The organism is Pseudomonas sp. MYb541 (assembly GCF_037479595.1).
Taxonomy (GTDB): domain Bacteria; phylum Pseudomonadota; class Gammaproteobacteria; order Pseudomonadales; family Pseudomonadaceae; genus Aquipseudomonas; species Aquipseudomonas canadensis.
The window spans coordinates 1-45,853 of the sequence record NZ_JBBGYS010000051.1; the positions used below are offsets into that span (position 1 = coordinate 1).

The following is a 45,853-nucleotide window of genomic DNA, read 5'->3' on the forward strand; positions in this document are numbered from 1 at the left end:
GTCCGCCTTGCGCGGAATCAGCACGACCTGCGCCGGAATGTTCTTCAGAATCTGCCGGTGAATCTTCAGGTCATACCCCGAATCGATACGCTTCACCCGTTTGGTCAGCAACGTGGCCAGCCACGGGTAATCCTCTGTGCGCGGCGCCTGGATGCTCACGTCGCACTGGTAATTCACCACGTCGGTCGCAATTGCATCCAGCTGGTGGCGCAGTTCTTCGATATTGGTGAGGTTCAGCGCCACGGTGGTGCTTGGCGCCGCTGGGTCGATGACCTTGGCGGCGGGCTTGGCTTCGGCGGCCTTGAGGGCCTCCTCCGCTTTATCCAGCTCCACTTTGCGGGCGTGGGTGATGGCGCTGTTGACGCCGCCGGTCAGTGCGGGCGCCTTGGGCATCAGGGCGCGGGCGCGGCTCAGGGCGGTTGCAGCGGCGTTGACGTCACCCTTTTGCAGCACGATCTGGCTGCGCTGCAGGTAGGCTTCCGCCAACTGACGCTGATAGTTTTCCAGCGTCGGGTCGTTGGGCGACTGGGCTTGCAGTGCCGCCAGTTGGTCTTCGGCAGTGGCCAACTCGCTGCTGGCCAGGTTTTGTTCCAGCTGCGCGATGGCCGCAGCGCGTGCGTCCGGGGCCTCGGGGGCGGCGGGCGGTGTGCTTTGACAGGCGCCCAGCAGCAGGGAAAATGCGGCAAGGAGCAGATAACGGGAGGTGAACGGCTTCATTCCTGCGACTCTCTATTTGCGCAAAAAGCGAGCAAGTCTACACCCCTCGACGGGGCAGGACAAAACTCAGCAGAAACAGGGCGGCGGCCGTGACCACAATCGATGGCCCGGCTGGCGTGTCCTTGAACCAGGACAGCGCCAGGCCCCCGCACACGGCAAGCATCCCCAGCACACTGGCGCCGACCGCCATCTGCTCCGGCGAACGGGCATGGCGCTGGGCGGCGGCTGCGGGAATGATCAGCAGCGATGTGATCAACAATACGCCGACAATCTTCATCGCGACAGCAATCACCACGGCGATCAACAACATCAGGGCCATGCGCAGGCTTGGCACGGGTAAGCCTTCCACCGTGGCCAGTTCTTCATGCACGGTGATTGCCAGCAACGGTCGCCACAGGGCCACCAGCAAGACCAGCACGGCCGCGCTGCCACCGAGGATCCACGCAAGATCAGTGGTGCTGATTGCCAGCAGGTCGCCGAACAGGTAGCCCATCAGGTCGATGCGCACTTCATGCATGAAGCTCAGCACCACCAGGCCCAGGGACAGCGTGCTGGGCGCCAGGATGCCCAGCAACGTGTCGGAGGCCAGTGGCTGGCGTTGTTGCAGGGTCACCAGCAATACCGCCAACAGCAGGCAGCCCACGGTTACCGCGATAGTCGGGCTGACATCCAGCAAAAAGCCCATGGCGACGCCCAAGAGCGCGGCATGTGACAACGTGTCGCCAAAATAGGCCATGCGCCGCCACACCACGAACGAACCCAATGGGCCCGCCACCAACGCCAAAGCCAAGCCTGCCAGCAGGGCGTAGAGCAGAAAATCAGCCATGCTTGCAGCTATCTCCATGAACGTGGGTATGAGGTGTGGCGGGATCGTCGACCACGGCGCCATGCAGGTCATGGGCGTGGTCGTGATGGTGGTGGTAGATCGCCAGGCTCTGGGCGTTCTTGCCGAACAGCTCGACGAAGGCCGGGTCGCCGCTGACTTGTTCCGGGTGGCCAGAGCAGCACACGTGACGGTTGAGGCACACCACCTGGTCGGTGGTGCTCATCACCAGGTGCAAATCGTGGGACACCATCAACACGCCGCAGCCATGGCGGTCGCGCAGACGGGTGATCAGGCTGTACAGCTCGGCCTGGCCGGCGACGTCGACGCCTTGCACGGGTTCATCCAGCACCAGCAGTTCCGGCTCGCGCAACAAGGCACGAGCCAGCAGCACGCGCTGCATTTCGCCGCCGGAGATACTTTGCACCGGGCTGTCGATTACCTGTTCGGCGCCGACTTCTTTGAGCGCCGCTTGCGCGCGGGCACGGTCCACGCCCGGCACCAGGCGCAGGAAGCGCAACACGGACAGTGGCAGGGTCGGGTCCACGTGCAGCTTCTGCGGCATGTAGCCGACCCGCAGCTTGGGCTTGCGCCACACACTGCCGGTGTCGGGCTTGAGCAGGCCGAGTACGGCGCGCACCAGGGTGGTCTTGCCGGCGCCGTTGGGGCCGATCAGGGTGACGATCTGCCCAGGCTCGACGCTTAGCGCGATGTTATCCAACACGGCTTGCCCGGCGAACGTGACCCCGACCTGTTCCAGGCGGATTAACGCGTTGCTCATCAAGCCCCCTGGCAGCCCGCGCACAGGCCGACCACTTCGACCGTTTGCCCTTCGACCCGGAAGCCGACGTCGGCAGAGCTCTTGATAATGGCGTCGCTGATGCTTTTTTGTTCAAGCTCGATGGCGGCGTGGCACTCGCGGCAGATCAGGAACTGGCCCTGGTGCGCGTGTTCCGGGTGGCTACAACCGACAAAGGCGTTCAACGAAGCGATGCGGTGCACCAGGCCGTTTTCCAGCAGGAAGTCGAGCGCACGGTACACCGTTGGCGGCGCGGCGCGGCGGCCATCCTGCTCACTGAGCACGCCCAGGATGTCGTAGGCGCCCAACGGCTTGTGGCTCTGCCACACCAGTTCCAGCACGCGGCGACGCAAGGCGGTCAGGCGCAGACCCTTCTGTGTGCACAGGGTATCGGCCTCCGACAGCGCGGTATGCACGCAGTGAGAGTGGTCGTGGGGACGGCTGGCAAGCGGTGTTTTAGGCATGAGCGGCGGCAGACATTTGATAGAGACGTTATTATGTTACCCGTTCCTACGCCATTGAGTGGTCATCGTGTCCCGACTTTTTCCCGTTTTTGTCGTATTTGTCACCAGTTTGTTCATCGCGAGCGCTGCTCAGGCCGAGGTCAAAGTGCTGACCAGCATCAAACCGTTGCAACTGATTGCCGCAGCTGTGCAGGACGGAGTAGCGATTCCTGAGGTTTTACTGCCGCCGGGTGCATCGCCGCATAACTATGCGCTGCGTCCATCCGACGTACGGCGCGTGCAGTCGGTGGACCTGCTGTACTGGATCGGCCCGGATATGGAGAGTTTCCTGCCGCGCGTGCTGAAAGGTCGTACGGGCGCGGCAGTGGCAGTGCAGGACCTGCCAGGCATGAAGCTGCGTCGTTTTGCCGAAGATAGCCACTCACACGCCGATGAAGCCGACGAACACGACCACGATCACCGCCCGGGCAGCCTGGATGCGCACTTGTGGTTGTCGACGGTGAATGCTCGGGTGATTGCTGGGCGCATGGCGGCTGACTTGGCTGCCGCCGACCCGGCCAATGCCGCGCGTTATCAGAGCAACGCTAAGGCCTTCGAAGAGCGCCTCGATGCGCTGGACGCTCGTCTGAAAGCCCGCCTGGCGCCGATCGATGGCAAGCCTTACTTCGTGTTCCACGAAGCTTTCGATTACTTCGAAGATGCTTACGGCCTCAAGCACACCGGCGTTTTCAGCGTAGCTGCTGAGGTACAACCTGGTGCCCAGCATGTGGCGGCGATGCGCACGCGTTTGCAGGAAGTGGGCAAGACCTGCGTGTTCAGCGAGCCGCCATTGCGTCCGCGCCTGGCTGAAACGCTGGTCTCCGGTTTGCCGGTGAAGCTGGCGGAGTTGGATGCGTTGGGCGGTTATACCCCGGCTACCGCTCAGGGTTATGAGCAGGTGTTGGAGAAGTTGGGTAATGACTTGGCGGGTTGCCTGGAGTCCTTGTAGGAGCCGGCAAGCCGGCTCCTACAAAGGTTAGAGTGCGAAGGGCAGTTGCACAGTCACGTGCTGACGCTGCACCAGCCGATGCTCGAACTCCGCCGGGTCATGGATCAACACGTCCTGCCCGGCAAACGACTCAGCCGCGATCAGGCGTGACAACCAGAACCGCACACAGGCCACGCGCAGCATCGTCGGCCACAACTCGGCTTCCTTGGCGGTAAACGGTCGCAGGCCTGCATAGGCTCCCAGCAATGCCCGGGCGCGTTGCCCGTCGATCACGCCATCGGCGTCCGAGCACCAGTCATTCAAGGCGATCGCCACGTCATAGAGCATTGGCCCAGAGCAGGCGTTGTAGAAGTCGATCAAGCCTGTAAGGTGCGTGCCTTCGAACATCGCGTTATCACGGAACAGGTCGGCATGAACGTTGGCGCGCGGCAGGGCGAGGATCTGGGTCTTGTGGGCTTCGATCTCGTTCAATGCATCCTGCAGCAGACGCTGTTGTGCGTCGTTCAAGTGCGAAATCAACTGCGCGCCTTCGCTGAGCATCCAGTCCAGGCCGCGATCGGTCTTGCGCTCCAGTACCTTCTCGCCCTGTGTTGCCAGGTGCAGATGACCCAGCAGGTCACCCACCTGGGCGCAGTGCTGGGCGTTGGCATCCTTGATGTGCTTGCCGGCCAGGCGCGGTTGCAGCAGTGCCGGCTTGCCTTTCAGCTCGCGCAAGGCCACGCCGTCGGTGGTGCGCAGGGCGTAGGGCACGGGCAGATTGGCGTCGTGGAGCACGTCGAGCAGTTCAATGAAGAACGGCATTTCCGCGACCGGACCGCGTTCAACCAGGGTCAGGACGAACTCGCCCTGCTCCAGGCTGATAAAGAAATTGGTGTTTTCACTACCGGCGGCAATCCCCTGGAAGTCGATCAGGCGGCCGAGGCCGTAAGGGGCGAGAAAGGTTTCCAGCTCGGGCCGAGCCAGGGGGGTGAACACAGACATGGTTAAAACTGCCAGTACGGGCGCCGCAGTGCGCGGCGCCAATTGAAGTTAAGAAATCATTTCCATTCGAAAATCTTCCATGACGGGATCAGCATATCCGGCTGGTCAGAGCGGATGAAGTTCGCATCGGTTCCGTCCGCGCGCACCAGGAAATACGGAGGCGCGCCCTTCGGCGTTACCTTGATTGCGTACAGGAAACCGTTCTGACGGTACTCCTGGATGGTCTTGTCGCCTTCCGTGCGAATGGTCACTTCCGGATCGCCCCCAGGCGCATCGTCTGCCGCCATGGCAGCCATCGGAGCGAGTGCAATCAAGCCGGTCAACAGCAGGCGATTGAATGTACGCATGATAACCTTGTCCCTTTGTCGTCATTGGTCCGGCTATTCTAGCGCCTGACCCGCCGAAAAGGTTGATTCTGCTCATGAGCCAAGCACCCCTCGTCCTGGTGGACGGTTCTTCTTATTTGTACCGCGCCTTCCACGCGTTGCCACCGCTGACCACCTCCAAAGGCCTGCCCACCGGTGCGGTCAAGGGCGTGTTGAACATGCTCAAGAGCCTGCGCAAGCAGTATCCGGGCAGCCCATTCGCGGTGGTGTTCGACGCAAAGGGTGGGACCTTTCGCGATGACATGTACGCCGAATACAAGGCCAACCGCCCGAGCATGCCCGATGACATGCGCCTGCAGATCGAGCCGCTGCACCAGAGCGTGATCGCCCTGGGTTTCCCGTTGCTCTGCGTCGAAGGCGTCGAAGCCGATGACGTGATCGGCACCCTGGCGCGCAGCAGCGCGGCTGCCAACCGCCCGGTGGTGATCTCGACCGGTGACAAGGACATGGCGCAGCTGGTCGACGGGCACATTACCTTGGTCAACACCATGACTGGTAGTTCGATGGATATCGACGGCGTAAAGGAGAAATTCGGCGTCGCTCCGGAGCAGATCATCGACTACCTGGCGCTGATGGGGGATTCGTCCGACAACATTCCAGGCGTTCCGGGCATTGGTCCCAAGACTGCTTCCGGCTTGCTCGTCGGTGTGAACGGCGGCATCAAAGAGCTTTATGAACAGCTGGATATCGTGCCGACCCTGCCTATCCGTGGCGCCAAGACGCTGCCGGCCAAGCTGGAAGAACATCGCGAGAGTGCGTTTCTTTCCTACCAGTTGGCGACGATCAAGTGCGATGTGCCATTGGATGTCGGCCTGGATGACCTGCACCTGATCGAGCCGGATCGCGAGAAGCTGCTGGAGCTGTATACGCTGCTGGAGTTCAAGAGCTGGTTTGATGAAATCCAGCGCGACGCCAAGCGTGTGGAGCTCAAGGCGGCACCTGTTGCTGAGGAAGTTGTTGAGGCAGTGGCGCCGACAGAGGCGAGCTACACCACTATCCTCGACCAGGCGACCTTCGATGTCTGGTTAAAGAAGCTCAACGACGCGAAGTTGTTCGCTTTCGACACCGAAACCACCGGTATCGACGCCCAACAGGCGCAGTTGGTCGGCGTGTCCTTCGCCGTCCAGCCCCACGAAGCGGCCTACATCCCGCTGACCCATTCCTACATCGGCGCGCCGGAGCAGTTGGATCGCGACACCGTACTGCTGGCCCTCAAGCCGCTGCTGGAAGACCCGACCAAGCTCAAGGTTGGCCAGCACGCCAAGTTCGACATGAACATCCTGGCCAACTGCGCCATCGGTGGCGACCCGGCGCACGGCATTACCGTACGCGGCATCGCCTTCGACACCATGCTCGAATCCTATGTGCTCAATTCCACGGCCACCCGCCACGACATGGACAGCCTGGCCAAGAAGTACTTGGACTACGACACTGTCGCTTTCCAGGACATCGCCGGCAAAGGCGCCAAGCAGCTGACGTTCGACCAGATCGCGCTGGAGGAGGCTGGCCCGTATGCGGCAGAAGACGCCGATATCACCTTGCGCCTGCATCAGGCGCTGTTTGCGCAACTGTCCGCCATCCCAAGCCTGGCGAGTGTGCTCACGGATATCGAAATCCCGTTGGTGCCTGTGCTGGCCCGTATCGAGCGCCAAGGCGCGCTGGTCGACAAGGATTTGCTGGGCATCCAGAGCATCGAGTTGGGCAACAAGATGGTCGAGCTGGAGCGCCAGGCGTTCGAGATCGCTGGCGAGGAGTTCAACCTGGGCTCGCCCAAACAGCTCGGCGCGATCCTTTACGAGAAACTCGGCCTGCCGGTACTGAAAAAAACCGGCAAGGGCCAAGCATCCACGGCTGAAGAAGTGCTGGCCAAGCTGGCCGAAGATGACTACCCGCTGCCCAAGGTGCTGATGCAGTACCGCAGCATGAGCAAGCTGAAAAGTACCTACACCGATCGCCTGCCGGAGCAGATCAACCCGCGCACCGGGCGCATCCACACGTCCTATCACCAGGCGGTGGCGGCGACCGGGCGGTTGTCCTCCAGTGATCCGAACCTGCAGAACATCCCGGTGCGTACCGCCGAAGGGCGGCGGATCCGCCAGGCGTTCGTCGCGCCCAAGGGCTACAAAATGTTGGCGGCGGACTACTCGCAGATCGAACTGCGGATCATGGCGCACCTGTCCAAGGACGAAGGCCTGATGAACGCCTTCCGCGACAACCTGGACGTGCACACCGCCACGGCGGCAGAGGTGTTCAAGGTTGAACTGGGCGAGGTCACTTCGGATCAACGCCGCAGCGCCAAGGCGATCAACTTCGGCCTGATCTATGGCATGGGCGCGCAGAAGCTGGGCAAGGACATTGGCGTCGATACCAAGACGGCCAAGGCGTATATCGATGTGTATTTCGCCCGTTATCCCGGGGTTCGCGAGTACATGGAGCGCACCCGCGCCCAGGCGGCTGATCAGGGTTATGTCGAGACGTTCTTCGGCCGCCGCCTGTATTTGCCGGACATCAACTCCAACAAGCCTCAAGAGCGCGCAGCAGCAGAACGTACAGCGATCAATGCGCCGATGCAGGGCACGGCGGCGGACATCATCAAGAAAGCCATGGTGCGGGTGGACAATTGGCTGACCGACTCAGGCTTGGATGCCAAGGTGATCCTGCAGGTGCACGATGAACTGGTGCTGGAGGTGCGTGAGGATCTGGTAGCGCAGGTCAGCGAGAAGATTCGCGAGCACATGAGCGCTGCCGCGCAGTTGGATGTGCCGCTGCTGGTGGAAGTGGGCGTGGGCAACAACTGGGATGAAGCGCACTGAGTCCGGGACTCTGCCATCACCTTGCGTGCTGGCAGAGTGCTTTAGTCCGGAAATCGCCGTCGGTTATTTCAAATAGTTTTTCGAACCTGCCGGAACTTAACCCGTGAACTGCTACTCAGAGTTACTGAATGGGTGGTGAAGCCCTTCAATGCTCCTATGTTGTGTTAAGTGTTGGCAGATATCTGGACCCCGCCCTAGCGGTCCGGAACTTGAACCCCGAACTTCCCCTCCCCATAAGAAGTCCGGGGTTTTTTTTGCCTGCAGAAAAGCTACTCGGCCAGTTCCGCGCCCTTGTCTGCCAATTCCATCCAGCCTGCCAGCACCGTGTAAGCCTCTTCCAGGCCCATGCGTTTGGGCGCCGAGAACAGCTGGATAGTGATCGCATCACCCCAACCTTTACGGATGTCGGACTGCACTTTGAGCAGGGTGTTCTTGGCTGCGCCGTAGGTCAGCTTGTCGGCCTTAGTCAGCAGGATGTGCATCGGCATGCCGCTGGCGACGGCCCAGTCGAGCATCAACAGGTCGAAGTCGGTCATCGGATGGCGGATGTCCATCATCAGAATCAAACCCTTCAAACTCTCGCGGCCACCCAGGTAAGCCTCCAGGTGACGCTGCCAATGCAGCTTCAACGGGATAGGTACTTTTGCATATCCGTAGCCCGGCAGGTCGACCAGACGCCGATCATCGTCTAGCTTGAAGAAATTGAGGAGTTGCGTGCGGCCCGGGGTTTTCGAGGTGCGTGCCAGGCTGGCGTGGGTCAGGGTGTTCAGCGCGCTGGACTTGCCAGCGTTGGAACGGCCGGCAAAGGCGACTTCAAAGCCTTCGTCATCGGGGCATTGGTCAACTTTGGCGGCGCTGAGCATGAACGTGGACTGTTGGCACAGACCGAGGATGGGATTCTTGAGTTGCATGAGATTTCCGATGTGGGCGGTGCCGAAAAAGGGTGCGGCAAGCGGTGTCGTTTCCGTTTCAGTAGCGCCAGTATATAATGCCGCAGATTTTGTGTGTGCTTTGTCCCAGCGAAGGATGAAGTTCACGGGAGCGATAGACCTTTATTGCGCATTAGAACGCAAAACGCTCTCAAACCCTGAAATGGTCGACGTATGACCAAGTGGTTGCTCGCTATCGGTGTCCTGGTCCCGCTTTACGGCGCTCAGGCTACACAGGATCCGGAAGCGGTGTACAACCGAGTGTGCGTGGACACGCTGGTGCAGCACGTGACCCAGGGTTTCAAGGCAATGCCGCCGCGTGGTTTGTGCATGGACTGCAGTACTGAGGATTACCAGGCCGTCATTCAATTGATGGTGAGTAAACCCGGTAGATAACTCTTAAACCCCTTAGCCGTAGTTGGATTAGCTGATGAACAAACTGATCGTGAGTCTGCTGTTGACCTTGGGCATCACCGGTGCTGCCCATGCTGCAGGCGACGCTACAGCGGGCCAGGCGAAAGCCGCCGTATGTGGTGCTTGCCATGGACCGGATGGTAACAGCCCGGCGCCGAACTTCCCCAAACTGGCCGGCCAGGGCGAACGTTACCTGACCAAGCAGATGCAGGATATCAAGTCCGGCAAGCGCACGGTCCTGGAAATGACCGGCTTGTTGACCAACCTCAGCGATCAGGACCTGGCAGACATCGCGGCGTATTTTGCCAGCCAGAAGGGCAGCGTGGGAGCTGCTGATCCGAAACTGGTCGCCCGTGGCGAGAAACTGTTCCGTGGCGGTGACCTGGAAAAAGGCCTGCCCGCCTGCACCGGTTGCCACTCGCCCAATGGCGCGGGCATCGCCGCCGCCGGCTTCCCGCACCTGAGCGGCCAGCACGCCACCTATATCGCCAAGCAGTTGACCGATTTCCGCAAGGAAGAGGCCGGGCGTGCCAACGATGACGCGGCAATCATGCGCACCATTGCTCGCAAGCTGAGTGATGAAGACATCGCGGCGGTCTCCAGCTACATCCAGGGCCTGCACTGAGGTGCACACACAACGTTAACGCTCGATTAATCCATCGATGCAAGCATAAAAAGGGTGGCTTAGGCTGCCCTTTTTTGTGGCCGCTACCGTTACACTAACGAACTCATGCCCGCGTAGACCTGTCACAACAAAGGTCGCGTGAGGCGACTTTATTTGTCCAGGAGTAAAGCATGCGTAATCTGATCCTCAGCGCCGCTCTCGTCACTGCCAGCCTCTTCGGCATGACCGCACAAGCTGCCGACGTGCCGCTTGAAGCCGGTAAAACCTACGTCGAATTGACCAACCCGGTTCCGGTTTCGGAGCCCGGCAAGATCGAAGTAGTGGAGCTGTTCTGGTACGGCTGCCCGCATTGCTACGCCTTTGAGCCGACCATCAACCCATGGGTTGAGAAACTGCCCAAGGACGTCAACTTCAGACGCATCCCCGCCATGTTCGGCGGCCCATGGGATGCCCACGGCCAGCTGTTCCTGACCCTGGAAGCCATGGGTGTGGAGCACAAGGTCCACAACGCAGTATTCGATGCGATCCAGAAACAGGGCAAGCGCCTGACCAAGCCAGACGAAATGGCTGACTTCGTGGCCACCCAAGGTGTCGACAAGGACAAGTTCCTGGCCACCTTCAACTCCTTCGCCATCCAGGGCCAGATCAAACAGGCCAAAGAGCTGGCGCAGAAGTACGGCGTGCAAGGCGTTCCGACCATGATCGTCAACGGCAAATACCGTTTCGACCTGGGCACCTCCGGTGGTCCTGAGCAGACCCTCAATGTTGCCGACCAGCTGATCGCCAAAGAGCGCGCAGCCAAGTAAGGGGCCTGTCATGCGTCGCTGGGGTACCGAACGTGTGGTTGGCCTGCATGACCCGCAGGTCAACGAACATCATCTGGAATCCACAGGCCTGCCGGCAGACAGCCGCCTGCGTCTGCTGAGCTTCAATATCCAGGTGGGTATCAGTACCGAGAAGTACCGGCATTACCTCACCCGTGGCTGGCAGCACCTGCTGCCCCACAACGGTCGAGCTGGCAACCTGCAGAAGATCGGCAACCTGTTGAGCGACTTCGACCTGGTTGCCCTGCAGGAAGCCGACGGCGGCAGCATGCGCTCCGGTTACATCAACCAGGTCGAACACCTGGCCCAGCTGGGTGCCTTTCCCTACTGGTACCAGCAACTCAATCGCAACCTCGGGCGCCTGGCGCAGCACAGCAATGGCGTGCTCAGCCGCTTGAAACCCTCCGCTATCGAAGACCACCCGCTGCCAGGCCCCAAGGGCCGGGGCGCGATCCTCGTGCGGTTTGGCGAAGGCCCGGAAGCCTTGGTGGTGGTGATGATGCACCTGGCGCTGGGTGCCCGCACCCGCACCATGCAACTGGCCTACATCCGAGAACTGATCGGCAATTACAAACATCAGGTGCTGATGGGGGACATGAACACCCACGCCAGTGACCTGTTGCAGAATTCTCCGTTGCGCGACCTCGGGCTACTGGCGCCACAAGCCGAAGCCACTTTCCCTAGCTGGCGCCCGCAACGCTGTCTTGACCATATCCTGCTCAGTCCTACCCTCACACTTGAAAGTGTGCAGGTGCTGGCGCAGCCCATCTCCGATCACCTGCCGGTCGCGGTAGAGATTCGTCTGCCGGGTTCGCTCACGGCTGATGCGTTGCCCGCGTTGAGTTCCGGCCCTCGCGGACCCCTTGCATGAGCGACGACGCCCAGCGCTGGAAAGAAAAATACCTTAAAAGCATCGAGCAACAAGAAAAGCTCGAACGTCGCTGGGCGGCCCGCCTCGACCTGCTGCGCCGTGGGCTGGTGCGCAGCACCCTGGCCGCTGAGGGCACCGACCGCGCGGTCGATCAATGCATGAAGGAAATGCGCGACGTTGTCCGCACCGATGATATGGACGCCGCCCTTGCCGCCTTGCTGCCGCGCCTGGAAAAGGCCGTGCTGGATTCGGAACAGCGCCGTGAAACTCGGGTGGACCAGATCAGCACGGCGCTGACGTCCCTGGTCACGCAACTGCAAAAGCTGCCGCTACCGCGTGAAGTGGCCCGTCCGCTGAAGACGTTCGCCAAGCAGCTAGACGGCCGAGTCAGCCAGGCGCGCGAGATTCCCTTGCTGCTCAGCGAATTGAGTGGCCTGCAAGGCCAGGCGTTGAACAACCTGGAGCCGGACGGCGAAACCCCGCGTCCGGGGCCCGGGCTTTTGCAGCGCTTGTTTGGCTCCAAAGAAGTCGTGAACGAGGCGGTGGAAAATGAACCGACGCCCCGCCTGGCCCCGCAGCCTGCGGTAGCCAAGCCTGCGGATGCCGAGCCACAGCCGCCCGAGCAATCCGAGGAACTGACGCAAGCGTTGCGCGCCTTTGCGCCGCAGCGTCAAGAAACGCCTGCCCCTGTCAGTGAGCCCGTAGCGCCCGCCAAGCTGGCCGAGCCCTCCAGCGAAACCTTCGTCTACGAGGCCCCGCCTCAAGCCGCACCCATTGAAACGCCAGTAGCGCGGGCCGAGCCCGAGCCTCAAGTCGAAGAGCCTGCGCCGGAAAGCGCGCTCGCCGCCTTCATCGAAACGCCTGAGGTTCAGGTCGAAGCGCCGGATGAGACCGTCATCGGTAGTCTGTCGCTGCCTCCGGTGCTGGAGGTCGAAGAGCCAGATCCCGACGAGCTGCAAGCGGATGGCGCCTATGCCTTGCCCGACTCGCCGGAACCGTCCTACAGCTCCGTGGCCAAGCACATCGAGGACACCCTGCTCGGCCTCCTGGAGGAACTCTCGCTGCCCGAGCGCCACCGACCCCAGGCCGAAGCCATGCGTGAGCGCCTTGCCCACGGTCTGAACTGGTACGAACTGCTGCCGATCCTCGACGACCTGGCCGTATTGATGCTGGCGATCACCGACAGTGGTCAGCATGAGTTCGAGGCATATCTCAAGCAGCTCAACGAGCGGCTTGAAGCCTTCCAGGGGCACTTGCAGGTCGCCAGCGACGGACACGCCGACAGCCGTTCTGCCGCCCGCGAGCTGGACACGCAGATCCGCGAACAGGTCGACGGCCTGCAAAGCAGCGTGCAGGAAGCTGCCGACCTGGACAGCCTCAAGCACGTGCTGGAAAGCCACCTTGAAGGCCTGCTGGGCACAATGGACGAGCACCAGCAGCAGCGTGACCAGCGCGAGCAGGAAACGGCAGCGCGTCTCAAAGGCTTGGCCGAGCGTGTTGCCAATATGGAGCAGGAAGCCCAGGGCTACCGCGAGCACCTGGAGGTGCAGCGCCAGAAGGCCCTGATCGATCCGCTCACCGGGCTGCCCAACCGCGCGGCCTGGAGCGAGCGCCTGGATCAGGAGGTCAACACCTGGCACCAGCGTGGCAACCACCTGTCGCTGGCGATGCTGGACCTGGATCATTTCAAGCGCATCAACGATGGTTACGGCCATTTGGCCGGCGATAAGGTACTGAAGATCATCGCCAACGTGCTGCGCAAGCGCCTGCGTCCGAGCGACTTTATCGCGCGTTTTGGCGGGGAAGAGTTTGTGTTGCTGATGCCAAACTCTTCTCTGTCGGATGCGCTGGCGGCGGGCGAAGTGTTGCGCGCAGCGATTGAAGCGTGCCCGTTTCACTTCAAGGGCGAACCGGTGACCATCACCGTTTCAATGGGGGTGGCGCAGTTTCAGCCGGGAGAGCGCAGTGACCTGGCGCTCAAACGTGCCGATGAGGCGCTGTACCGGGCCAAGGCGGCGGGAAGGAACCAGGTGCAGGCCGCCTAAAAGATGTTCCATTTTGTAATTTGACGGTTGGGTCACAAAGGGTACGTTACACTGTTGCATTATCGTCTTCCGTGTAATGTCTTCCGCCATGAAATCCTTGTACTTCGCCTTTGTATTTCTTCTGCTCGCAGGTTGCGCCAGCGGCCCGCGCCTGGACACCAGCCATCCTTCGGTGAACCACGACAACCGCGTGCAGTTCGTGATTGTCCACTACACCTCCACCAACCTTGAACGCTCCCTGGCATTGCTTACCCACGGCCAGGTCAGCAGTCATTACCTGATCGGCGACGACGCCTCCGGCACCATCTACAAGCTGGTGGATGAAAGCCAGCGCGCCTGGCATGCCGGCGAAAGCGAATGGATGGGCCGCACCTGGCTCAACTCCAGCTCCATCGGCATCGAGATCGTGAACCCTGGCTACAAGGACACCCCGACCGGTCGCTTGTGGTACCCGTACTCCGAAGCGCAGGTTAAATCCCTGGTGGTGTTGCTCAAGGACATCAGCAAGCGCAACGGCATCGACCCCAAGAACATCATTGGCCACAGTGACATCGCACCGTTGCGCAAGCTGGACCCGGGCCCATTGTTCCCTTGGAAACGCCTGGCCGATGAAGGGTTGGGCGTGTGGCCGAATGCCCAGGCTGTTGCGCGGTTCCAGATGCAATACGCGGCGGAGCTACCGAGCATTACCTGGTTCCAGGAAGAATTGGCCCGTCTGGGTTACCAGACGCCTCAGACCGGGGAGCTGGACGTCGCCACGCGCCATGTCATTGCGGCGTTCCAGATGCATTTCCGGCCGTCGCTGTTTGACGGCACACCGGATGCGGAGAGTGCCGCAATCCTGCGCGCGTTGAATCGAACTTAAAGCGGCAACGCCATATAAAACTGAGTGCCCTGCCCCGGCCGCGAATACACGCCCATGCGGCCGCCGTGCAGTTGCACGATTTCCTTGCAAAGCGCCAGGCCCAGGCCGGCGCCGCCTTTCTTGCGGCCCACCTGGACAAAGGGTTCGAAGATCCGTCCCTGCTGCCCATAAGCGATGCCTTCGCCGTTGTCCTCGACGCTGACAATCACTCGCTCACCATGACGGCGCGCCTGCAGGCGAATCTGCCCACCCGCCGCCGTGTGGCGCAGGGCGTTGCCCAGCAGGTTGTCCAACACCCGCTCAAGCTGTGCCTGGTCTGCATACAACCGAGGCAAATCGGATTGAGCTTCTACCAGCAATTCGATGTTCTGAGCATTGGCCGGCTCTACGAAGCGTGCACGGGCGTGCTCCAGCAGGTCAGTCACATCGCACGGCCCCAGCGTTAGCTTCTGCAGACCGTTCTGGTAGCGCGAGAAATTCAGCAGGTCATTGATCAACTGCATCAGGCGCTGCATTTCTTCATTGACCGTATCCAGCAAGTCCGCTTCACGGGACTCGGCCGGGAACTTCGCACGCTCGCGAAACAGCCCGAATGCCATGTGCATGCCGGTCACCGGCGTACGTAGTTCATGGGAGGCGCGTAATACGAACTCGCTGCGTACCCGTTCGAAGGCGCGTTGTTCGGTGACGTCGTGCAGCACCATCACTGCGCCGAGGATATGCCCCTGGGTATGGCTAACCGGGGTCAGGCTGTACGTCAGCAGGCGCAGTTCGCCTTCCACTTCCACTTCCAAATCGTCCGGCGCCCGCTCCAGGTTACCGCCGCGCAGTACCAGTTGCAGTTGCTCATCCAGCTCGGGGCGTGCCAGTGCTTCGCCAAGACCTTGACCGAGGCGTTCCTCGTCCCAGCCCAATTGACGCTGGGCCACGGGGTTGAGGTGTTCCAGACGGCCTTGGCGGTCAATCATCAGCAGGCCATCGTCGATGCTGTCGAGTACAGCTTGCAGACGTTGTTGGCCGGCCAGCAACTCATCGACATTGGTTGCCTGATGCTGGCGCAACGCTTCGGCCATGATGCCGAAGCGGCGTGTCAGCTGGTTCATTTCTGCTGCGGACGAGATCGGCAGCGTGACCTCGAAATCGCCCTGGCCGATCTTGTCGGCGGCTTTGGCCAGAGCTTCGATCGGCCCGCCGAAGCGCCGGGCAATGCCATGGGCGGTCACAAACCCGATGATCAGCACTGCAAGCCCCACCAAGCCCAGCAAGCCGGCGATCAGCAACGCGCGCTCACGTGATTTGTGCTCGCTGTTGCTGATGTTCTCCAACGCCTGCTTGTGTTCGTTGATCAGGCCGTTGCGCAACGTATTGAAGGTTTCGGTGAGCTTTTCCTTGGAGCCTGGAGGAGGCGTCGGTTGCTGGGATTCGTCAAAGGCGTCCAGCAGATCCTGATACTGGCCTCGGGCCTCACTGAACCCAGTCCCGCGATCGTCGCGCTGCTCATGGGCGATGCCCTGGTCCAGCAGGTCGAAGTAGCGTTGCTTGGAGGCTTGCAGTGCCTCAGGGTCGGGGCGTTCCTCCAGCATCATGATCAGTTGATCGCCCAAGCTCTGGCGCAGCTTCAGCCCCAAGTCCAGTGTGATGAAGTTGCTGCGAATCAGGGATTCCTGGGTCTTGGCCATTTGCATGACGCTGACCAGGCCCAGGATCAAGCCCAGCAGGGCGACGGTGATCAACGCTGAGATACTCAGGAACAACCGAGTACGCAGCTTCATCGCTAACTTCATAAGGTGCAGCTCACAGGTTGTACTGTTTGCGTTTGCGGTACAGGGTCGACGCGTCGATGCCCAAGGTGCGGGCGGCCTGGTCCAGTGTGTCGCTGGTGGCGAGCACGGCGCCGATATGAGCTTTTTCCAACTGATCCAGGCTGAGTGCCGCGCCGATGCGTGGGGCGTTGTTACCAGGTTGTTCGGCCATGCCCAGATGGGTGATTTCCACCTTATCTTGCGGGCAGATAATACTGGCGCGCTCCACCACGTTGCGCAGTTCACGGATATTGCCGGGCCAGCGGTAGTTGAGCAGTGCTTCGCGCGCTTCATCGCTGAAGCCACGCGCCGGTCGGGCGTATTCCTTGACGAAGCGCGCCAGGAAGCGATCGGCCAGGGTCAGGATGTCCTCACTGCGCTCGCGCAGCGGCGGCAAGTGCAAGGTGATGACATTGAGGCGGTACAGCAAGTCTTCGCGGAAGCGGCCGTCGCGGACCATGTCTTCCAGATTCAGGTTGGTGGCTGCCAGAATACGCACGTCGGCACGGCGAGTGACCGGATCGCCCACGCGCTCGTATTCCTTATCCTGAATAAAGCGCAGCAACTTGGGTTGCAATGTGAGGGGAAAGTCGCCGATCTCATCGAGAAACAGCGTGCCGCCGTCCGCTTGGTTAACGCGGCCCAAGGTACTTTCGCTGGCGCCGGTAAACGCACCGCGGCTATGACCAAACAACTCGCTTTCCATCAGTTCTGCGGTCAGCGACGGGCAGTTGATGGTGACGCAGGATTTTTTCGAGCGCTTGCTCCAGCCGTGGATGGCGCGGGCGAGTTCGCCTTTACCGGTACCGGATTCGCCCAGGATCAGAATATTGGCATCGGTGCCGGCCACCTGGCGCGCGGTTTCCAGTACCACCATCATTGCAGGGCTGTGGGAATCGAGGCCGTCTTTCGGCTGGCGCACTTCGCCTTCAAGGGCTTCGAGGCGTGCGGAGAGTTGGCGTACTTCCAACTGCTTGGCGGTGGCGAGGCGCAGTTGATCAGGGCTGCAAGGCTTGACCAGGTAATCGGCAGCGCCGGCCTGGATCGCATCAACGGCGGTATCGACTGCAGAGTGGGCGGTCACAATCACAACACGCATCCACGGCGCTTGGATACGCATCTGGGCCAGTACATCCAGGCCATTGTCCTCGCCCAGGCGCAGGTCGAGGAAGCATAAGTCGAACACCTGGCGCTGCATCAAGGCATCGGCCTGAGCGGCGCTGTTCGCGGTGGCTACGGTGTAGCCTTCATCTTCCAGGCAATAACGGAAGGTGCGGAGGATCGCGGATTCGTCATCCACTAAAAGAATGCGGCCTTGAAGTTCCTTGGCTGATTCCATCTGTCCCGCGCTCCTTAAACTATGAATGATGGTGTTTAGTCCCGGAATAATCGGGCAAGTTGCATGGTTTATTCTGATCGATAAAAGGCAGCGTCGCGCAGCTATCTGCACCGTTGCCTACAAAGCCCCGGCTGATGGCGTTTTCATGCCGTCTTGCCACTTGGGCAACACTCATTTCGTTTTCTATCCATTGATCCGACCGCTGGCCATCGTGCATTTCGCACGGCCCTCAGAGGGGCATCGTGCAGGATGCTGGGGGGCAACCCAATCGTCAATATTCAACTCATTGATTTTATTGAGTTTTATTTTGTAAAAAAGCTGGCATGCACTCTGCAATACCTCTCCCAACGAATAATCAAAATGCGGGAGAACAGCAGCATGACTCGCCAAAGCCTCAGCCAATTGCGTGTATCGCCACTGCGCTTGCAACAAGGCCTGTTTGCCAGCCTGGCCCTGATGGTCACGCTGATTGGCGGCCAACAGTTGCAACATTGGCAGCAGAGTCAGCAGCAGATCCCCCAGTTTGAACGTCCGGCCATGACCCAAACCCATTTCCGTTCCGTTGGCAGTGTTGCTGCCGATGCAACAGCCCCGCAATTGCGGATGATTGATCAGGAGTCTGCCCTGAGTGAACTGCCATCCCAGGAGCGTTGGGTGTTCTAGGCACCAACAGCCGCTTGTATTGAGCGGCTGCACGGCACTACCGCTGTTACCCCTATAAAAGCGTAAGGAGAATCACCATGTTGAGTTGGGCAATCACATTTCTGATCATCGCCATTGTGGCTGCAGTCCTGGGCTTCGGTGGTATCGCGGGCACCGCCACGGGTATCGCAAAAATTCTGTTTGTGGTCTTCCTGGTGATGTTCATCGCTTCCTTCTTCTTTGGTCGTCGCGGCCGAGGCTGAACATGACGACTTTGTCCCTTAAAGCTCTTGCTGCCGCCCTGCTCCTGGGCGGCAGCGGCTTAGCGATGGCCGCCAATGACGGCCAATCCCGGGCCAACGAATTGCTCAGCGCGGACCCGCAATACCGCGAAACCTGGCAGGGCGTGGTGAAGAAAGAAGAACGCCTGCCGGAATGGGTGATGAACCTGTCGGGTACGGCCGAACAAATGAATGCCGTGGAAGAAGATGGCGACAAGTACTTGGTCGGGCCGCTATGCGAAACCGCTGACACGTGCCTGAACAAACGCCTGATCGTTGCCTTCAGCCTCGACAAGGAAGATGCCTACGCCATGTTGGTGGAAGTCCCGGCCGGTCTGCCGGCGGACAAATCCCCGACGCGGCACGCCGATTACCGTTTTATCGGTAAGCCGGATGAAGGCATGCAGAAGTTGCTCATGGAGCAGCTGAAGAAAGATCCGAATTGGTATTAGGTTCCGCCTGATGACGCGTCTGTCGTCTGCGAAGCCTGCGTCCATAGGAAGAAGCCCCTCGCTTCTTTCTGTTTGCATCGCTCGCCAAGGGTGATGCATGACCAAGGGGTCGGGTTGCTCTGATCAATCGGGATCGGCGTGACCTACGGGCACAGGGAGTGCCTGCGCAAGGGCCGGGTCAGGCGAAAAGCTGCGACGCAGGTTCACAAGCTCACGGCTTGCTGAACTTGCGGCGGGCTTATTTCTCTTTTGTTATGCCCTCATTAGTCGAATATTTCCCTTCTGCTTGTTCAGAACCATTTCTTGGTATGTCCGGTCGACCATCTATCGATAAAATTTGATGGTGCCCATAGGACATTTCCGACACTAAACAACGGAATTCCCAAGCATTTCTGCCAGCGCTTGAAAGACGTCCTAATTCTCTGAGCGAGCCGGGTTTGGCCGGTTCACGGCATGTATGTCGGACAAAATGTCACATTTGAACTGACCGTTCGGACAGTTATTATGAAAAAAAGCCATGCCGATTCGGCATAGGGTAGGCGTTTACGGCATTAGACGTCGCTCCCTTGCATGGGAATAGTTGCGCCTTTTTTCGCCTGCCAGTAAGCCATTTCGGCCACGCTGCGGTGACCTTCCATGGAGGCAGATGCACACACTTTTTCGCTCTCGAGCGTTGCAGCTGGCGCATTTGCCTTAAGTTCACTTGAAGTAAGGGTAATGACATGAAGAAGGCAAAGCTAAGCCTCGCCTGGCAGATCCTCATCGGTTTGGTGCTGGGGATCGCAATCGGTGCAGTGCTCAACCATTTCAGTGCTGAAAAGGCCTGGTGGATCAGCAATGTGTTGCAGCCAGCGGGCGATATCTTTATCCGCCTGATCAAGATGATCGTGATCCCGATTGTGATCTCCTCGCTGATCGTCGGCATTGCCGGTGTCGGTGACGCGAAGAAGCTCGGGCGTATCGGCGTCAAAACCATCCTTTACTTCGAAATCGTCACCACTATCGCCATCGTGGTCGGCCTGCTGCTGGCCAACCTGTTCCACCCAGGCGCCGGCATCGACATGAGTACCCTGGGTACCGTCGACATCTCCAAGTACACCGCCACCGCCGCCGAAGTGCAGCATGAGCATGCGTTCATCGAGACCATCCTCAACCTGATCCCGTCGAACATCTTCGCCGCTGTTGCCCGTGGCGAAATGCTGCCGATCATCTTCTTCTCGGTGCTGTTCGGCTTGGGCTTGTCGAGCCTCAAGCCTGAGCTGCGCGAGCCACTGGTGACCATGTTCCAGGGCGTGTCCGAGAGCATGTTCAAAGTCACCCACATGATCATGAAGTACGCCCCGATCGGCGTATTCGCACTGATCGCCGTGACCGTCGCCAACTTCGGCTTCGCCTCCTTGCTGCCGCTGGCCAAGCTGGTGATCCTGGTTTACGTCGCCATCCTGTTCTTTGCCTTTGCAGTACTGGGCCTGATCGCTCGCCTGTTTGGTTTCTCGATCCTCAAGCTGATCCGTATCTTCAAGGATGAGCTGGTCCTGGCCTACTCCACCGCCAGTTCCGAAACCGTGCTGCCGCGCGTGATCGAGAAGATGGAAGCCTACGGCGCGCCGAAAGCCATCTGCAGCTTCGTGGTGCCGACCGGTTACTCGTTTAACCTCGACGGTTCGACCCTCTACCAGAGCATCGCGGCAATCTTTATTGCCCAGCTGTATGGCATCGACCTGTCGGTTGGCCAGCAGTTGATGCTGGTCCTGACCCTGATGGTCACCTCCAAAGGCATTGCTGGTGTGCCGGGCGTGTCCTTCGTGGTGCTGCTGGCGACCCTGGGCAGCGTGGGCATTCCGCTGGAAGGCCTGGCGTTCATCGCCGGTGTCGACCGCATCATGGACATGGCGCGTACCGCCTTGAACGTGATCGGCAACGCCCTGGCCGTATTGGTCATCTCCCGTTGGGAAGGCATGTACGACGACGCCAAGGGCGAGCGCTACTGGAACTCGCTGCCGCACTGGCGCAGCAAGGAAGCCGCGCCGGCCGCCCAAGCGACCCGCAGCTGATAGCACTACAGCTCTAAGACAAACCCCGGATAATTCCGGGGTTTGTCGTTTCTGCCAGCCCCGCTATCATTCGCTCCATTCTTTGGGGGATTCAACTGATGCTCAATGGCCTGTGGCTTGGCTTCTTTGTCGTGGCAATGGTGTCGGCACTGGCGCAATGGCTGGTCGGCGGTAACGCCGGAATTTTCGCGGCAATGGTCGAAAGCATTTTCGCCATGGCCAAACTGTCGGTGGAAGTAATGGTGCTGCTGTTCGGCACCCTGACCCTGTGGCTGGGTTTCTTGCGCATCGCCGAGAAGGCCGGAATCGTCGATTGGTTGGCCAAGGCCCTTGGCCCGCTGTTTCGCCGCCTGATGCCGGAAGTGCCTGCCGGCCACCCCGCGATCGGTTTGATCACCCTCAACTTCGCCGCCAACGGCTTGGGCCTGGATAACGCGGCGACGCCTATCGGCTTGAAAGCGATGAAGGCGCTGCAGGAACTCAACCCCATCCCCAGCACCGCGAGTAACGCGCAGATCCTGTTCCTGGTGCTCAACGCGTCGTCGCTGACGCTACTGCCTGTGACCATCTTCATGTACCGCGCCCAGCAAGGCGCGGCGGACCCGACGCTGGTGTTTCTGCCGATCCTGCTGGCGACCAGCGCCTCAACCCTGGTCGGCCTGCTCTCGGTGGCGATCATGCAGCGCCTGCGGCTGTGGGACCCGGTGGTGCTGGCCTATCTGATTCCGGGTGCACTGGTGTTGGGCGGCTTCATGGCATTGCTGGCGACCCTTTCCGCGACGGCGCTGGCTGGCTTGTCGTCGATCCTCGGCAACCTCACGCTGTTCGGGTTGATCATGCTGTTTCTGGTGATCGGCGCGTTGCGCAAGGTCAAGGTCTACGAGGCGTTTGTCGAAGGCGCAAAAGAAGGCTTCGACGTGGCCAAGAACCTGCTGCCGTACCTGGTGGCGATGCTGTGTGCCGTGGGTGTGTTGCGCGCTTCGGGCGCCCTGGATTTCGGCCTGGAAGGCATTCGCCATGTGGTCGCCTGGACCGGTATGGACACACGCTTTGTCGATGCCTTGCCGACTGCGATGGTCAAGCCGTTTTCCGGCAGCGCTGCGCGGGCGATGTTGATCGAGACCATGCAGACTCAAGGTGTGGACAGCTTCCCGGCGCTGGTCGCGGCGACGATTCAGGGCAGTACTGAGACCACCTTCTATGTGTTGGCGGTGTACTTTGGATCGGTGGGAATTCAACGGGCCAGACATGCGGTGGGGTGTGCGTTGCTGGCGGAGTTGGCCGGTGTCGTGGCGGCTATTGCGGTGTGCTACTGGTTCTTTGGCTGAGGCTTATACCGCTTTCGCGAGCAAGCCCGCTCCCACATTCGACCGCGTTTCGTCAGGATGAACACGGTCAAATGTGGGAGCGGGCTTGCCCGCGAAGAGGCCCTCAGCGTTTCGGTGCACTATTGCCCTGCGCAACCACCCAATCCACCACCTGCTTATTCAACTGATCCCCCGCCTGCCCAAACCCGGCCACCACCGCTGGCACCTTGGTGTCGCTCACCGGCTGCCGCACCTCAAACCGTCGGCTGGCAACAATTCGCTGGTCACTGCCGCGCACCAACCGCGCATCCAGGCGAATCACCACCTCCACCGCACTGCCGTGGTATTCACTCTGGAATGCCTGCAATTGCCCGCCCAGCTCATAGTCGGACTGCAGGTTGGTGTCGTCGGTGCTCAGCAGCGTCACCCGGCCATCGCGCTGGAAGCCGTCCATGAAGCGGTTGCGCAGCAGCACCGGCGACGGGTCGCTCCAGCGCGAGTTGGCATAACTGCTGATCAGGTCGCCATTGGGCACCACGGCAATGCGCGGACTGTCGAGAAATTCGCTGGTCTGCGGCTTGTTCACGCGCAGCGACCAACTGACCGGCGTGGCCTGGCTGGCAGCCTGTGTCGCGGCCAGGCGATACACATCCGAAGGGTCGGCCTTGGGCAGGATCGAGCACGCGCTCACCAGCGCCAAGGCCACAGGGGCGATCATTTGGTAAGCACGCTTCATGGCGTGAACTCCTTGTTCTTGTCGCTGCCCAGCAGGTAACCGCTGGGGTTAGCTTCCAGGCGGCGGGAGATGGCGCGTAGCGAACCGAGGGTTTCGCGCAGTTCGCGCACGGCCGGCGCCAGTTCGTTGAGGCCTTGCATGCCGCTGTTCACCGAGTCCTTGTTGTCTGTCAGCAAGGTGTTGATGGTCGCGGTGCTTTGTTCAAGGGATTTCATGGCCTGTTCGGCACTGCCGAAGGCCTGCTTGCCTTGTTCGTTGAGCAAGCCGTTGGCGTTGCGCATCAGCACAGTGGTCTGCTCAAGCGCGGCGCTTGCCTGTTTGCTCACCTGCATCAGTTGCTGCATCACCACCTTGATATCGCCGCGCTGGTCGGCGATGGCGCCGGTGGTTTGTTGCAGGTTGTCCAGGGTGTTGCTCAGGCGCTCAACGTTCTCGCGGGAGAACATGTGGTTGGCGTTGTGCAGCAGCAGGTTGATGCTGGTCATCAGGTCGTTGCTATTGTTCAGCAGTCGCGCGATGGGCGATGGTGAGGCGATGATCTGTGGCAGGTTACCGTCCTTGCCCTTGAGTTCGGGACTCTGCGGGGTGCCGCCACTGAGCTGGATGATCGAGGTACCCGTGATGCCGGTCAGGGCCAGCTTCGCCTGGGTGTCTTCCTTGACCGGCGTCTGCCCGGCCAGGCGGATACGTGCCAGGACGCGGCGCGGATCCTTGGGGTCCAGGCTCAGGCTGATGACATCGCCCACCTTGATCCCGCTGTACTGCACCGAACTGCCCTGGGACAGGCCACTGACGGCCTCGTTGAAGATCACTTCGTAGTCCTGGAAGGCGCTGTCGACGCTGGACTTGGCCAGCCACAGGCCGAACAGCATCGCGCCGACCACCACGATCACGCTGAACAGACCGATCATCACATGATGGGCTCGGGTTTCCATGTCATACCTCGTTAAGCGATTGAGCGGCATCCAATGCCGCGCGGCCACGGGGGCCGTGGAAATATTCGTGGATCCATGCGTCGTCCGTTTCCGAGACAACATCGATGGCATCGGCCACCAGCACTTTCTTCTGCGCCAGCACCGCCACACGGTCGGTGATGGTGTACAGCGTGTCCAGGTCGTGGGTGACCAGGAACACACTCAGGCCCAGCGCATCGCGCAGGGTCAGGATCAGTTGGTCGAATTGCGCCGCGCCGATCGGGTCGAGGCCGGCGGTGGGTTCGTCGAGGAACAGGATGTCCGGGTCCAGGGCCAACGCACGGGCCAGGGCGGCGCGTTTGATCATGCCGCCGGACAGTGACGCCGGGTACTTGTCGGCCGCCGACAATGGCAACCCGGCCAGGGCGAGTTTCACCGCGGCCAAGTGCTCGGCGTCGCGGCGGCTGAGGCCGGCATGTTCGATCAACGGCAGCGCGACGTTTTCGGTCACGGTCAGCGAAGAAAACAGCGCGCCCTTCTGGAACAGCACGCCAAAGCGCCGTTCCACCAGGGAACGCTCATGTTCCGGCAGGCTCGGCAGGTTCTTGCCGAACACCCGCACTTCGCCTTCGCTGGGTCGACGCAGGCCGACGATACTGCGCAGCAGCACCGACTTGCCGCTGCCGGAGCCACCGACCACCGCGAGGATCTCGCCTTTGTACAAATCCAGGTCGAGGTTCTCGTGCACGCTCTGGCTGCCAAAGCGATTGCATAGGCCGCGCACTTCAATCACCGCCTCGGCGGGCGCTCGGTGTAGACGACTCACCAGCCCATCTCCATGAAGAACAGCGCGGCGACCGCATCCAGCACGATCACCACAAAGATCGATTGCACCACGCTGGAGGTGGTGTGGGCGCCGACCGACTCGGCACTGCCGCTGACCTTGAAGCCCTCCAAGCAGCCAATGGCGGCGATCAGGAACGCAAAAACCGGCGCTTTCACCATGCCCACCAGGAAGTGCTGGACGCCAATGTCCGATTGAAGCAGCGACAGGAACATTGCCGGCGAAATATCCAGGGCCACCGCGCAGACCACGCCGCCGCCGACAATCCCCGAGAGCATCGCCAGGAAGGTCAGCATCGGCAATGCCACCAGCAGCGCCAGTACGCGAGGCAGCACCAGCAACTCCATCGGGTCCAGGCCCAGGGTGCGGATTGCGTCGATTTCTTCGTTGGCCTTCATCGAGCCGATCTGGGCGGTAAAGGCACTGGCGGTGCGACCGGCGATCAGGATCGCCGTCAGCAACACGCCGAATTCCCGCAGGAAGGAGAACGCCACCAGGTCGACGGTAAAAATAGTCGCGCCAAAACTCTTGAGCACGGTGGCGCCGAGGAATGCCACCACGGCACCCACCAAAAAGGTCAGCAGGGCCACGATGGGCGCGGCGTCGAGGCCGACCTGCTCCAGATGCGCGACCATGGGCGTGATGCGCCAGCGCTTGGGACGGAAAATGCCACGGGCGAAGGTTTCGAGAATCAGGCCGATAAAACCCAGCAGTTTCTTGCTGTCCTGCCAGACGGTGTCCACCGCCCGGCCAATGCGCGCCAGCACCTGAATGCCAGCGGCTTCTTCCGGTGCTTTGTCCGGCACGCAAAAGTCATTCAGGGAGCGGTAGACGGTCTTGAGCAGGGCGCGGTCGGCGGCAGACAGGCTGCAGTCGGTCTGTTCGGCGGATTGCTCGATGCGGCTTGGCCCCAGCAACTCCACCAGCAACGAGGCGCCGGCAGTATCCAGGGCGCCGAGGCCGTTGAGGTCGATGCGTGCGCCGGCGTCGTATTGGCCGTCGAGCTTGTCCGACAGCTTCTTCAGGTTGGCATAGTGGGCAAGCGTCCAGTCCCCCGTAATCCTCAGCTGTGGCGGGGTGGTGGACGTATCGAGGTGGGCTGCACCGGCCGTCGTAGGGGGGGTCATAAGCTCCGAGCTTGTTTGGCTATCCACAATTCCTACGTAATAGCACGAACCTGCCTACTTTGGGTTGTCCGTTTGTGCTGAGTCCGTCACTTTGAAGCGCAGCACGCCGATTACTTGCCCGTCTTCAGTCAGCACGCGTACTTGCCAGCGACCCACGGCGTCGCCGGGGAAGTTCTGCTTGTGGGTCCAGGCGCGGTAGCCCTCTTTGCGTCCGCCATGGATATCCAAGGCGATGCGGTCGACCTCTTTGCCGTTGAATTGCCACACATGGTAGATGCGCTCATCCAACCCGCGCGGTGCGTTGATGGCGGTGTAGGCGTACAGCCCGCCGCTGCGCAGTTGGGCGGCGGTGACTTCCTTGAGGTCGTCCCCCGGCGTGCGGTCTTGCAACTGTGTGCTGATGGCCACTTCAGTCATCCACAAGGTGGCTGGTGGCACCCAACTGCGCAGGAACCATCCGGCGCAACCAATGGCGGCCGTGACCCCGAGCAACATCGCCCAGCCTTTAAGGCTGCGTAGCGGCAGGCTCACGGCCAGGCTTGGGATCGACAACGCCATGGCCACGCCGAGGGCCAGCTTGTAACTCTCGGCCGTCGTCAGATGCAGGATGATCGGCAGCGCGGTGAGCAGCGCGGCGAACAGTGTGAAGGTGTGCAGCGCGAGGAACAGTGAACGTTTGGGCGCCAGCCATTTGTAGTACAGCGGGTCGACAATCGACACCAGTGCCGCCGCGCCGAGCAGGCCGGTAAAAATCGATTGGCCGCTGTTCCAGGCGGTGGTGATGAAAAAGAACGGCAGCACAAAAAACAGACTTTCCTGATGGATCATCTGGGTTGCATAGCGCAGCAGCGGTTCGGGGATTTCGCGCTTGAAGACCTTGGTGAACATTTGGGTGAAGCTGTTTTCCAGCATCAGCCACAGCCAGCTCACCAGCATGATCACCGCGATCCAACTGGCCATGCCCTGTTGGCGGTCCACCAGGATGAAGCTGCCCACCCCCGAGATGAAGCCGCCGAGTGCAATCACCCCTGGGTAGCGCTTCATCAGCTCGAGAATGCGCTGGATTACGTGGGTCAGGTTTGGCATCTGGCGGTTCGCAGTCTTTGTAGGAAAAAATCCTAGACAGAATAACGTCTTAGCCCGTCGTCCGTTGCGTCATTACGCGATCCGTTTGCGATAAAGCCGCACGCCGATCAACACAAAGGCGATCAGCCCAAGGACACCGGCGCCGATCCAGCTCAGCAGGTCGTAACTGAGCAGCGGCTTCTCGATACGCCAGTAGCCGGGTTGCTTGAACACTTGGCGCATGGCCTGGTTGGTCTGGTCCAGACTCACGGCCTTGATGCGTTTGACCGGGTCGCTGAAGTGACCGTTGTTGTAATCGCCGGAAGCGCTCCAGTAATAGTCGGCCAGTGCGCTGTTGCCCTGCACGGCCCAGGCCTGACGGGCGACGGCGGCCTGTTGCAGGCGGGCGAATACCGCCGGGTCGAGACCGTCTTTGAGCAACTGCGCCCTGAGGTCCTGCAAGACCTGCTCGGCTTTGGGGAGGTTTTCCCGCTCCAGGTCGGCATTCAGGCTGAGGAAGCCGACGCCACCGAGCACTTCGCGCTCGCTCCACGGGCCGTAGGACAAGCCGTGCTTGAGGCGCAGTTGGCGGTACAACGCCCAGTCGAGGTAGTCCTTGAGCAGGTCGTAGGTTTCATCATGCCCGTCGTCCAGTACCGGCTCAGGGAACAGCCAGTGCAGTTTGGCGCTATCGCCGACCCAGCCGTGGATCAGTTCGCGGTGGGTGGCGGCGGCATGCTGGATTTCCGGGAGTGCCGGGTGTTCCGTCGGTTCGACCGGGTCGAGCTGGCCATAGGTACGTTCCAGATAGGCCGGCAGCAGTTTGTCGAGGTCACCGACGATGATCAGGGTCATGTTGTTGGGCGCGTACCAGTTTTTGCGCAGGTTCTCCAACTGGTCGCGAGTCAGATGGTCGACCTCGGCGCGTTCGGCGCATTTGAGGCCCAGCTCGACGGCCAGTTGATTGCTGGCGGTGTGGCCTAGATCCTGGCGATCCAGCAGGCGTTGCAGGTGTGAGTAGTGGCCGCCGTCTTCGCGCTCCACCACCCGCTTGGCTGCGTCGATATTGGCGTCGGTCAATTCGGTGCGGGTGAGGATCGCCAGCAGCAGGTCCAGCACCTTGCGCTGGTTTTGCGCGGGCGCCTCGATCACGAAGGTGGTGTCGGCGTTGCTGGTATAGGCGTTCCACTCGCCGCCCAGGGCTTGCATGCGGTCTTCCAGCTCACCTTCTCCACCGCCGTCGATGCCGCTGAACAGCAAGTGTTCCAGCAGGTGCGGCAGCTCTTTGTCCTCGCAACTGAAGTCATCCAGACCCACGCCCACCACCAGGCGGATCGCCACATGCCCGCGTTCGGTGCCCGGCTTGAGCAGCAATTGCAGGCCATTGGGCAAGGTGTAGCCCTCGACTTGCAGGCGGTCAAAGGCAAAGGCATGGGCAGAGCCCATGAGCAGACAGGCGAACAACAGGCGACGCATAACAAGCTTCCTGGCGAGTGAGGTCAGTTTTAACTGACTTCGCGGGCCATAGTACGTTCAGGGCGAATGTGTGATGTCGGCAATATCTTCGGCGGAGAGCGCGCCGGTGTCGGACGTTTCCAACACTACATAAGCACTGCTGCAAAACAACGAGTTGAGGCGTTTCATGTCCGCAATCAGCTCCAGGTGTAGGGAGCTGGTCTCCAGGCTCTGTACGATTTTTCTCTGCAGGCGACTCACGTGCGCGTGGGCCAGGCGGCGTTCCTGGGCGCGGAATCGGCGTTTTTCGCGCAGCAATTGGCGGGCACTTTCCGGGTCGGCGCTGAGGAACACCGACAGGCCCAGGCGCAGGTTGGCGATCAACTGACTGTGCAGCCCAGTGAGTTCTTCCAGGCCCACTTCCGAGAACTGGCGACGCTGGGAAGTTTTCTGCTGCTGAACTTTGCGCAGCATGCGTTCGATCAGGTCGCCGGCCAGTTTCAGGTTGATCGACAGCTCGATGATTTCGGCCCAGCGCCGGCTGTCCTGTTCACTGAGGTCTTCGCGGGGCATTTGCGCCAGGTAGAGCTTGATCGCGCTGTACAGCGATTCGACGTCGTCGCTGAGGCTGCGCATTTCCTGGGTGATGGCGGTCTGTTTGCCGCGCAGCACCTCCTGCATGGCGGTCAGCATGTTGTCGATCAGGTCGCCCAGGCGCAGGGTTTCACGGGCGGCGTTGGCCAGGGCCAGGCTTGGGGTGCTGAGTGCCGTCAGGTCCAGATGGCGCGGCTTGGCTTTGCCGTTGACCTCTTCACGCTCGGGCAGCAGCCAGGCGCACAGTTTTGCCATCGGGCCGATGGTGGGCAACAGGATCAGGCAACGGCTCACGTTGTAGAGCAGGTGGAAGGTGATGACCATGCCTTGGGCGCTGTAGTCCAAGCCATCCATCCACAGCACCAGCGGGTCCAGCACAGGAATGATCAGCAACAGGCCGATCAATTTGTACAGCAGGCTGCCCAGCGCGACCTGGCGCCCGGCCGCGTTCTGCATGCTGGTACTGAGGAAGGCCAACACGCCGCTGCCGATGTTGGCGCCGATCACCAGGCCGATCGCGACATGCAAGCCGATCACGCCTGCGCCGGCCAGAGTCGCGGTCAGTAGGACAGCGGCCAGGCTGGAGTAGGAAATCATCGCGAACAAGGCGCCGACCAGGGCGTCGAGCAAGATGTCGCCGGTCAACGATGCGAACAACACTTTCACGCCTTGGGCGTGGGTGATGGGGCCGGCGGCTTCCACGATCAGTTGCAGCGCGAGGATGATCAGCCCGAGGCCGATCCCCACGCGTCCCAACTGCCCTGCCCGCGTTTGCTTGCGCGACAGGAAGAAAATCACCCCAAGAAAAATCAGCAGCGGCGACAGCCAGGACAAATCGAACGTCAGCACCCGCGCCATCAACGCAGTACCGACATCCGCCCCGAGCATGGTCGCCAGGGCGGGCATCAGGCCCATCAGGCCCTGGCCGACGAAGGAGGTCACCAGCATCGCCGTGGCGTTGCTGCTCTGCACCATGGCCGTCACCAGGATACCGGCGATAAACGCCAGCCAGCGCTTGGACATGTTCTGCCCGATGACTTGGCGCAAGTTGGAACCGTAGACCCGCAGGATGCCGGTACGGACGATGTGCGTGCCCCAGATAAGCAGGGTCACGGCGGAAAGCAGATTGAGCAAGGTCAGCATGCTCGGCCCCCCGTGTGGGTGCGCTCTAAAGTGAGCGAATGAAAGTTGCCGCGTGCCGCTCTACGTCTTGTACTTAAGCTGTAGTTGGCGAATGGGCTCTGCGCCAGCATCGCATAGCTAAAGTGGGGATTGAAACAAAACTGTCATGAAATCAACTTTTTGTGGATGCAAAAAAGGGGCTTAAAAAGCCCCTTTTTGTCTGGCTCGGGTTTATTGACCCGGAATGTCTTTGCGCAGTTTCACCGGATCCTGCTGTTTTTTCTTTTTCGCGATGGCGGTGCGCATCTTGATGTTCACCGCTTCCACCGCCAGCGAGAACGCCATGGCGAAGTAGACGTAGCCTTTTGGCACGTGCACATCGAAGGATTCCGCGATCAGCACGGTACCCACGACCAGCAGGAACGACAGCGCCAGCATTTTCAGCGACGGGTGCTTGTCGATGAACTCGCTGATGGTGCCAGCAGCCAACATCATCACCAATACCGCCACGACAATCGCCGCGACCATGACCGGAACATGGGACACCATGCCGACAGCGGTGATGACCGAGTCCAGGGAGAACACGATGTCGATGATCGCGATCTGGATGATGGTGTAGATGAACTTGCCACCGGCGCCCTTCGGCTCGTCGTGGGTTTCGTCTTCACCTTCAAGCGCGTGGTACATCTCCTGGGAGCTTTTCCACAGCAGGAACAGGCCACCGAAGAACAGGATCAGGTCGCGACCGGAAATGCCTTGGCCGAAGACCACAAAGAGGTCGGCGGTCAGTTGCATCACCCAGGTGATCGACAGCAGCAACAGAATGCGCGTGACCATGGCCAGCGCCAGGCCGAAGATCCGGGTGCGCGCCTGCATATGCTTGGGCATGCGGCTGACCAGGATCGAAATCATGATGATGTTATCGATGCCCAGGACGATCTCGAGGGCCGTCAGGGTGAAGAAGGCAATCCAGATCTCCGGATTGGTCAGCCATTCCATGTGTATTCCTTTGAGCGAGTGTTAAACCGCGCAAGCTGCAGCGCCGCGCGGTTGGGTGTTTGGATTATAGAGTGCTGAACAGCGGAATAATCCCCATCAGCAAAGCGGCGACCATTATGCACAGGCACACCAGCACTGCCCACTTGAGGGTAAAGCGCTGGTGATCGCCAAACTCGATACCGGCCAAAGCGACCAGCAGGTAGGTCGAGGGTACGAGCGGGCTCAACAGGTGCACAGGTTGGCCGACGATCGACGCACGTCCCATTTCTGCCGCAGTGATGCCGTAGTGGCTGGCGGCTTCGGCGAGTACTGGCAATACGCCGTAGTAGAACGCATCGTTGGACATGAAGAACGTAAACGGCATGCTCACCAGCGCGGTGATCACGGCCAGGTACGGGCCCAGCGCGTCAGGGATAACGGCCAGCAGACTCTTGGACATGGCATCGACCATGCCGGTGCCCGACAGGATGCCGGTGAAGATACCGGCCGCGAAGATCAGCCCCACCACCGCTAATACGCTGCCGGAGTGGGCGGCGACGCGGTCTTTCTGCATCTGCAGGCACGGGTAGTTGACGATCATCGCGATACTGAACGCCACCATGAATAGCACCGGAAGCGGCAACAGGCCGGCGATCAACGTGCACATCAGGGCGAACGTCAGCGCGCCGTTGAACCAGATCAGTTTCGGGCGACGAGCGTCCGGGAATTGCGACACGCTGATTTCGCTGTGGTCGATCTCGTCGCCTTGCAGGTGCAATTCACCCAGGCGTGCACGTTCGCGCAGGCCGTACATGTAGGCGATCACCAGGATTGCGACGACGCCGGCGGCCATGGCCGGGATCATCGGTACGAAAATGTCCGACGGGTCCACATGCAACGCACTGGCGGCGCGGGCGGTCGGGCCACCCCAGGGGGTCATGTTCATCACGCCACCGGCGAGGATGATCAAGCCAGCCATGATCCGCGGGCTCATGCCGATGCGCTGGTACAGCGGCAGCATGGCGGCCACGCAGATCATGTAGGTGGTAGCGCCGTCACCGTCGAGGGACACCACCAGGGCCAGCACGGCGGTGCCGACCGAGACTTTCAGCGGGTCGCCCTTGACCATCTTGAGGATCTTGCGCACGGCCGGGTCGAACAGGCCGGAGTCGATCATCAGGGCAAAGTAGAGAATGGCGAACATCAGCATCACGCCGGTCGGCGCGAGCTTGGTGATGCCCGCGAGCATCATCGGGCCGATCTCCGGCGCGAAACCGCCGAACAGCGCGAACAGGATCGGCACGATGATCAGGGCGATCAGCGCGGATAGGCGCTTGGTCATGATCAGGAACATGAACGTGATGACCATGGCAAAGCCAAGGAAAGTCAGCATAGGAATACTCCAGGCGTAGCGCGGCTAGGGAATGGCGAACCGAGGGGGTCAGCGCAGAACGAAAGGCACGAGGCGTACGGGTGGAGTTGGGGCGAACAGGCGGGTACGAGCGGACATCGGGAATCACCATTGTTGTTGTTAACAGCCGGTCTGTTGCCGGCAGTGGGGGCGATCCTAGACGGGTAAGCTTTCAGCCAGCTTTCGCTGACAAAACAGACGATGGAGGGTAGGTATATGGTCTTCAGGTTTGCGCAGACCAAATGTGGGAGCTGGCTTGCCTGCGATAGCGTCACCTCGGTTCAACTGAACGACCGAGGTGTCTGCATCGCCGGCAAGCCGGCTCCTACAGATTCTGCGGCGGGGTTTCAGGGCAGTTCCAGGCCGCCTGCCGCCTTGTGCAAGGCCCGCAAATGCTCGCCTACCTGCTTGAGGTTGGCTTCGCAGGCGGCAATCTCGGCGGAGCGCGAGGGGTCCAGCAGCGCCCTCACCTCTTTATCCAGCTCGCCAGTCAGTGATTGCAGTTGCTTCTGGCGCTCGGCGCTTTCCGATTCCAGGCGCTTGGCTTCCGAAGGCTGCGGCAGGCCGTAGCCGCCGCTGCCCAAGAGTTCTGCCGGACGGCTGAGGAAGCCGCTGTTGGCAAGGATCTGTTGCAGCGTAGCGTTGGCTTTCTCCATGCCGCCGTTTTTCAGCTCGCGGGCGCCGAGGTAGCGTTGTTTGACTTCGTCCTGGGCCAGCATCAACTGCTTGCGAAAACTCGCCTGTTCAAGCAGCAGCAATGCGGCGCTGGTGCGCAGATCGGCCTGGCCGAACCACTGGCGGCGCTCCTCTGCGCTGAGGGACAGCCAGTCTTCGACCTGGGTCTGCTGGATCGGCAGATGCTTGCGCAGTACATCGAACATCGCTTGGTAGCGTTCGCGGAAGGAGTCGAAGTGATAGCCCAGGCGTAACGCCCGGCGTTTGTCGTCCAGTACGCTGGTGTCGGCCAGGCCACGAGCACTCAACACCTCAAGCAAACCGTTGGGGGTTATGTTGTCCAGGCCGGTCAGTTGCGGGTTGGCGCTGCCACTGCGTAACAGTTTCAGGCTCTCCACCGCACAGTTGTTGGAAATGAAGAAGTAATTACCGTCGTAGCTCCAGTGCATCTCGGCGGCATGCTCGACGGTGTCGTTGATTTCCTGGCGGGTCAGTTTCAACGGCACGGAGGCCAGGCCGCGCAACTCGGTCTTGGTGTACTCGTCGATCACTTGCGCCAACGGCAGGACAAACAGGCGCGACGGGTATTTGCCGACCAGGCCGTCCCAGCTCGACAGCTGTACGTCACCGACAAACGCGCGGTAGGACAATACTAGGTGCTGGTCCAGATCCAGCCGACAATCCGGACCACGCGGACGGCCTGGCGCGCAGATCACCAGGCGCAACATGCTGTGGCCCCAGCGGCTCACCAGGTTTTGATTGGCTTCGGCCAGCAGGTAGTCGATTTCGTAGACGCGCTCCGGGTCGACATGGCCCAGCGGCGTCTTGGCGAAATCGTTGCCGGCGTTCAGGAACGCATAGGTGTTGGCGCAGGTTTCTTGGTTCGGCGGCGCCCAGCCAAAGTGTTCTTTGTAATAACGGAACAGCGAGGGACGGCGGCAGGCGTAGCTCTGGTCAAGCAGGAAGTACTCCATGTTGACTGCGACGAATTCCAAGGGGCTGGTGGTTTCGTAGATGTCCGGGCTGCGCGCGACCTGATGGTTGTTCTGTTCGCGTTCGCCACGACGACCGACGTATTGCGGCCAGCCGGCAAGGTCCAGCAGGCGCGGGTCATCGCTGAGGGTAAAACGTCGGCCATTCTGGCCACGGCATTGATCAGGCAGGCCGATCAGGCCGGTGAGATTGTTCTGGCGGCTGCAGCGGTTGATCAGTGCGCGGTCTGCTTTGGACCACAGGCGTGCACGGTCATAAATGTGGGTCAGCTCATGCAGCACGGTGGCGAGCATTTCGCGGCGCACGGTGCCGTGGGGGCGATTGGTCTTCTGGGTGGCGGCGCTGCCGTCGGTCAGGCTGGCGAGCAAGTTGCGGTTGAGGTCCAGCTCGGACACCAGGGAGGCTTGCCCGTAGGCGTTCTCGGGCATCTTGTCGGTCCAGCCGACATCGATGCGCCGGTCCAACTGCTCGATGAAGCTAGGTGGTAAAGCGCGCATCGCTTCGTCGAGCAACGCCTGGCTGGCCTGCTGTTCAGCCGGGCTCAAGCCTTCGGTCTTGAGCCGCAGTTGCAGGCCGGCTTGGGCTGCGCTGGCGCACAGCAGCACAACCCCGGCCAGGAGCCAGGCGGCAATTCGCCTCACAGTGCGAGGATAGCTTCGGCGAGGGTCTGGTCACTGGCGTCGCGGGCTTCCGGCAGACGTGTGCGCAGGGTGTCGAAGGCGGCTTCCAGGCGTGCGCCACGGATTTCGCCGTTGGTGGCGACGAAGCTGGCAGCGTCGTCGTGGGCTTCGCGCACGACTTTGGAGTCGCGTATGGAGGTGGTGGTGTCCGAGGTGAAATCAATGGTGCGACCAGAGGCGCGAACAATGATGTTACTGGTGGCCACCAGGGTCTGTGCCTGGGCAACGTCGGCCAATAACAGCAGGCCAAGGGCGGCGGCGATCAGCGGGCTACGCATGAGATGACTCCAATGAAAAAGATCGAATACAAAGATGATTATTGGACGAGAATTGCTTGCGCCAGTTCAAGGTCGCTGGCGTTAAGTTTTGGTTGGCTGCGGCGCAGATAATCCAGCGCGGATTCCAGCCGTGCGCCCCGCCATTGGCCGTCAGTGGCGATAAACGCAGCCGCGTCGTCCTGGGCGGCCATAATCACTTTTCTGTCGAAGGGCGCGGACGTCACCTTGCTGGTGGCGTACGCACTGGCGACGGTGCTTTGGGTGCTCAGGTCGAAAGCCGAAGCCACGGGCGACCAGGCGCCACAAAGCAATAGTGGAACTATTAAAAGGCGGTATGAAAAAGCCATGGGACTCGACAACTTAAAACGAGCGCCAAGGCTAGCGTAATGCCCGGGCGAGAGCCAGCGCCCAGGCATCAGCCCTGTATTCAGATCGCCAGGATGGCCTGGGCCAACTGTGCGTCAGTCGCGGTGTTCAACTGCGGCGCTTGTTGGCGAATCTGTGCCAGGGCACTTTCCAGTTTCACACCACGGATGGCGCCTTCACTGGCAACAAAGCTGGCGGCGTCGTCACGGGCGGCGCGCACGACTTTATTGTCGCGCAGGGACGAGGTGGCATCGGAAGTAGCGTCGGAGGTGGCTTTAAGCGCGCCGACGATGGAGTCGGTGGTCACGATGAAGCTGGTCGCGTTGGCGTTGGCAGCCAGGGCCAACAGGGCGGCGGCACTCAGCAGGCGAAGACGGGACATGGGATGACTCCTGTAGATGAACGGATAAGGTGGCGCAGGGCAGCCATTGGGGATCAGACGCCCGTACTACGCGGTTCGCCACGTGGTGACTGGATATTAAGCCGCCGTTTATCCGTTCGGGAAGCGTCTTGACTGCCTAGTCACGCCAGAACGGTTTGGACAGCTCGTTCATTCGGTCGCCAGGGCTGATGCCCAGGTCGGACAGTTCACGGCTATCAAGCTGAGACAGTTGGCGCCGTTCATAGGCCTGGCGTAGCCATTTGGCGAGGATCGAAGCGGCTCGACTTAACAACCGCTTATAGCTGTGGGATGGCGTGTCCATGGCGTGCACCTTTCATGAGGTCTTGGAACACCATGTTCAGCGAGAGGATGTGACCGATACAGATACACTGGAGTTAAATTGTACTGCTTAACTGTTGTATTTTTTAAACTGTACCTGTCCACGAATTGTGTCACTGTTTTCCCGTTGAAAACCCAAACCCCGAAAACAACAAAGCCCGCCTCCGGTTTCCCGGGGCGGGCTTTGCTTTGACAAATCAGGGTGCTGGCGGTGGACCCGGTAGGTCAGGGCCAGCGAGCGCTAAATCAGCGCCAGAACGGCTTGCTCAGCTCTTCGTAGCGTTGAGCTTCGCTGATGCCTGCGTCAGCCAGCAGACGCGAATCCAGACGAGCCAGTTGGTGGCGGCTGGAGATGCGGCGCTGCCACAACATCAGGTTGGCGATAACGCGCAGAGGCAGGGAGGCCTGGGTGTTTACAGCTTTTTCTTCGAAGAACAGATCGGAACTGAGTGTACGTTCCATGATGACATCCTTCCGCTTGTGGCGGGATTAGGTAGTGGTTTAACTGATGCCAATGATCCTCTTCCGGCGCAAGACTCTCTAGATACAGTTCACCTGTATTGTGAGGGGCCAGTTAACTGTTTATGGGTGCTGTACTGTACAGAAATGAGGCAACTGTACCTGTCTGCACTGAAGTGGTGCGAAACTGGTGTTTTCGAGGTGATGTGTGGGATATTTCGGTAGGAAATGACCGGTACAGCAGTACAGTTTTTTGCAGGAGTGGCGTTGAGAATGCCGGGCTGATGAAACTGTTTTTGCATCAGCCCGGATCTGTATCAATCACGCCTTGAGCATATGCCCGGTTTCTTCCAGGTTGATGTGCCAGCTCAGTGCTTCGCGCAGGATGTGGGGCGTGTGCCCGCCGACGGCGCAAGCAGCGTTGAAGTAACTGTTCAGGGCATCGCGATAGGCAGGGTGCACACAGTTATCGATGATCACCCGCGCTCGTTCCCGTGGCGCCAGGCCACGCAGGTCGGCAAGCCCAACTTCGGTGACCAGGATATCGACGTCATGCTCGGTGTGGTCCACATGGCTGACCATCGGCACCACGCTGGAAATCGCCCCGCCTTTAGCAATGGATTTGGTAACAAAGATCGCCAGGTGCGCATTGCGCGCGAAATCCCCGGAGCCGCCAATACCATTCATCATCCGCGTGCCGCAGACATGGGTGGAGTTGACGTTGCCGTAGATGTCGAACTCCAGCGCGGTGTTGATGCCGATGATGCCCAGGCGACGCACCACTTCCGGATGGTTGGAGATCTCTTGCGGGCGCAGCACCAGTTTGTCCTTGTACTTCTCCAGGTTGCCGAATACGTCGGCATTGCGCCGTTCTGACAAGGTGATCGAGCTGCCCGAAGCAAAGCTCAGCTTGCCCGCGTCGATCAGGTCGAAGGTCGAATCCTGCAACACTTCCGAATACATGGTCAGGTCTTCGAACGGCGATTCGATCAAGCCACACATTACTGCATTGGCGATATTGCCGATGCCGGCCTGCAACGGGCCGAGTTTGTTGGTCATGCGGCCGGCGTCGACTTCCTGCTTGAGGAAGTTGATCAGGTGATTGGCGATGCCTTGGGTGTCGCTGTCGGGTGGCGTCACGGTCGAGGCGGAATCGGCCTGGTTGGTGATGACGATGGCGGCGATCTTTTCCGGTGGGATCGGAATAGCAGTGCTGCCAATCCGGTCATCGACCTTCACCAGCGGGATCGGCGTACGGGTTGGCCGGTACGTCGGGATATAAATGTCGTGCAGCCCTTCCAGGTTCGGGTTGTGCGCCAGGTTGATCTCGACGATCACCTGTTTGGCGAAAATCGCAAAGCTGGCCGAGTTGCCCACAGACGTGGTGGGCACAATATGGCCTTGCTCAGTGATCGCGACCGCTTCAATCACCGCAATATCCGGTAGCTTGAGCTGATTGTTGCGCAGCTGCTCGACGGTTTCCGACAGGTGCTGGTCGATAAACATCACTTCGCCGGCGTTGATCGCCTTGCGCAAGGTGCTGTCGACCTGGAACGGCATGCGTCGCGACAGTACGCCCGCTTCGGTCAGTTGCTTGTCCAGGTCATTTCCCAGGCTGGCGCCGGTCATCAGGGTGATTTTCAGCGGCGAGGTCTTGGCGCGTTCGGCCAGAGCGTGGGGGACGGCCTTGGCTTCACCGGCACGGGTGAAGCCGCTCATGCCGACGGTCATGCCGTCCTCGATCAGTGCGGCGGCGTCTGCCGCGCTCATGACCTTGTTCAACAACGAAGGCAAGCGGATACGATCACGGTACATGGATTGTTATCTCAGGCTACGGAAGCAAGCTGCGCAGTTTAGTGATTTCAAAAAAATTCGGCCCGCTACCATGGTCGAATGCCAGGCAGCGATTTAGAGCTTTTGGTCGGGTTTCATGAGGTAATAAAAAACCCCAGCCTACAGGAGGCCGGGGTTTCGAGTATTGCGCTGAAGCAGTGTTACTCGACGGCTTTGACCATGTCTTCGATGACCTTCTTGGCATCACCGAAGACCATCATGGTCTTGTCCAGGTAGAACAGCTCGTTGTCCAAGCCGGCGTAGCCGCTGGCCATTGAGCGTTTGTTGACGATGATCGTCTTGGCCTTGAAGGCTTCGAGAATCGGCATGCCCGCGATCGGTGAATTCGGATCGTTCTTGGCGGCCGGGTTGACCACGTCGTTCGCGCCCAGCACCAGCACCACGTCGGCCTGGCCGAACTCGGAGTTGATGTCTTCCATCTCGAACACCTGGTCGTAAGGCACTTCGGCCTCGGCGAGCAGGACGTTCATGTGCCCTGGCATACGGCCGGCCACTGGGTGGATCGCGTACTTCACGGTGACGCCGTGGTGGGTCAGCTTCTCGGTCAGTTCCTTGAGCGCATGTTGTGCACGTGCTACGGCCAGGCCGTAACCCGGGACGATGATCACGGTATCGGCGTTGGTCAGCAGGAAGGTCGCGTCGTCAGCCGAGCCCGATTTGACCGGGCGTGCTTCTTTAGAGCCCGCCGCTGCACCGGCATCCGGCGCATTGCCGAAACCGCCGAGCAGTACATTAAAGAAGGAACGGTTCATCGCCTTGCACATGATGTACGACAGAATCGCGCCGCTGGAGCCCACCAGAGAGCCGGCGATGATCAGCATCGAGTTGTTCAGCGAGAAACCGATGCCCGCTGCTGCCCAGCCGGAGTAGCTGTTGAGCATCGAGACGACCACAGGCATGTCCGCGCCGCCGATCGGGATGATGATCAGCACGCCAAGCACGAAGGCCAGGGCCAGCATCAGCGCGAAGGCGGTGAGGTTGCCGGTGAACATGAACGCCAGGCCCAGGCCCAGCGTAGCGAGGCCGAGCACAAGGTTCAGTTTGTGCTGGCCGCCGAACTGTACCGGTGCGCCCTGGAACAGGCGGAACTTGTACTTGCCGGACAATTTGCCGAAGGCGATCACCGAACCGGAGAAGGTAATGGCACCGATGGCCGCGCCGAGGAACAGTTCCAGGCGGTTACCGGCAGGAATCGAGTCGCCCAGGTGTTTGACGATGCCCAGGGACTGCGGCTCGACCACCGCGGCAATCGCGATGAACACTGCAGCCAGGCCGATCATGCTGTGCATGAACGCTACCAGTTCAGGCATCTTGGTCATTTCTACGCGCTTGGCCATGATCGATCCGGCGGTGCCGCCGATCAGCAGGCCAACGATTACGTATCCAATGCCTGCGGTAGCCAACTCAGCGCCCAGCTTATAGATGAGGCCCACGGTGGTGAGCACCGCCAGCGCCATGCCGAGCATGCCGAACAGGTTGCCGCGTCGCGACGTGGTGGGGTGCGACAGGCCCTTGAGAGCCTGGATGAAGCAGATCGACGCGATCAAGTAGAGCGTCGTGACGAGATTCATGCTCATTACTTAGGCGCCTCTTCTTTTACTTTCGGGGCTTTCTTCTTGAACATCTCAAGCATTCTGCGGGTGACCAGGAAGCCGCCGAACACGTTGACTGCGGCGAGTGCCACGGCCAGGGTGCCCATAGTCTTGCCCAGTGGCGTGACAGTGAGGGCCGCAGCCAGCATGGCGCCGACGATCACGATCGCGGAAATGGCGTTGGTTACCGCCATCAATGGTGTGTGCAGCGCGGGGGTAACGTTCCAGACCACGTGGTAACCGACATAAATCGCCAGCACAAAGATGATCAGGTTGTAGATACCGGGGGAGATAAGCTCTTCCATCGTCTGAATCCCTGCTTAGGCGTTTTTGCGGATGACTTGGCCGTCGCGGCACATCAGGCACGCGGCGACGATGTCGTCTTCGAGGTTGATTTCAAACTGCCCTTCCTTGGTGAAGACCAGCTTCAGGAAGTCCAGCAGGTTGCGCGCGTATAAGGCTGACGCATCGGCGGCGACAGCGCCGGCGAGGTTGGTCGGGCCGCAAATGATCACGCCGTTCTCGACGACCACCTGGTCGGCAACTGTCAGCGGGCAGTTGCCACCTTGGGCAGCGGCAAGGTCGATCACCACGGAGCCGGGCTTCATCTGTGCGACGGTTTCGGCGCTGAGCAAGGTCGGCGCTTTTCGGCCGGGAATCAGGGCGGTGGTAATGACAATGTCGGCCTGCTTGGCGCGTTCGTGCACGGCCAGGGCCTGGCGTTGCATCCAACTGGTCGGCATTGGGCGGGCGTAGCCGCCGACACCGACGGCGCATTCGCGCTCTTCATCGGTCTCGTAAGGCACGTCGACAAACTTGGCGCCGAGGGATTCGATCTGCTCTTTAACGGCCGGGCGTACGTCAGACGCTTCGATCACTGCACCGAGGCGTTTCGCGGTGGCGATGGCTTGCAGGCCTGCAACGCCAGCGCCGAGGATCAGCACGCGTGCGGCCTTCACGGTGCCTGCGGCGGTCATCAGCATCGGCATGAAGCGCGGGTAGTGATGAGCGGCGAGCAGCACGGCTTTATAGCCGGCAATGTTGGCCTGGGACGACAGCACGTCGAGGCTTTGAGCGCGCGAGGTCCGCGGCGCAGCTTCGAGGGCAAAGGCGGTGATGCCGCGCTCCGCGAGCTTGGCGATGGTTTCGTTACTGAACGGGTTGAGCATGCCCACCAACACGGTGCCGCTTTTGATCAGCGCAAGTTCGCTGTCGCTGGGGGCTACCACCTTGAGGATCAGCTCGGCGCCAAACGCATCGTTGGCACTGCCAATGGTTGCGCCTGCCGTTTCATAGGCACTGTCGACGACGCTGGCTTTGATGCCGGCTCCGCTTTGTACAGTGACCTTATGGCCCTGGCCGATCAGCTTCTTGATGGTTTCCGGGGTGGCAGCCACCCGCGTTTCACCGGTCTGGGTTTCGAGAGGAACACCAATGTGCACGTCAAATCTCCTGCATGATCTTTTTGCTTTTGATCTTTTTGTAAAAAGGCCAGTGCACCGCGAGTGGCGCAACTGGGGCGGCCGATCAGCACGATCCCGCTGAAATGACAGCGGGGCGCGGCATTTTGCAGGCGAACTTTACGGCCTTCAAGGGATTATGACGGGTGACGAAAAATTAACTACAAGTCACCCTGTGACTGATTGTCGCAACACGCTGAAATAACCTCTTCAAATACATGGGCTTAAAGGGCTGCAGGCGCTTCTGCAATCTTTTGACATCGTTGGTGTGAATAGTCGGTCATTGGCTTGTATTAGTCGCTGCAAGCCATATAGATCATGGCTTTGAGTCCTATTTTCGCCTGACAGATACAGTCTGTTGAAATGCGACATATATGTATATCTGTAGGATTGAAAATTTGCTGACTACAGAGTCAATAATGTTGTTTTGACCTTTAAATACAAGGGCTGTAGCGCTGTGACTGGTCGATCAGCCAGTCCCTAAATGCGTGTAATGAGGCGGATTCGACCTTTCTGTCAGGAATCATCAAGTAATAGGCCTTCGAACTGCTCAGTGTTTCGGGGCTTGTGATCACCAGTTGGCCGTCCTCTAGTTCGCGTTGAATGAGGAACGGCGGGATCAGCGCGATCCCCATGTCATGCATGGCGGCCTGAGACAACATCGAGAATAGCTCGTAACGGGGGCCTGTCATGTCGCGAGGTACGCTCAGCTGCTGGGCGTTGAACCACTGGCGCCACGCGTAAGGTCTCGTCGTTTGCTGCAGGAGGGGCAGTTCCGCGATTTCCTGGGGGCTGAGTTGCGTGCTGTTACCAAGCAGTCGCGGGCTGCACACAGGGACAGGATTCTCTCCCATCAGGCGGTGCGATTCCGTACCGGACCAATCGGCATCGCCGAAGTAGATGGCGGCGTCGAATTCGGTATCGGCAAACAGGAAGGGCCGTGTTCGGTTCGTCAGGTTGACCGTGACCTCAGGATGTTGGCGTTGGAAATCCTTGAGGCGAGGGATCAGCCACTGAGTGCCAAATGTCGGGACCACGGCCAACTCGATGGTGTTAGCGCCCTGCTGACCCATGACGGAAAGCGTGTCGCGCTCCACCGCATCCAGTTGCGTGGCGACGCGGCGGCTGTACGACAGCCCTGCTTCCGTCAGTTTTACCCCTCGGCGTGAGCGACGAAACAGCTCGACACTCAAAAACTCCTCAAGGCTGGCGATCTGTCGACAGATGGCGCCTTGAGTGATCGAAAGCTCGTGTGCGGCCTTGGTAAAGCTTTCGTGGCGGGCCGCCGCTTCAAAACTGACCAAGGCGGTCGTACTGGGAATTTTTCTGCGCATATACCGTGTCCTCACATGTAAAGCGCATATGCGCGCTTTTCGGCGGTTTCGAAGTGAGAAATTAGCACAACCCTATGCGGAAACCTCGTTTGCTCTGAGCGCTTGTCGCGCCTAGGCTGGTTCCACGACATCCGTTTCTTTCCGCGAGGACTTATTCATGGCTGGCAAGGCAAGCTTCAACTGGATCGATCCACTGCTGCTGGATCAACAGCTCACCGAAGAAGAGCGCATGGTGCGCGACAGTGCTGAGCAGTTTGCCCAGGACAAGCTGGCGCCGCGCGTGCTTGAAGCCTTTCGCCATGAAAAGACCGACCCTGCGATTTTTCGCGAGATGGGCGAGACCGGTTTGCTCGGTGCGATGATTCCTGAGCAGTACGGCGGCAGTGGCTTGAATTACGTCAGTTATGGGTTGATCGCGCGCGAAGTGGAGCGCGTCGACTCCGGCTATCGCTCGATGATGAGTGTGCAGTCTTCGCTGGTGATGGTGCCGATCAACGAGTTCGGCACCGAGGCGCAGAAACAGAAGTACTTGCCGAAGTTGGCGTCTGGGGAATGGATCGGCTGTTTCGGCCTGACCGAGCCCAATCATGGGTCTGACCCAGGTGCGATGATTACCCGGGCTCGAAAAGTGGACGGCGGTTACAGCTTGACGGGCGCGAAGATGTGGATCACCAACAGCCCGATCGCGGATGTGTTTGTGGTGTGGGGCAAGGACGACGCCGGTGACATCCGTGGCTTTGTCTTGGAGAAAGGCTGGAAGGGCCTGAGTGCGCCGGCGATTCATGGCAAGGTCGGGCTCCGCGCTTCTATCACCGGTGAAATCGTCATGGACAATGTGTTCGTGCCGGAAGAGAACATTTTTCCGGACGTGCGTGGTCTGAAGGGGCCTTTCACCTGCCTCAACTCTGCGCGTTATGGCATTTCTTGGGGGGCTTTGGGTGCTGCTGAGTTCTGCTGGCATACCGCTCGCCAATACACCCTGGATCGCCAGCAATTCGGGCGTCCATTGGCTGCAACTCAACTGATCCAGAAGAAATTGGCCGACATGCAGACCGAGATCACTCTGGCCCTGCAAGGCTGCCTGCGTCTGGGGCGTATGAAGGATGAGGGTACGGCAGCGGTTGAAATCACTTCGATCATGAAGCGCAACTCCTGTGGCAAATCCCTGGATATCGCGCGTATGGCGCGCGACATGCTCGGCGGCAACGGTATTTCCGACGAGTTCGGCGTGGCGCGCCACCTGGTCAATCTGGAGGTCGTGAATACCTATGAAGGTACTCATGACGTGCATGCTCTGATTCTGGGGCGTGCGCAAACCGGTCTTCAGGCGTTCTATTAATAGGAGCACGGCCATGGGCGCGCTTTCGCATCTGCGGGTACTGGATCTATCGCGAGTACTGGCGGGCCCCTGGTCCGGGCAGATCCTTGCGGACCTTGGGGCTGAAGTGATCAAGGTTGAGCGGCCGGGTAGCGGCGACGATACGCGCGCTTGGGGGCCGCCCTTTCTTAAGGATGCCTATGGCGAGAACACCAGTGAGGCGGCGTACTACCTGTCGGCCAATCGCAATAAGCAGTCGGTGACGATCGATTTCACGCGGCCGGAGGGGCAGGCGCTGGTGCGTGAGCTGGCGGCCAAGTCGGACATCCTCATTGAAAACTTCAAGGTGGGCGGGCTTGCCGCGTATGGGTTGGACTATGAGTCGCTCAGGGAGACCAATCCCGAGCTGATCTACTGCTCGATCACGGGCTTTGGCCAGACCGGGCCCTACGCGGCGCGGGCGGGCTATGACTTCATGATTCAGGGGTTGGGCGGCCTCATGAGCCTGACCGGTCGCCCTGAGGGGGATGACGGTGCCGGGCCAGTAAAGGTGGGTGTGGCGCTGACGGACATTCTTACGGGGCTTTACTCTACAGTGGCGATACTAGCGGCACTGGCTCATCGGGATCATGACGGTGGCGGGCAGCACATCGATATGGCGTTACTGGATGTGCAGGTGGCCTGTCTGGCCAACCAGGCGATGAATTACCTGACGACAGGGGCGTCGCCAAAGCGGCTGGGTAATGCGCATCCGAATATCGTGCCCTATCAGGACTTCCCTACCGCCGACGGTGATTTCATCCTGACGGTGGGTAATGACGCGCAGTTTCGTAAGTTTGCCGAAGTGGCTGGGCAGCCACAGTGGGCGGATGATCCGCGCTTCGCTACTAATAAGGTGCGGGTAGCGAATCGAGCGGAACTGATTCCTTTGATTCGTCAGGCGACGGTGTTCAAGACGACGGCTGAGTGGGTGTCGCATTTGGAGCGCGTGGGCGTGCCTTGTGGGCCGATCAATGACCTGGCGCAGGTGTTCGCCGACCCTCAGGTCAAGGCGCGCGGGTTGGCAATGGCGCTGCCCCATGCGTTGGCGGGGATGGTGCCTCAGGTTGCCAGTCCAATACGGTTGTCCAAGACGCCGGTGGAGTACCGCAATGCGCCTCCTCTGCTGGGTGAGCATACGGCTCAAGTGCTTCAGGATGTATTGGGGTTGGGCGCGGCGAATGTGGTTGCTCTTAAGGCGGCAGGTGTTATTTGAGTCGCATCTTCTATATAGAAGATGCTGATGGCCCTTTATTGGTGGTTTTTTAATCAATTCTAACTAATTGATAGAAAAGCAAAATCAAGGGTTGACGGCAGATTTCAGACGTCTATAATTCGCCCCACTTCCGGCGCAGTCGAAGCGGAAAACTCCTTGGTAAACAATGAGTTATGTAAGTTTCGGCAGTGGGTTGCTTCG

The 45,853-nt window shown here is 60.2% G+C and carries 44 protein-coding genes; 15 read left to right on the forward strand and 29 right to left on the reverse strand.

Annotated features, from left to right (window positions below; genetic code table 11):
* The 4 genes from WH299_RS25305 to WH299_RS25320 form a co-directional block, all read right to left on the reverse strand.
* Window positions 1–717: PA5502 family lipoprotein (locus tag WH299_RS25305; RefSeq protein WP_339551625.1), on the reverse strand; the 717-nt coding region annotated here is incomplete at its 3' end.
* 37 nt (window positions 718–754) lie between these two features.
* Window positions 755–1,543, reverse strand: a complete 789-nt coding sequence (gene znuB / locus WH299_RS25310; RefSeq protein WP_126569385.1) for a zinc ABC transporter permease subunit ZnuB — start codon at window positions 1,541–1,543, stop codon at window positions 755–757.
* Window positions 1,536–2,321, reverse strand: coding sequence for a zinc ABC transporter ATP-binding protein ZnuC (gene znuC, locus WH299_RS25315; RefSeq protein ID WP_028618647.1), 786 nt, complete (start codon window positions 2,319–2,321; stop codon window positions 1,536–1,538). Before znuC ends, znuB begins: the two co-directional genes overlap by 8 nt.
* Entirely contained in the window at window positions 2,321–2,803 is a 483-nt protein-coding gene (locus tag WH299_RS25320) for a Fur family transcriptional regulator (RefSeq protein ID WP_028618648.1), read from the reverse strand. Before WH299_RS25320 ends, znuC begins: the two co-directional genes overlap by 1 nt.
* Before the next feature lie 58 nt (window positions 2,804–2,861).
* On the opposite strand from WH299_RS25320, the gene WH299_RS25325 reads away from it, so the two are divergent.
* On the forward strand, window positions 2,862–3,791 hold the full coding sequence (locus tag WH299_RS25325) for a zinc ABC transporter substrate-binding protein (RefSeq protein ID WP_339551626.1): 930 nt from the start codon (window positions 2,862–2,864) through the stop codon (window positions 3,789–3,791).
* Between the two features lie 27 nt (window positions 3,792–3,818).
* Here the strand turns inward: WH299_RS25325 and WH299_RS25330 are convergent, their stop codons facing one another.
* Both WH299_RS25330 and WH299_RS25335 read right to left on the reverse strand, forming a co-directional pair.
* Window positions 3,819–4,772, reverse strand: a complete 954-nt coding sequence (locus WH299_RS25330; protein WP_339551628.1) for a homoserine kinase — start codon at window positions 4,770–4,772, stop codon at window positions 3,819–3,821.
* 56 nt (window positions 4,773–4,828) lie between these two features.
* Window positions 4,829–5,119, reverse strand: a complete 291-nt coding sequence (locus WH299_RS25335; RefSeq protein ID WP_012721523.1) for a DUF2782 domain-containing protein — start codon at window positions 5,117–5,119, stop codon at window positions 4,829–4,831.
* A 74-nt stretch (window positions 5,120–5,193) separates the two neighbouring features.
* On the opposite strand from WH299_RS25335, the gene polA reads away from it, so the two are divergent.
* Window positions 5,194–7,971 carry a DNA polymerase I gene (gene polA, locus WH299_RS25340; protein ID WP_122730109.1) on the forward strand — a complete coding sequence of 926 codons (2,778 nt, stop codon included), beginning with the start codon at window positions 5,194–5,196 and terminating at the stop codon, window positions 7,969–7,971.
* A gap of 269 nt (window positions 7,972–8,240) precedes the next feature.
* On the opposite strand, the gene yihA is transcribed toward polA, so the two are convergent.
* Window positions 8,241–8,882 (reverse strand): ribosome biogenesis GTP-binding protein YihA/YsxC, encoded by a 642-nt coding sequence (yihA, locus tag WH299_RS25345; protein ID WP_028618652.1) that lies wholly within the window; start codon window positions 8,880–8,882, stop codon window positions 8,241–8,243.
* Between the two features lie 192 nt (window positions 8,883–9,074).
* Between yihA and WH299_RS25350 the strand changes: the two genes are divergently transcribed.
* The 6 genes from WH299_RS25350 to WH299_RS25375 all read left to right on the forward strand — a co-directional run bounded on the left by WH299_RS25350 (window position 9,075) and on the right by WH299_RS25375 (window position 14,544).
* Window positions 9,075–9,296: a c-type cytochrome gene (locus WH299_RS25350; protein ID WP_016978791.1), complete on the forward strand. Its 222-nt coding sequence runs from the start codon at window positions 9,075–9,077 to the stop codon at window positions 9,294–9,296.
* Window positions 9,297–9,330: 34 nt separating this feature from the next.
* A complete protein-coding gene (locus tag WH299_RS25355) occupies window positions 9,331–9,939 on the forward strand; it encodes a c-type cytochrome (protein WP_339551630.1) in 609 nt (202 codons plus the stop codon).
* Window positions 9,940–10,109: 170 nt separating this feature from the next.
* Window positions 10,110–10,745: a thiol:disulfide interchange protein DsbA gene (gene dsbA / locus WH299_RS25360; RefSeq protein ID WP_123478354.1), complete on the forward strand. Its 636-nt coding sequence runs from the start codon at window positions 10,110–10,112 to the stop codon at window positions 10,743–10,745.
* A gap of 10 nt (window positions 10,746–10,755) precedes the next feature.
* Window positions 10,756–11,634, forward strand: coding sequence for an endonuclease/exonuclease/phosphatase family protein (locus WH299_RS25365; protein WP_016978793.1), 879 nt, complete (start codon window positions 10,756–10,758; stop codon window positions 11,632–11,634).
* Window positions 11,631–13,679 carry a GGDEF domain-containing protein gene (locus tag WH299_RS25370; RefSeq protein WP_339551632.1) on the forward strand — a complete coding sequence of 683 codons (2,049 nt, stop codon included), beginning with the start codon at window positions 11,631–11,633 and terminating at the stop codon, window positions 13,677–13,679. Before WH299_RS25365 ends, WH299_RS25370 begins: the two co-directional genes overlap by 4 nt.
* Window positions 13,680–13,767: 88 nt before the next feature.
* The gene (locus WH299_RS25375) at window positions 13,768–14,544 is read left to right on the forward strand and encodes an N-acetylmuramoyl-L-alanine amidase (protein ID WP_028618655.1); all 777 of its coding nucleotides are present in this window, start codon (window positions 13,768–13,770) and stop codon (window positions 14,542–14,544) included.
* Here the strand turns inward: WH299_RS25375 and WH299_RS25380 are convergent.
* Together WH299_RS25380 and algB are read right to left on the reverse strand one after the other, a co-directional pair.
* Window positions 14,541–16,328 (reverse strand): KinB sensor domain-containing domain, encoded by a 1,788-nt coding sequence (locus WH299_RS25380; RefSeq protein WP_122730116.1) that lies wholly within the window; start codon window positions 16,326–16,328, stop codon window positions 14,541–14,543. The genes WH299_RS25375 and WH299_RS25380 overlap by 4 nt on opposite strands.
* 10 nt (window positions 16,329–16,338) lie before the next feature.
* Window positions 16,339–17,685 (reverse strand): sigma-54-dependent response regulator transcription factor AlgB, encoded by a 1,347-nt coding sequence (gene algB, locus WH299_RS25385; RefSeq protein WP_122730118.1) that lies wholly within the window; start codon window positions 17,683–17,685, stop codon window positions 16,339–16,341.
* A 378-nt stretch (window positions 17,686–18,063) separates the two neighbouring features.
* Here algB and WH299_RS25390 point away from each other — a divergent pair, with 378 nt between their 5' ends.
* From WH299_RS25390 to WH299_RS25410, 5 genes are all read left to right on the forward strand, one after another.
* On the forward strand, window positions 18,064–18,348 hold the full coding sequence (locus tag WH299_RS25390) for a hypothetical protein (RefSeq protein WP_339551634.1): 285 nt from the start codon (window positions 18,064–18,066) through the stop codon (window positions 18,346–18,348).
* Between the two features lie 77 nt (window positions 18,349–18,425).
* Window positions 18,426–18,590: a DUF1328 domain-containing protein gene (locus tag WH299_RS25395; protein WP_003170804.1), complete on the forward strand. Its 165-nt coding sequence runs from the start codon at window positions 18,426–18,428 to the stop codon at window positions 18,588–18,590.
* A 2-nt stretch (window positions 18,591–18,592) separates the two neighbouring features.
* A complete protein-coding gene (locus WH299_RS25400; protein WP_123478348.1) occupies window positions 18,593–19,060 on the forward strand; it encodes an inhibitor of vertebrate lysozyme family protein in 468 nt (155 codons plus the stop codon).
* A 722-nt stretch (window positions 19,061–19,782) separates the two neighbouring features.
* Complete coding sequence (gene gltP, locus WH299_RS25405) at window positions 19,783–21,114, forward strand: glutamate/aspartate:proton symporter GltP (RefSeq protein ID WP_028618660.1); 1,332 nt, start codon at window positions 19,783–19,785, stop codon at window positions 21,112–21,114.
* A 98-nt stretch (window positions 21,115–21,212) separates the two neighbouring features.
* Window positions 21,213–22,442 (forward strand): nucleoside recognition domain-containing protein, encoded by a 1,230-nt coding sequence (locus tag WH299_RS25410; protein ID WP_339551635.1) that lies wholly within the window; start codon window positions 21,213–21,215, stop codon window positions 22,440–22,442.
* Between the two features lie 103 nt (window positions 22,443–22,545).
* Here the strand turns inward: WH299_RS25410 and WH299_RS25415 are convergent, their stop codons facing one another.
* From WH299_RS25415 to WH299_RS25510, 20 genes are all read right to left on the reverse strand, one after another.
* Window positions 22,546–23,157, reverse strand: a complete 612-nt coding sequence (locus tag WH299_RS25415; RefSeq protein ID WP_122730121.1) for an ABC-type transport auxiliary lipoprotein family protein — start codon at window positions 23,155–23,157, stop codon at window positions 22,546–22,548.
* On the reverse strand, window positions 23,154–24,092 hold the full coding sequence (locus tag WH299_RS25420) for an MlaD family protein (protein WP_123478344.1): 939 nt from the start codon (window positions 24,090–24,092) through the stop codon (window positions 23,154–23,156). The genes WH299_RS25415 and WH299_RS25420 overlap by 4 nt, the downstream gene beginning before the upstream one ends.
* A 1-nt stretch (window position 24,093) precedes the next feature.
* Complete coding sequence (locus tag WH299_RS25425) at window positions 24,094–24,897, reverse strand: ABC transporter ATP-binding protein (protein ID WP_028618663.1); 804 nt, start codon at window positions 24,895–24,897, stop codon at window positions 24,094–24,096.
* The gene (locus WH299_RS25430; protein WP_028618664.1) at window positions 24,894–26,042 is read right to left on the reverse strand and encodes an ABC transporter permease; all 1,149 of its coding nucleotides are present in this window, start codon (window positions 26,040–26,042) and stop codon (window positions 24,894–24,896) included. Before WH299_RS25430 ends, WH299_RS25425 begins: the two co-directional genes overlap by 4 nt.
* A 54-nt stretch (window positions 26,043–26,096) precedes the next feature.
* Window positions 26,097–27,128 (reverse strand): DUF5924 family protein, encoded by a 1,032-nt coding sequence (locus WH299_RS25435; protein ID WP_122730124.1) that lies wholly within the window; start codon window positions 27,126–27,128, stop codon window positions 26,097–26,099.
* A 72-nt stretch (window positions 27,129–27,200) separates the two neighbouring features.
* Window positions 27,201–28,583 carry a M16 family metallopeptidase gene (locus tag WH299_RS25440; protein WP_122730126.1) on the reverse strand — a complete coding sequence of 461 codons (1,383 nt, stop codon included), beginning with the start codon at window positions 28,581–28,583 and terminating at the stop codon, window positions 27,201–27,203.
* Between the two features lie 57 nt (window positions 28,584–28,640).
* Window positions 28,641–30,299: a Na/Pi cotransporter family protein gene (locus WH299_RS25445; RefSeq protein WP_016978808.1), complete on the reverse strand. Its 1,659-nt coding sequence runs from the start codon at window positions 30,297–30,299 to the stop codon at window positions 28,641–28,643.
* A gap of 210 nt (window positions 30,300–30,509) precedes the next feature.
* On the reverse strand, window positions 30,510–31,277 hold the full coding sequence (locus WH299_RS25450) for a TerC family protein (RefSeq protein WP_014716354.1): 768 nt from the start codon (window positions 31,275–31,277) through the stop codon (window positions 30,510–30,512).
* A gap of 64 nt (window positions 31,278–31,341) precedes the next feature.
* Window positions 31,342–32,649 (reverse strand): CitMHS family transporter, encoded by a 1,308-nt coding sequence (locus WH299_RS25455; RefSeq protein WP_028618667.1) that lies wholly within the window; start codon window positions 32,647–32,649, stop codon window positions 31,342–31,344.
* A gap of 365 nt (window positions 32,650–33,014) precedes the next feature.
* The gene (locus WH299_RS25460; RefSeq protein ID WP_323623031.1) at window positions 33,015–34,976 is read right to left on the reverse strand and encodes a DUF7844 domain-containing protein; all 1,962 of its coding nucleotides are present in this window, start codon (window positions 34,974–34,976) and stop codon (window positions 33,015–33,017) included.
* Window positions 34,973–35,293, reverse strand: coding sequence for a DUF2388 domain-containing protein (locus WH299_RS25465; RefSeq protein WP_028618669.1), 321 nt, complete (start codon window positions 35,291–35,293; stop codon window positions 34,973–34,975). The genes WH299_RS25460 and WH299_RS25465 overlap by 4 nt, the downstream gene beginning before the upstream one ends.
* 38 nt (window positions 35,294–35,331) lie before the next feature.
* Window positions 35,332–35,640 (reverse strand): DUF2388 domain-containing protein, encoded by a 309-nt coding sequence (locus WH299_RS25470; protein ID WP_122730166.1) that lies wholly within the window; start codon window positions 35,638–35,640, stop codon window positions 35,332–35,334.
* Between the two features lie 80 nt (window positions 35,641–35,720).
* Complete coding sequence (locus WH299_RS25475) at window positions 35,721–36,041, reverse strand: DUF2388 domain-containing protein (protein WP_028618671.1); 321 nt, start codon at window positions 36,039–36,041, stop codon at window positions 35,721–35,723.
* A 136-nt stretch (window positions 36,042–36,177) separates the two neighbouring features.
* The gene (locus WH299_RS25480; protein WP_028618672.1) at window positions 36,178–36,363 is read right to left on the reverse strand and encodes a DUF1127 domain-containing protein; all 186 of its coding nucleotides are present in this window, start codon (window positions 36,361–36,363) and stop codon (window positions 36,178–36,180) included.
* Between the two features lie 263 nt (window positions 36,364–36,626).
* On the reverse strand, window positions 36,627–36,842 hold the full coding sequence (locus WH299_RS25485) for a DUF1127 domain-containing protein (RefSeq protein WP_010168694.1): 216 nt from the start codon (window positions 36,840–36,842) through the stop codon (window positions 36,627–36,629).
* Between the two features lie 318 nt (window positions 36,843–37,160).
* Window positions 37,161–38,654 carry an acetyl-CoA hydrolase/transferase family protein gene (locus WH299_RS25490; protein ID WP_028618673.1) on the reverse strand — a complete coding sequence of 498 codons (1,494 nt, stop codon included), beginning with the start codon at window positions 38,652–38,654 and terminating at the stop codon, window positions 37,161–37,163.
* A gap of 179 nt (window positions 38,655–38,833) precedes the next feature.
* Window positions 38,834–40,270, reverse strand: coding sequence for an NAD(P)(+) transhydrogenase (Re/Si-specific) subunit beta (locus tag WH299_RS25495; protein WP_028618674.1), 1,437 nt, complete (start codon window positions 40,268–40,270; stop codon window positions 38,834–38,836).
* A complete protein-coding gene (locus WH299_RS25500; RefSeq protein WP_003187417.1) occupies window positions 40,270–40,590 on the reverse strand; it encodes an NAD(P) transhydrogenase subunit alpha in 321 nt (106 codons plus the stop codon). Before WH299_RS25500 ends, WH299_RS25495 begins: the two co-directional genes overlap by 1 nt.
* Before the next feature lie 15 nt (window positions 40,591–40,605).
* The gene (locus tag WH299_RS25505) at window positions 40,606–41,727 is read right to left on the reverse strand and encodes a Re/Si-specific NAD(P)(+) transhydrogenase subunit alpha (protein WP_010207879.1); all 1,122 of its coding nucleotides are present in this window, start codon (window positions 41,725–41,727) and stop codon (window positions 40,606–40,608) included.
* A gap of 452 nt (window positions 41,728–42,179) precedes the next feature.
* Window positions 42,180–43,079: a LysR family transcriptional regulator gene (locus tag WH299_RS25510; RefSeq protein ID WP_339551639.1), complete on the reverse strand. Its 900-nt coding sequence runs from the start codon at window positions 43,077–43,079 to the stop codon at window positions 42,180–42,182.
* Window positions 43,080–43,236: 157 nt separating this feature from the next.
* On the opposite strand from WH299_RS25510, the gene WH299_RS25515 reads away from it, so the two are divergent.
* On the forward strand, window positions 43,237–44,418 hold the full coding sequence (locus tag WH299_RS25515; protein WP_003187423.1) for an acyl-CoA dehydrogenase: 1,182 nt from the start codon (window positions 43,237–43,239) through the stop codon (window positions 44,416–44,418).
* A gap of 13 nt (window positions 44,419–44,431) precedes the next feature.
* A complete protein-coding gene (locus WH299_RS25520; RefSeq protein WP_339551641.1) occupies window positions 44,432–45,652 on the forward strand; it encodes a CaiB/BaiF CoA transferase family protein in 1,221 nt (406 codons plus the stop codon).
* The last annotated feature ends 201 nt before the right edge of the window (window positions 45,653–45,853 follow it).

Excerpts from the sequence above, each read along its gene's own strand:
- WH299_RS25445 (WP_016978808.1), bottom strand. The coding sequence starts at position 30,299 with ATGCTGACCTTGCTCAATCTGCTTTCCGCCGTGACCCTGCTTATCTGG.
- WH299_RS25355 (WP_339551630.1), top strand. The coding sequence starts at position 9,331 with ATGAACAAACTGATCGTGAGTCTGCTGTTGACCTTGGGCATCACCGGT.
- WH299_RS25470 (WP_122730166.1), bottom strand. The coding sequence starts at position 35,640 with ATGGCTTTTTCATACCGCCTTTTAATAGTTCCACTATTGCTTTGTGGC.
- WH299_RS25395 (WP_003170804.1), top strand. The coding sequence starts at position 18,426 with ATGTTGAGTTGGGCAATCACATTTCTGATCATCGCCATTGTGGCTGCA.
- WH299_RS25475 (WP_028618671.1), bottom strand. The coding sequence starts at position 36,041 with ATGTCCCGTCTTCGCCTGCTGAGTGCCGCCGCCCTGTTGGCCCTGGCT.
- WH299_RS25485 (WP_010168694.1), bottom strand. The coding sequence starts at position 36,842 with ATGGAACGTACACTCAGTTCCGATCTGTTCTTCGAAGAAAAAGCTGTA.
- WH299_RS25335 (WP_012721523.1), bottom strand. The coding sequence starts at position 5,119 with ATGCGTACATTCAATCGCCTGCTGTTGACCGGCTTGATTGCACTCGCT.
- WH299_RS25520 (WP_339551641.1), top strand. The coding sequence starts at position 44,432 with ATGGGCGCGCTTTCGCATCTGCGGGTACTGGATCTATCGCGAGTACTG.
- WH299_RS25500 (WP_003187417.1), bottom strand. The coding sequence starts at position 40,590 with ATGGAAGAGCTTATCTCCCCCGGTATCTACAACCTGATCATCTTTGTG.
- WH299_RS25490 (WP_028618673.1), bottom strand. The coding sequence starts at position 38,654 with ATGTACCGTGATCGTATCCGCTTGCCTTCGTTGTTGAACAAGGTCATG.
- polA (WP_122730109.1), top strand. The coding sequence starts at position 5,194 with ATGAGCCAAGCACCCCTCGTCCTGGTGGACGGTTCTTCTTATTTGTAC.
- WH299_RS25370 (WP_339551632.1), top strand. The coding sequence starts at position 11,631 with ATGAGCGACGACGCCCAGCGCTGGAAAGAAAAATACCTTAAAAGCATC.
- WH299_RS25390 (WP_339551634.1), top strand. The coding sequence starts at position 18,064 with ATGACTCGCCAAAGCCTCAGCCAATTGCGTGTATCGCCACTGCGCTTG.
- algB (WP_122730118.1), bottom strand. The coding sequence starts at position 17,685 with ATGGAATCAGCCAAGGAACTTCAAGGCCGCATTCTTTTAGTGGATGAC.
- yihA (WP_028618652.1), bottom strand. The coding sequence starts at position 8,882 with ATGCAACTCAAGAATCCCATCCTCGGTCTGTGCCAACAGTCCACGTTC.
- znuC (WP_028618647.1), bottom strand. The coding sequence starts at position 2,321 with ATGAGCAACGCGTTAATCCGCCTGGAACAGGTCGGGGTCACGTTCGCC.
- WH299_RS25365 (WP_016978793.1), top strand. The coding sequence starts at position 10,756 with ATGCGTCGCTGGGGTACCGAACGTGTGGTTGGCCTGCATGACCCGCAG.
- WH299_RS25400 (WP_123478348.1), top strand. The coding sequence starts at position 18,593 with ATGACGACTTTGTCCCTTAAAGCTCTTGCTGCCGCCCTGCTCCTGGGC.
- WH299_RS25420 (WP_123478344.1), bottom strand. The coding sequence starts at position 24,092 with ATGGAAACCCGAGCCCATCATGTGATGATCGGTCTGTTCAGCGTGATC.
- WH299_RS25350 (WP_016978791.1), top strand. The coding sequence starts at position 9,075 with ATGACCAAGTGGTTGCTCGCTATCGGTGTCCTGGTCCCGCTTTACGGC.
- gltP (WP_028618660.1), top strand. The coding sequence starts at position 19,783 with ATGAAGAAGGCAAAGCTAAGCCTCGCCTGGCAGATCCTCATCGGTTTG.
- WH299_RS25415 (WP_122730121.1), bottom strand. The coding sequence starts at position 23,157 with ATGAAGCGTGCTTACCAAATGATCGCCCCTGTGGCCTTGGCGCTGGTG.
- WH299_RS25375 (WP_028618655.1), top strand. The coding sequence starts at position 13,768 with ATGAAATCCTTGTACTTCGCCTTTGTATTTCTTCTGCTCGCAGGTTGC.
- WH299_RS25430 (WP_028618664.1), bottom strand. The coding sequence starts at position 26,042 with ATGACCCCCCCTACGACGGCCGGTGCAGCCCACCTCGATACGTCCACC.
- WH299_RS25435 (WP_122730124.1), bottom strand. The coding sequence starts at position 27,128 with ATGCCAAACCTGACCCACGTAATCCAGCGCATTCTCGAGCTGATGAAG.
- WH299_RS25465 (WP_028618669.1), bottom strand. The coding sequence starts at position 35,293 with ATGCGTAGCCCGCTGATCGCCGCCGCCCTTGGCCTGCTGTTATTGGCC.
- WH299_RS25515 (WP_003187423.1), top strand. The coding sequence starts at position 43,237 with ATGGCTGGCAAGGCAAGCTTCAACTGGATCGATCCACTGCTGCTGGAT.
- WH299_RS25495 (WP_028618674.1), bottom strand. The coding sequence starts at position 40,270 with ATGAGCATGAATCTCGTCACGACGCTCTACTTGATCGCGTCGATCTGC.
- WH299_RS25480 (WP_028618672.1), bottom strand. The coding sequence starts at position 36,363 with ATGGACACGCCATCCCACAGCTATAAGCGGTTGTTAAGTCGAGCCGCT.
- WH299_RS25380 (WP_122730116.1), bottom strand. The coding sequence starts at position 16,328 with ATGAAGTTAGCGATGAAGCTGCGTACTCGGTTGTTCCTGAGTATCTCA.
- dsbA (WP_123478354.1), top strand. The coding sequence starts at position 10,110 with ATGCGTAATCTGATCCTCAGCGCCGCTCTCGTCACTGCCAGCCTCTTC.
- WH299_RS25410 (WP_339551635.1), top strand. The coding sequence starts at position 21,213 with ATGCTCAATGGCCTGTGGCTTGGCTTCTTTGTCGTGGCAATGGTGTCG.
- WH299_RS25510 (WP_339551639.1), bottom strand. The coding sequence starts at position 43,079 with ATGCGCAGAAAAATTCCCAGTACGACCGCCTTGGTCAGTTTTGAAGCG.
- WH299_RS25320 (WP_028618648.1), bottom strand. The coding sequence starts at position 2,803 with ATGCCTAAAACACCGCTTGCCAGCCGTCCCCACGACCACTCTCACTGC.
- WH299_RS25440 (WP_122730126.1), bottom strand. The coding sequence starts at position 28,583 with ATGCGTCGCCTGTTGTTCGCCTGTCTGCTCATGGGCTCTGCCCATGCC.
- WH299_RS25450 (WP_014716354.1), bottom strand. The coding sequence starts at position 31,277 with ATGGAATGGCTGACCAATCCGGAGATCTGGATTGCCTTCTTCACCCTG.
- WH299_RS25455 (WP_028618667.1), bottom strand. The coding sequence starts at position 32,649 with ATGCTGACTTTCCTTGGCTTTGCCATGGTCATCACGTTCATGTTCCTG.
- WH299_RS25330 (WP_339551628.1), bottom strand. The coding sequence starts at position 4,772 with ATGTCTGTGTTCACCCCCCTGGCTCGGCCCGAGCTGGAAACCTTTCTC.
- znuB (WP_126569385.1), bottom strand. The coding sequence starts at position 1,543 with ATGGCTGATTTTCTGCTCTACGCCCTGCTGGCAGGCTTGGCTTTGGCG.